57 protein-coding genes and 1 tRNA gene (2 of these 58 cut by a window edge) are annotated in these 54748 nt (G+C 69.9%); 38 read left to right on the top strand and 20 right to left on the bottom strand.

What is annotated here, in order from left to right:
* The 13 genes from ABD708_RS01615 to ABD708_RS01555 form a co-directional block, all read left to right on the top strand.
* Positions 1–793: the 3' portion of an MFS transporter gene (locus ABD708_RS01615; RefSeq protein WP_344751530.1), read on the top strand. Its footprint begins 614 nt before the window's first position; 793 of the gene's 1407 nt are visible here — the last part of the coding sequence; its start codon lies off the left edge, out of view; the stop codon is at positions 791–793.
* Between the two features lie 280 nt (positions 794–1073).
* Positions 1074–2942 (top strand): molecular chaperone DnaK, encoded by a 1869-nt coding sequence (gene dnaK, locus ABD708_RS01610; RefSeq protein WP_344751529.1) that lies wholly within the window; start codon positions 1074–1076, stop codon positions 2940–2942.
* 4 nt (positions 2943–2946) lie between these two features.
* Complete coding sequence (locus ABD708_RS01605; protein WP_344751528.1) at positions 2947–3579, top strand: nucleotide exchange factor GrpE; 633 nt, start codon at positions 2947–2949, stop codon at positions 3577–3579.
* 19 nt (positions 3580–3598) lie between these two features.
* Entirely contained in the window at positions 3599–4594 is a 996-nt protein-coding gene (locus ABD708_RS01600; RefSeq protein ID WP_344751527.1) for a DnaJ C-terminal domain-containing protein, read from the top strand.
* A gap of 15 nt (positions 4595–4609) precedes the next feature.
* A complete protein-coding gene (locus ABD708_RS01595) occupies positions 4610–5041 on the top strand; it encodes a heat shock protein transcriptional repressor HspR (RefSeq protein WP_344751526.1) in 432 nt (143 codons plus the stop codon).
* Positions 5042–5050: 9 nt separating this feature from the next.
* Positions 5051–5524 (top strand): hypothetical protein, encoded by a 474-nt coding sequence (locus tag ABD708_RS01590; protein ID WP_344751525.1) that lies wholly within the window; start codon positions 5051–5053, stop codon positions 5522–5524.
* Between the two features lie 55 nt (positions 5525–5579).
* A complete protein-coding gene (locus ABD708_RS01585) occupies positions 5580–5813 on the top strand; it encodes a type II toxin-antitoxin system ParD family antitoxin (protein ID WP_344751524.1) in 234 nt (77 codons plus the stop codon).
* Positions 5810–6103, top strand: a complete 294-nt coding sequence (locus tag ABD708_RS01580) for a type II toxin-antitoxin system RelE/ParE family toxin (RefSeq protein WP_344751523.1) — start codon at positions 5810–5812, stop codon at positions 6101–6103. Before ABD708_RS01585 ends, ABD708_RS01580 begins: the two co-directional genes overlap by 4 nt.
* Positions 6104–6231: 128 nt before the next feature.
* The gene (locus tag ABD708_RS01575) at positions 6232–6489 is read left to right on the top strand and encodes a type II toxin-antitoxin system Phd/YefM family antitoxin (protein ID WP_344751522.1); all 258 of its coding nucleotides are present in this window, start codon (positions 6232–6234) and stop codon (positions 6487–6489) included.
* Positions 6486–6902 carry a PIN domain-containing protein gene (locus ABD708_RS01570; protein WP_344751521.1) on the top strand — a complete coding sequence of 139 codons (417 nt, stop codon included), beginning with the start codon at positions 6486–6488 and terminating at the stop codon, positions 6900–6902. The genes ABD708_RS01575 and ABD708_RS01570 overlap by 4 nt, the downstream gene beginning before the upstream one ends.
* Positions 6903–6981: 79 nt before the next feature.
* A complete protein-coding gene (locus ABD708_RS01565) occupies positions 6982–9726 on the top strand; it encodes a DEAD/DEAH box helicase (RefSeq protein ID WP_344751520.1) in 2745 nt (914 codons plus the stop codon).
* Entirely contained in the window at positions 9723–10940 is a 1218-nt protein-coding gene (locus ABD708_RS01560; protein ID WP_344751519.1) for a class I SAM-dependent methyltransferase, read from the top strand. Before ABD708_RS01565 ends, ABD708_RS01560 begins: the two co-directional genes overlap by 4 nt.
* Positions 10937–11656: an NAD(P)H-hydrate epimerase gene (locus tag ABD708_RS01555; protein ID WP_344751518.1), complete on the top strand. Its 720-nt coding sequence runs from the start codon at positions 10937–10939 to the stop codon at positions 11654–11656. The genes ABD708_RS01560 and ABD708_RS01555 overlap by 4 nt, the downstream gene beginning before the upstream one ends.
* Before the next feature lie 69 nt (positions 11657–11725).
* Here the strand turns inward: ABD708_RS01555 and ABD708_RS01550 are convergent, their stop codons facing one another.
* Positions 11726–12781 carry a zinc-dependent alcohol dehydrogenase family protein gene (locus ABD708_RS01550; protein WP_344751517.1) on the bottom strand — a complete coding sequence of 352 codons (1056 nt, stop codon included), beginning with the start codon at positions 12779–12781 and terminating at the stop codon, positions 11726–11728.
* Positions 12782–12883: 102 nt separating this feature from the next.
* On the opposite strand from ABD708_RS01550, the gene ABD708_RS01545 reads away from it, so the two are divergent.
* Positions 12884–13186, top strand: a complete 303-nt coding sequence (locus ABD708_RS01545) for a hypothetical protein (protein ID WP_344751516.1) — start codon at positions 12884–12886, stop codon at positions 13184–13186.
* A gap of 54 nt (positions 13187–13240) precedes the next feature.
* On the opposite strand, the gene ABD708_RS01540 is transcribed toward ABD708_RS01545, so the two are convergent.
* From ABD708_RS01540 to ABD708_RS01530, 3 genes are read right to left on the bottom strand one after another with little or no spacing between them, the layout of a single operon-like run.
* Positions 13241–14143, bottom strand: a complete 903-nt coding sequence (locus ABD708_RS01540) for a carbohydrate ABC transporter permease (protein ID WP_425553230.1) — start codon at positions 14141–14143, stop codon at positions 13241–13243.
* A complete protein-coding gene (locus tag ABD708_RS01535; RefSeq protein ID WP_344751515.1) occupies positions 14140–15075 on the bottom strand; it encodes a carbohydrate ABC transporter permease in 936 nt (311 codons plus the stop codon). The genes ABD708_RS01540 and ABD708_RS01535 overlap by 4 nt, the downstream gene beginning before the upstream one ends.
* A 9-nt stretch (positions 15076–15084) precedes the next feature.
* Positions 15085–16449 (bottom strand): ABC transporter substrate-binding protein, encoded by a 1365-nt coding sequence (locus tag ABD708_RS01530; protein ID WP_344751514.1) that lies wholly within the window; start codon positions 16447–16449, stop codon positions 15085–15087.
* Positions 16450–16640: 191 nt separating this feature from the next.
* Here ABD708_RS01530 and ABD708_RS01525 point away from each other — a divergent pair, with 191 nt between their 5' ends.
* Positions 16641–18128, top strand: a complete 1488-nt coding sequence (locus ABD708_RS01525) for a mannitol dehydrogenase family protein (RefSeq protein WP_344751513.1) — start codon at positions 16641–16643, stop codon at positions 18126–18128.
* Between the two features lie 126 nt (positions 18129–18254).
* Here ABD708_RS01525 and ABD708_RS01520 read toward each other — a convergent pair whose 3' ends face one another.
* The 3 genes from ABD708_RS01520 to ABD708_RS01510 form a co-directional block, all read right to left on the bottom strand.
* Complete coding sequence (locus ABD708_RS01520; RefSeq protein ID WP_344751512.1) at positions 18255–19022, bottom strand: DeoR/GlpR family DNA-binding transcription regulator; 768 nt, start codon at positions 19020–19022, stop codon at positions 18255–18257.
* 55 nt (positions 19023–19077) lie between these two features.
* Positions 19078–19962 (bottom strand): hypothetical protein, encoded by an 885-nt coding sequence (locus ABD708_RS01515; RefSeq protein ID WP_344751511.1) that lies wholly within the window; start codon positions 19960–19962, stop codon positions 19078–19080.
* A gap of 123 nt (positions 19963–20085) precedes the next feature.
* On the bottom strand, positions 20086–20661 hold the full coding sequence (locus ABD708_RS01510; protein WP_344751510.1) for a helix-turn-helix domain-containing protein: 576 nt from the start codon (positions 20659–20661) through the stop codon (positions 20086–20088).
* A gap of 80 nt (positions 20662–20741) precedes the next feature.
* Here ABD708_RS01510 and ABD708_RS01505 point away from each other — a divergent pair, with 80 nt between their 5' ends.
* On the top strand, positions 20742–22061 hold the full coding sequence (locus ABD708_RS01505; protein WP_344751509.1) for an MFS transporter: 1320 nt from the start codon (positions 20742–20744) through the stop codon (positions 22059–22061).
* A gap of 128 nt (positions 22062–22189) precedes the next feature.
* Here the strand turns inward: ABD708_RS01505 and ABD708_RS01500 are convergent, their stop codons facing one another.
* Both ABD708_RS01500 and ABD708_RS01495 read right to left on the bottom strand, forming a co-directional pair.
* On the bottom strand, positions 22190–23689 hold the full coding sequence (locus tag ABD708_RS01500) for a sensor histidine kinase (protein WP_344751508.1): 1500 nt from the start codon (positions 23687–23689) through the stop codon (positions 22190–22192).
* A gap of 106 nt (positions 23690–23795) precedes the next feature.
* Positions 23796–24536: a response regulator transcription factor gene (locus ABD708_RS01495; protein ID WP_344751507.1), complete on the bottom strand. Its 741-nt coding sequence runs from the start codon at positions 24534–24536 to the stop codon at positions 23796–23798.
* An 85-nt stretch (positions 24537–24621) separates the two neighbouring features.
* Here ABD708_RS01495 and ABD708_RS01490 point away from each other — a divergent pair, with 85 nt between their 5' ends.
* The 3 genes from ABD708_RS01490 to ABD708_RS01480 all read left to right on the top strand — a co-directional run bounded on the left by ABD708_RS01490 (position 24622) and on the right by ABD708_RS01480 (position 27898).
* Entirely contained in the window at positions 24622–26199 is a 1578-nt protein-coding gene (locus tag ABD708_RS01490) for a cation:proton antiporter (RefSeq protein ID WP_344751506.1), read from the top strand.
* 323 nt (positions 26200–26522) lie between these two features.
* Positions 26523–26768 (top strand): hypothetical protein, encoded by a 246-nt coding sequence (locus ABD708_RS01485; protein WP_344751505.1) that lies wholly within the window; start codon positions 26523–26525, stop codon positions 26766–26768.
* 92 nt (positions 26769–26860) lie between these two features.
* The gene (locus ABD708_RS01480; RefSeq protein ID WP_344751504.1) at positions 26861–27898 is read left to right on the top strand and encodes a hypothetical protein; all 1038 of its coding nucleotides are present in this window, start codon (positions 26861–26863) and stop codon (positions 27896–27898) included.
* 116 nt (positions 27899–28014) lie between these two features.
* Here ABD708_RS01480 and ABD708_RS01475 read toward each other — a convergent pair whose 3' ends face one another.
* The 4 genes from ABD708_RS01475 to ABD708_RS01460 all read right to left on the bottom strand — a co-directional run bounded on the left by ABD708_RS01475 (position 28015) and on the right by ABD708_RS01460 (position 31644).
* Positions 28015–28893, bottom strand: a complete 879-nt coding sequence (locus tag ABD708_RS01475; protein ID WP_344751503.1) for a serine hydrolase domain-containing protein — start codon at positions 28891–28893, stop codon at positions 28015–28017.
* A 164-nt stretch (positions 28894–29057) separates the two neighbouring features.
* The gene (locus tag ABD708_RS01470; protein ID WP_344751502.1) at positions 29058–30059 is read right to left on the bottom strand and encodes an LLM class flavin-dependent oxidoreductase; all 1002 of its coding nucleotides are present in this window, start codon (positions 30057–30059) and stop codon (positions 29058–29060) included.
* Positions 30056–30628 (bottom strand): flavin reductase family protein, encoded by a 573-nt coding sequence (locus ABD708_RS01465; protein ID WP_344751501.1) that lies wholly within the window; start codon positions 30626–30628, stop codon positions 30056–30058. Before ABD708_RS01465 ends, ABD708_RS01470 begins: the two co-directional genes overlap by 4 nt.
* 59 nt (positions 30629–30687) lie before the next feature.
* Complete coding sequence (locus ABD708_RS01460) at positions 30688–31644, bottom strand: DMT family transporter (protein ID WP_344751500.1); 957 nt, start codon at positions 31642–31644, stop codon at positions 30688–30690.
* Between the two features lie 161 nt (positions 31645–31805).
* Between ABD708_RS01460 and ABD708_RS01455 the strand changes: the two genes are divergently transcribed.
* Positions 31806–31879: transfer RNA gene (locus tag ABD708_RS01455), tRNA-Met, on the top strand.
* A gap of 43 nt (positions 31880–31922) precedes the next feature.
* Positions 31923–32750, top strand: a complete 828-nt coding sequence (locus ABD708_RS01450; RefSeq protein ID WP_344751499.1) for an oxidoreductase — start codon at positions 31923–31925, stop codon at positions 32748–32750.
* A gap of 108 nt (positions 32751–32858) precedes the next feature.
* Here the strand turns inward: ABD708_RS01450 and ABD708_RS01445 are convergent, their stop codons facing one another.
* Positions 32859–33404 (bottom strand): TetR/AcrR family transcriptional regulator, encoded by a 546-nt coding sequence (locus ABD708_RS01445; protein WP_344751498.1) that lies wholly within the window; start codon positions 33402–33404, stop codon positions 32859–32861.
* An 87-nt stretch (positions 33405–33491) separates the two neighbouring features.
* Here ABD708_RS01445 and ABD708_RS01440 point away from each other — a divergent pair, with 87 nt between their 5' ends.
* Positions 33492–34184, top strand: a complete 693-nt coding sequence (locus tag ABD708_RS01440) for an SDR family oxidoreductase (RefSeq protein WP_344751497.1) — start codon at positions 33492–33494, stop codon at positions 34182–34184.
* A 48-nt stretch (positions 34185–34232) separates the two neighbouring features.
* Here ABD708_RS01440 and ABD708_RS01435 read toward each other — a convergent pair whose 3' ends face one another.
* Both ABD708_RS01435 and ABD708_RS01430 read right to left on the bottom strand, forming a co-directional pair.
* Positions 34233–34682 (bottom strand): MarR family winged helix-turn-helix transcriptional regulator, encoded by a 450-nt coding sequence (locus tag ABD708_RS01435; protein ID WP_344751496.1) that lies wholly within the window; start codon positions 34680–34682, stop codon positions 34233–34235.
* Positions 34683–34693: 11 nt separating this feature from the next.
* A complete protein-coding gene (locus tag ABD708_RS01430) occupies positions 34694–35452 on the bottom strand; it encodes an SDR family NAD(P)-dependent oxidoreductase (protein WP_344751495.1) in 759 nt (252 codons plus the stop codon).
* 89 nt (positions 35453–35541) lie between these two features.
* On the opposite strand from ABD708_RS01430, the gene ABD708_RS01425 reads away from it, so the two are divergent.
* The 3 genes from ABD708_RS01425 to ABD708_RS01415 all read left to right on the top strand — a co-directional run bounded on the left by ABD708_RS01425 (position 35542) and on the right by ABD708_RS01415 (position 37557).
* Positions 35542–36246: a helix-turn-helix transcriptional regulator gene (locus tag ABD708_RS01425; RefSeq protein ID WP_344751494.1), complete on the top strand. Its 705-nt coding sequence runs from the start codon at positions 35542–35544 to the stop codon at positions 36244–36246.
* 90 nt (positions 36247–36336) lie between these two features.
* Positions 36337–36720 carry a VOC family protein gene (locus ABD708_RS01420; protein ID WP_344751493.1) on the top strand — a complete coding sequence of 128 codons (384 nt, stop codon included), beginning with the start codon at positions 36337–36339 and terminating at the stop codon, positions 36718–36720.
* A 63-nt stretch (positions 36721–36783) separates the two neighbouring features.
* Entirely contained in the window at positions 36784–37557 is a 774-nt protein-coding gene (locus tag ABD708_RS01415; protein WP_344752166.1) for a COG4705 family protein, read from the top strand.
* 24 nt (positions 37558–37581) lie between these two features.
* Here ABD708_RS01415 and ABD708_RS01410 read toward each other — a convergent pair whose 3' ends face one another.
* Positions 37582–37956: a VOC family protein gene (locus ABD708_RS01410; protein WP_344751492.1), complete on the bottom strand. Its 375-nt coding sequence runs from the start codon at positions 37954–37956 to the stop codon at positions 37582–37584.
* A gap of 66 nt (positions 37957–38022) precedes the next feature.
* On the opposite strand from ABD708_RS01410, the gene ABD708_RS01405 reads away from it, so the two are divergent.
* Positions 38023–38469, top strand: a complete 447-nt coding sequence (locus ABD708_RS01405) for a MarR family winged helix-turn-helix transcriptional regulator (protein WP_344751491.1) — start codon at positions 38023–38025, stop codon at positions 38467–38469.
* Here ABD708_RS01405 and ABD708_RS01400 read toward each other — a convergent pair.
* Complete coding sequence (locus ABD708_RS01400; protein WP_344751490.1) at positions 38466–39017, bottom strand: hypothetical protein; 552 nt, start codon at positions 39015–39017, stop codon at positions 38466–38468. The two genes, ABD708_RS01405 and ABD708_RS01400, sit on opposite strands and share 4 nt — an antisense overlap.
* Before the next feature lie 91 nt (positions 39018–39108).
* On the opposite strand from ABD708_RS01400, the gene ABD708_RS01395 reads away from it, so the two are divergent.
* Both ABD708_RS01395 and ABD708_RS01390 read left to right on the top strand, forming a co-directional pair.
* A complete protein-coding gene (locus ABD708_RS01395; protein ID WP_344751489.1) occupies positions 39109–39762 on the top strand; it encodes a GntR family transcriptional regulator in 654 nt (217 codons plus the stop codon).
* Positions 39759–41003, top strand: a complete 1245-nt coding sequence (locus ABD708_RS01390; protein WP_344751488.1) for an MFS transporter — start codon at positions 39759–39761, stop codon at positions 41001–41003. The genes ABD708_RS01395 and ABD708_RS01390 overlap by 4 nt, the downstream gene beginning before the upstream one ends.
* A gap of 13 nt (positions 41004–41016) precedes the next feature.
* Here the strand turns inward: ABD708_RS01390 and ABD708_RS01385 are convergent, their stop codons facing one another.
* Positions 41017–42021: a PaaX family transcriptional regulator gene (locus tag ABD708_RS01385; protein ID WP_344751487.1), complete on the bottom strand. Its 1005-nt coding sequence runs from the start codon at positions 42019–42021 to the stop codon at positions 41017–41019.
* Between the two features lie 235 nt (positions 42022–42256).
* Here ABD708_RS01385 and ABD708_RS01380 point away from each other — a divergent pair, with 235 nt between their 5' ends.
* The 10 genes from ABD708_RS01380 to ABD708_RS01335 all read left to right on the top strand — a co-directional run bounded on the left by ABD708_RS01380 (position 42257) and on the right by ABD708_RS01335 (position 53468).
* Complete coding sequence (locus ABD708_RS01380; RefSeq protein ID WP_344751486.1) at positions 42257–43840, top strand: ABC transporter substrate-binding protein; 1584 nt, start codon at positions 42257–42259, stop codon at positions 43838–43840.
* 91 nt (positions 43841–43931) lie between these two features.
* Positions 43932–44864, top strand: a complete 933-nt coding sequence (locus ABD708_RS01375) for an ABC transporter permease (RefSeq protein WP_344751485.1) — start codon at positions 43932–43934, stop codon at positions 44862–44864.
* Positions 44861–46642: a dipeptide/oligopeptide/nickel ABC transporter permease/ATP-binding protein gene (locus ABD708_RS01370; RefSeq protein WP_344751484.1), complete on the top strand. Its 1782-nt coding sequence runs from the start codon at positions 44861–44863 to the stop codon at positions 46640–46642. The genes ABD708_RS01375 and ABD708_RS01370 overlap by 4 nt, the downstream gene beginning before the upstream one ends.
* Positions 46632–47480 carry an ATP-binding cassette domain-containing protein gene (locus ABD708_RS01365; protein ID WP_344751483.1) on the top strand — a complete coding sequence of 283 codons (849 nt, stop codon included), beginning with the start codon at positions 46632–46634 and terminating at the stop codon, positions 47478–47480. Before ABD708_RS01370 ends, ABD708_RS01365 begins: the two co-directional genes overlap by 11 nt.
* Before the next feature lie 25 nt (positions 47481–47505).
* On the top strand, positions 47506–48678 hold the full coding sequence (locus ABD708_RS01360; RefSeq protein WP_344751482.1) for a serine hydrolase domain-containing protein: 1173 nt from the start codon (positions 47506–47508) through the stop codon (positions 48676–48678).
* Complete coding sequence (locus tag ABD708_RS01355) at positions 48662–50143, top strand: carboxylesterase/lipase family protein (RefSeq protein ID WP_344751481.1); 1482 nt, start codon at positions 48662–48664, stop codon at positions 50141–50143. Before ABD708_RS01360 ends, ABD708_RS01355 begins: the two co-directional genes overlap by 17 nt.
* On the top strand, positions 50128–51477 hold the full coding sequence (locus tag ABD708_RS01350) for an acyclic terpene utilization AtuA family protein (protein WP_344751480.1): 1350 nt from the start codon (positions 50128–50130) through the stop codon (positions 51475–51477). Before ABD708_RS01355 ends, ABD708_RS01350 begins: the two co-directional genes overlap by 16 nt.
* Positions 51474–51836 (top strand): AtuA-related protein, encoded by a 363-nt coding sequence (locus tag ABD708_RS01345; protein ID WP_344751479.1) that lies wholly within the window; start codon positions 51474–51476, stop codon positions 51834–51836. The genes ABD708_RS01350 and ABD708_RS01345 overlap by 4 nt, the downstream gene beginning before the upstream one ends.
* On the top strand, positions 51823–52659 hold the full coding sequence (locus tag ABD708_RS01340) for a hypothetical protein (protein ID WP_344751478.1): 837 nt from the start codon (positions 51823–51825) through the stop codon (positions 52657–52659). The genes ABD708_RS01345 and ABD708_RS01340 overlap by 14 nt, the downstream gene beginning before the upstream one ends.
* Complete coding sequence (locus ABD708_RS01335; protein ID WP_344751477.1) at positions 52656–53468, top strand: Nif3-like dinuclear metal center hexameric protein; 813 nt, start codon at positions 52656–52658, stop codon at positions 53466–53468. The genes ABD708_RS01340 and ABD708_RS01335 overlap by 4 nt, the downstream gene beginning before the upstream one ends.
* A gap of 28 nt (positions 53469–53496) precedes the next feature.
* Here the strand turns inward: ABD708_RS01335 and ABD708_RS01330 are convergent, their stop codons facing one another.
* Positions 53497–54748 carry the 3' portion of a GNAT family N-acetyltransferase gene (locus ABD708_RS01330; protein ID WP_344751476.1) on the bottom strand. Its footprint extends 80 nt past the window's final position, so 1252 of the gene's 1332 nt are visible here — the last part of the coding sequence; the start codon falls outside the window, past its right edge; its stop codon occupies positions 53497–53499.

The following is a 54748-nucleotide window of genomic DNA, read 5'->3' as shown; positions in this document are numbered from 1 at the left end:
CTGGCGGCTGCCCTTCCTGTTCGCGCTGCCGCTGCTCGCCCTCTCGCTGTACCTGCGGGTGACGATCACCGAGACGCCGGTGTTCGCTGCACTCCGCACCGCCAAGCGGGTGCGCCGCCTGCCGGTGCTCGAGGTCTTCCGCCGCCAGCCGGTCATGCTCATCGTCGCGGTCGGCGCGGCCATGCTCGGCATCGGCTCGTACTCGCTCATGAACACCTACACGACGAGCTACGGCACCTCCGTGCTCGGATTCTCGGCGCAGGCGCTGTTCCTCGCGACGATCATCGGCAGCCTCGTCGAGATCGCCGCGATCCCGTTCTTCGGGCTGTGGGCCGACCGCATCGGCTCGGCCCGCGTGGTGGCGATCGGCGCGGCCGCGACCCTCGTGATCGCCTTCCCGATGTACGCGCTGCTGCCGCGCGCGACCTTCCTGATCCTCGCGGGCACCATGGTGGTCGGCGGCCTGCTGCCGACGCTCGCCTGGTCGGGATTGGGCGGATTGATGGCGGATGCCTTCGGCCGGTCTATCCGCTACAGCGCGCTCTCCCTTGCCTACGCGATCGCCGCGGCCCTGGCGGGCTTTGTCCCCCTGCTGACGCAGCTGCTCGCGAACGCGAGCGGCAACGCCTGGTGGCATCCGGCCGTCATGCTCGGCGCCCTGTCGCTCATCACCCTGGTGAGCGCGGTTGCCGCGGCCCGGGTCGCGCGACGCCGCTCCGAGGACCGCGCCGACGAGGCGACGGTGCTCGCCGCGGAGTCGCCCGCGGTACCCGAGGAAGCGACCGCTGCGTAACGCCCGAACTCACCATTCGGGGCCGTTCGGGTCCCCGCCGCCGCGAGGGGTGCGCCCGAACGCACCCCTCGGGGAGTGGGGCTGGAAATGGGAAGGGGAATGGGAATGGGAACGGGGAAGAGCACGGGAATGCGCCGACTGCCTGCAAAGTTGACATGAACAGACTCAAGTTTTACGGATTCGGATTGACAGGCATCCGTGCTTCTGAAAAAGTTGAGTCTGGGCGGCTCAAGCAAGCCGCCCCCACGAACTTACGCAACACAAGCAGGAGGGCCAACAGATGGCACGTGCAGTAGGTATCGACCTCGGAACCACCAACTCCGTGGTCGCCGTTCTCGAGGGTGGCGAGCCGGTCGTCATCGCCAATGCGGAGGGCTTCCGCACCACCCCGTCGGTCGTCGCGTACACGAAGGACGGCGAGGTGCTCGTCGGCGAGACCGCCAAGCGCCAGGCCGTGACCAACGTCGACCGCACCATCTCGTCGGTCAAGCGCCACATGGGCACCGACTGGAAGCAGGAGATCGACGGCAAGAAGTACACCCCGCAGGAGATCTCGGCGCGCATCCTCGCGAAGCTGAAGCGCGACGCCGAGCAGTACCTGGGTGACACGGTGACGGATGCCGTCATCACGGTCCCCGCGTACTTCAACGACGCCGAGCGCCAGGCCACGAAGGAGGCCGGCGAGATCGCGGGCCTCAACGTGCTGCGCATCATCAACGAGCCGACCGCTGCAGCCCTCGCCTACGGCCTCGACAAGGGCAAGGAGGACGAGCTGATCCTCGTCTTCGACCTCGGCGGCGGCACCTTCGACGTCTCGCTGCTCGAGGTGGGCAAGGACGACGACTTCTCGACCATCCAGGTCCGCGCGACCGCCGGTGACAACCGCCTCGGCGGCGACGACTGGGACCAGCGCATCGTCGAGCACCTGATCAAGAAGTTCAAGGACTCGACCGGGGTCGACGTCTCGAAGGACAAGATCGCGCTGCAGCGCCTCAAGGAGGCCGCGGAGCAGGCGAAGAAGGAGCTCAGCTCCTCGATGTCGACGAGCATCCAGCTGCCGTACCTGAGCCTCACCGAGAACGGTCCCGCCAACCTCGACGAGACGCTCACCCGCGCGCAGTTCGAACAGATGACCAGCGACCTGCTCGACCGCACCAAGAAGCCGTTCCAGGACGTCATCAAGGAGGCCGGCATCAAGGTCTCCGACATCGCGCACGTCGTGCTCGTCGGCGGCTCGACCCGCATGCCCGCGGTCAGCGAGCTCGTCAAGCAGGAGACCGGCGGCAAGGAGCCCAACAAGGGCGTCAACCCCGATGAGGTCGTCGCCGTGGGCGCGGCCCTGCAGGCGGGCGTCCTCAAGGGCGAGCGCAAGGACGTGCTACTCATCGACGTCACCCCCCTGAGCCTCGGCATCGAGACCAAGGGCGGCATCATGACCAAGCTCATCGAGCGCAACACCGCCATCCCGACCAAGCGCAGCGAGACCTTCACGACCGCCGACGACAACCAGCCGTCCGTGGCCATCCAGGTCTTCCAGGGCGAGCGCGACTTCACCCGCGACAACAAGGCGCTCGGCACCTTCGAGCTCACCGGCATCGCGCCGGCCCCGCGCGGCATCCCGCAGATCGAGGTCACCTTCGACATCGACGCGAACGGCATCGTGCACGTGTCCGCGAAGGACAAGGGCACCGGCAAGGAGCAGTCGATGACCATCACCGGCGGTTCATCGCTGCCGAAGGAGGACATCGAGCGCATGGTCAAGGAGGCCGAGGAGCACGCCGCAGAGGACAAGCGCCGCCGCGAGTCCGCCGAGACCCGCAACACGGCCGAGCAGCTCGTCTACTCGATCGAGAAGCTGATCAAGGACAACGAGGACAAGCTGCCCGAGGACGTCAAGTCCGACGTGCAGGGCGACGTCGACGCGCTCAAGACCGCGCTCGCCGGCGAGGACGACGAGGCCGTGAAGACCGCGTTCGAGAAGCTCTCGCAGAGCCAGCAGAAGCTGGGCGAGGCGATCTACGCGTCGAGCCAGGGCGAGCAGGCTGCCGCCGCCGGTGAGCAGGGCGGCACGGATGCCCCGGCCGACGGCGCCTCTGACGAGGACGTGGTCGACGCCGAGGTCGTCGACGACGAGGACGAGAAGAAGTAAGGCGATGACGGACGAGAACAGCGACAAGCACGAACAGCGCGAGGAGCCGATCGTCCGCGACAAGCGGCGCATCGACCCCGAGACCGGGAAGCTGCGCCAGCCGGATGCCGCTGAGGGGGGCGAGGCAGAGGCCTCGTCCCCCGAAGGGGCCGGCGAGAACGGCGACGACGAGCTGTTCGTCGAGGACATCCTCGCCGCGGCCGAGGTGGAGGAGAACGACCCGAGCGCCGAGCACCTGGCCGACCTCAAGCGGGTGACGGCGGAGTACGCGAACTACCGCCGCCGCACCGAGAGCGAGCGCGAGGTCGTGCGCGAGCGCGCCGTCGGCGACGCCGTGCGCGTGCTGCTGCCGGTGCTCGACGACCTCGACCGTGCCCAGAAGCACGGCGACCTCGAGGGTGACGGCGCGTTCCCGACCATCGCCGCGAAGCTGCGCGGCGCGGTCGAGAAGCTCGGCGTCAAGCCCTTCGGCGAGGTCGGCGAGGTGTTCGACCCGCAGCGGCACGAGGCGATCTTCCAGCAGCCCACCCCCGGCGCGACCGAGGCCACCGTGCTCGATGTCGTCGAGACCGGCTACACGATCGGCTCGACGCTCGTGCGCGTGGCCCGCGTGGTCGTCGCCACCCCAGCAGATTAAGAAGTAAAGAGGAGGCGCGTTGGCCAGTCAGGACTGGTTCGACAAGGACTTCTACAAGACGCTCGGCGTCAGCAAAGACGTGTCTGACGCCGAGCTGAAGAAGACCTACCGCAAGCTCGCGCGGCAGTACCACCCGGATTCGAACCCGGGGGATGCCGCGGCCGAGGCGCGCTTCAAGGAGATCAGTGAGGCCTACTCGGTGCTGTCCGACAAGGAGCAGCGCGCCGAGTACGACCAGATCCGGGCCATGGGGTCCGGGGCGCGGTTCACCGCCCCGGGCTCCGGTGGCGCGGGCGGCTTCGAGGACGTCTTCGGCTCGATGTTCGGCGGCGGCGCAGGCGGCCGCCCCGGCGGGTTCACCTACTCGACGGGCGGCGCCGACCCCAACGACATCTTCAGCGGGCTGTTCGGCGGCGGCAGGTTCGGCCAGTCCTCGGGGGGCTTCCGTGGATACGGCGGCCCGACCAAGGGCCAGAACCTCGAGGCGTCGACGACGATCGACTTCCTCGCCGCGACCCGCGGCGAGACGCTCACGCTGACGGGCACGGGCGGCAAGCCCATCAAGGTGAAGATCCCGGCGGGCGTCGCCGACGGGCAGAAGATCCGCCTGCGCGGCCGCGGCCACCCGAGCCCCGACGGCGGCGAGGCGGGCGATCTGATTCTGCACGTGGCCGTGCGCAAGCATCCGGTCTTCGAGCGCGACGGGCTGAACCTGCGGCTCAACGTGCCGGTGACCTTCGTCGAAGCGGCGCTCGGAGCGACCATCGAAGTGCCGACGCTCGAGGGCGCTCCGGTGAAGCTCAAGGTGGCCGCCGGCACCCCGTCCGGCCGCGTGCTGCGCGTCAAGGGCCGCGGCGTGAAGACCGACAAGGGCACGGGAGACCTGCTCGCCGTCGTGCAGGTCGCGGTGCCGTCGCACCTCTCGGCCGAGGCCGAGAACGCGCTGCTCGACTTCGCGGCGAAGCTCCCGAAGGAGAACCCGCGCGAGGATCTGCTGGCGCGAGCCAGAGAGTGATGTAAATAAGTGGCTATGGACGTCGATCAGGACACCCCGCTGTTCGCGATCGCCGCTGCTGCGGAGCTCGCCGAGCTGCATCCCCAGACCCTGCGCCAGTACGACCGCCTGGGCCTCGTCGAGCCCACCCGCACGGCGGGAAAGTCGCGGCGCTACTCGCTGCGCGATGTCGCCCAGTTGCGCGAGATCGCGCGGCTCTCGGCCGAGGGGGTGTCGCTCGAAGGCATCCGTCGCGTCCTCTCGCTTGAGAATGAAGTGCGCGCTTTGCAGCAGCGGGTGCGCGAGCTCGAGTCGGCGCTCGCCGACGCCCTGCTCCAACAGCCGGGCCGCCGCGTCTTCGCCTCCGGGGTGACCGGTGAGGTCGTGCCGATGCGTGCCGGCACCCGCAGCGAGCGCCGCGATCAAGTGGTCGTATGGCGCCCGTGGGGCCCGCCGCCTGATCTATAGGGTCGGACTATGACGGATGCCGAGCCGCACGACGCCTCGCCCGGAATCCCATCGCCGCTGCCCTCGATCTATCTGCACCCGCTCGCGAACCCGCGCGCACTGCGGGCTCGCCTCAAGCCGATCGTCGGCGCCCACCTCGCGCGCGGGGCCGCCCGTGCCCAGCGGTTGACGGGCCTCGCGGCGCAGTTCTTCGTCTGGGGATTCGTCGGCGGGATCGTCGTCGTGATCATCGGCATCGTGCTGTGGGGTGCGGATTCCGGGCCTGCGCTCGGCGCGACCCTCGGCTTCCTCGTGCTCATGACCGGCGTCGTGCTGTACTACTGCGGGCTCGGCGCGCGCCGGAGCGCGGTGACCCGGCTGCTGCAGCGGATGCGCAGCGTCGACCCTGCCGCGACGCGCAGCACGGCGAACGCGCTGTACAACGGGGGCCCCACGTCGCTCGCGCGGTACGCGCGCGAGCACCCGGGCGTCTTTCTGCCGTAGGCGGAGCGGCCTGTCGGCATTCCCGCGATATACCAGATATTGGTAATCTGCCTCTATGGGCACCAACACCTCGATCAGCCTCGACGATCACTTCGCAAGCTTTTTGTCGCACGAGCTTGAGACCGGCCGGTACCGCAGTGCCAGCGAGGTCGTCCGCGCGGGGCTGCGCCTGCTGGAGGACCAGGAGACGCAGATGGCAGCCCTCCGGGCCTCCCTTATCGCGGGAGAGGAGAGCGGGCCAGCAGAGCCCTTTGACTTCGACGCGTTCCTCGCCGCGAAGAAGGCATGAGCGGCTACCGGCTCACGCCTGCGGCGCAACGCGATCTGTCCTCGATCTGGGACTACACCGAAGACGCCTGGGGGCCGCAGCAGGCGGAGACCTATCTGGGCGAGATCAGGTTCGCCTTCGAGCGAATCGCCGCCAACCCTGAGCGGGGTCGCGCCTGCGATGACATCCGTGCGGGCTACCGGCGCTACGCCATCGGGAGCCACATCCTCTTCTACATCGTCGCCGAAGACGGCCAGGTCGACATCGTCCGTGTCCTTCACCAACGCATGGACCCGACGAGACACATGTAACCGCTCCGGCGGCCGGCGTGGTTCGCCGGCCGCGTCGGCGACCTTCTGCTCAGCGCGAGGACCGCGCAGCGAGCGCCTCGAGTGCGCGGTGAAGCTCGACGCCGTATCACCGGTGATACATTGATGGTATGAGCGTGAGGGAGGCCCACGACCACGAGGTGAGCGTGCGCGATCTGCGAAACCACGGAGGGCACGTTCTTGATCGTGTGGTTCGCGGCGAGACGCTCACGGTCACGAAGGACGGCACGCCCGTTGCTGAGCTGAGTCCGGTGCCGCGGCGCAGCCTTCCGGCGGCTGAGCTCATCGCCCGGGCCAAGCGTGCCCCGAAAGTGGATGCCGAGCTGTTGCGCCGCGATATCGACTCGGTGCTGGACCAGAGCCTGTGAGGCGTGAGAAGGGCGTCCTCGACACCTCCGCGGTGCTGCGACTGCACGAGCTTGAACCGGGCGACCTGCCGATCGACTCGGCGATCACCACCGTGACGCTCGCAGAGCTTTCGGTCGGCCCGCTGCTCGCCGAGGACGATGACGTGCGGGCAGCCCGCCTGTCCCAGGTTCAGCGCGCGGAGGCCGACTTCGGCGAGCCGATCCCCTTCGGGGTCGAGGCCGCCCGCGCGTTCGCGCAGGTCACCGCGGACATCCGCCGCTCAGGACGCAAGCCGGCCGCCCGCGCCTTCGACGCGCTGATCGCTGCAACCGCCAAGGCCGCAGGGCTTCCGCTCTACACCTTCAATGCAACCGACCTTCGCGGGGTAACGGGCCTCGAGGTCGTCGCCTTGCCGCCGGAGCGCGACGCATAGACGAACGGGCGAACCCCGAAGCATCAGGCCCAGCCGAGCAGCGGGGCGGCTTGTCGGCGGCCCATGACAGCATGGGCGGGTGGCTGAGAGCGAGTGGAAGCGCAAGCTGCGCGGGCTCGCGCGCGCGGGTGGGGTGACGGATGCCGGGGCGACGGATGCCTCGGGCGAGGCCGCGCCGCCGCGCCGCACTCCGCTCGGCGTGCAGTTCGAGGTGCGCGAGGTCGTGCGCCGCGGTTCCGGTCGCTGGCAGCACACGAGCAACACCACCGTCGCGGCGACGGCCGAGTCGATCGGTGCCCTGAAGCTCGCGGTGCGGCCCGTCATGCCGGGGCGGTCGGGAGGCTGGGTCGGTGCGAACCTCACCTGGGCCGGCTTGCAGTACCAGGTGCATCAGCTCGGCCTCGATCCGGCCCAGGTGCGCTGGTTCACCGAGTTCGCGGCACTCGCGCGGGCGGCCTCCGGCGGATTCCTCGGGCAGGACGGGGCGCGCATCGCCCTCGACGAGTTCGGCTCTCCGCTGCTGTGGCCGCTGCTGCGCCAGGCGCGCGAGCTCGGCATCGCGCTGGTCGGCGCCGGCCGTGAGCCGGTGCTGCGCATCGGCGAGACGGCGTCGGCGCGGCTCGACGCGTCGGCCACGAGCGACGGCACGGTCACGCTGCAGCCGGTCGTGACGATCGACCGGGCGGATGTCTCGGGGCTGCACCTCGGCGCCGTCGGCACCCACGGGCTCTGGGCGGTCGAGTGGCCGGGGCCGATCGTGCGCCTCGCGCCTTCCGAGCGGGCCGTCACGGGCGAGGCGCTGAAGCTGCTGGCATCCGACCCCCTCGTCGTTCCCGAATCCGACCGTGCCGAGTTCTTCGCCGACTACGCGCCGGCTCTGCCGCTTCCGATCGTGAGCGCGGATGCCTCGCTACCGCTTCCGATCGCCCCGGAGCCCGCCTCCGGCGGGCGTCTCGAAACGATCGAAGAGCCTTTAGAAGAAGACTTCCTCGACGCTCGCCCAGACCTCGAGGTCACCTTGGTGCCGAGCGACGACCGCGACTGGCTCGAGCTCGGCTTCACGGTGCGGGTCGACGGCCGCGAGGTGCCGTTCAGCGAGCTGTTCACGGCACTCGCCGGCGGCCGCAAGTCGCTACGGCTCGTCGACGGCTCGTATCTCAAGCTCAACCAGCCGGTGTTCGCGAAGCTCATGGATCTCATCGCCGAGGCCGACACGCTCACCGAGTGGGAGGCGGGGCCGCGCATTCACCGCACGCAGCTCGCGCTGTGGTCGGACTTCGAGGACCTCGCCGACCAGGCGACGGCCGCCGTCGAGTGGAGGGAGCAGGTCGCCGCGCTCGCCCGCAGCGATGGTTTCGAGACACCCGCTTCGCGGGCTCCTCAACCATCGGGGTTGACCGCCGAGCTGCGCGAGTACCAGCTCGCCGGATTCTCGTGGCTCAGCTACCTGTACGCGCACCGGCTGGGCGGCATCCTCGCCGACGACATGGGGCTCGGCAAGACGCTGCAGACCCTCGCCCTGATCCTGAGCGCCCGCGCCGAGCAACCGTGGTTGGTCGTCGCCCCGGCGTCCGTCGTGTCGAACTGGGTGGCGGAGGCGGCGAAGTTCGCGCCGACGCTGCGGGTGGCATCCGTCACCCGCACTCAGCTGCGCGAGAAGCGCAAGCTCGCCGAGCTCGCAGGCGCCCACGACGTGATCGTGATGTCGTACAACCTGTTCCGGCTCGACTTCGACGACGTCGAGGACGTGCACTGGGCCGGGCTCGTGCTCGACGAGGCACAGTTCGTGAAGAACCACCGCAGCCGTGCGCACGAGTGCGCCAAGGCGCTCGACACGCCCTTCAAACTGGCGATCACGGGTACCCCGCTCGAGAACAACGTGCTCGAGCTGTGGTCGATCCTCGACATCGTGGCCCCCGGGCTCTTCCCGAGCCTGCGCCGCTTCACCGAGCAGTACGTGCGGCCGCTCTCGCACGTGCGCGCCCCCGACGCGGTGCCTGCGGGCATCAGTGAGGCCGACGCCGCCCGCGTCATCGCCAAGCTGCGCCGCCGCGTGCGGCCGTTCCTGCTGCGGCGCACCAAGGCGCTCGTCGCCCCAGAGCTGCCGCCGAAGCAGGAGCAGCTCATCCGGATCGAGCTCGCGCCCAAGCATCGCCGGCTGTACGAGCAGTTCCTGCAGCGCGAGCGGCAGAAGCTGCTCGGCCTTGAGAAGGAAGAGTTCGATCGGCAGCGCTTCATCCTGTTCCGCTCGCTCACGCTGCTGCGCATGCTCGCGCTCGACGCGGCGCTCATCGACGAGCAGTACGAGGGGATTCCGAGCGCCAAGCTCGACGCGCTGCTCGAGCAGCTCGACGAGGTCGCGGCCGAGGGGCACCGTGCGCTCGTCTTCAGCCAGTTCACCTCGTACCTCGCGCGGGTCGAGAAGCGGCTCGACGACGCCGGCATCGCCTACGAGTACCTCGACGGCTCCACCACGAACCGCGCCGAGGTGATCGCCCGCTTCAAGGCGGGGGATGCCCCGGTGTTCCTCATCTCGCTCAAGGCAGGTGGCTTCGGCATCAATCTCACCGAGGCCGACTACGTGTTCCTGCTCGACCCGTGGTGGAATCCGGCCTCCGAGGCGCAGGCGGTCGACCGGGCGCACCGCATCGGGCAGGCCTCCGCCGTCAACGTGTATCGGCTCGTCGCCGACGGCACCATCGAAGACAAGGTGATGAAGCTGCGCGACGAGAAGGCCGAGCTGTTCGACCAAGTGCTCGACGACGACGGCACCTTCAGCGAGCTGCTGTCGGCCGACGACATCGCGGGGCTGCTCGAGCTGTGAGCGGCCTCGATCTCAGCGCACTGCGCCGCTGGCCCGACGTCGAGGCGCCCAACCTCGTCGCCGTCGACGCGGCCGACAGGCTGCTGGTCGATACGGCTGCTGCGGGGCTGGCCGCGTCGCGGCCGGGGTCGGTCGCGGTGCTCGGCGACGGCTTCGGAGCGCTGACCCTCGGCGCCCTCGCGCTCGGCGCCCGCGAGGTGCGCGTTCATCAGGATCCGCTGCTCAGTGAGCGGGCGCTCGCCGCGAATGCCGAGCGGCTGGGTCTGGCGGGGTTCGCATCGTTCGACCTGGTTCCCGAGCTGGTGACGGATGCCTCACTCGTGCTGCTTCGTCTGCCCAAATCCCTCGACCAGCTCGACGAATGGGCGGCGGTGATCGCCGAGCACGCGGCGCCCGACGTGACCGTGCTCGCGGCCGGCATGGTGAAGCACATGACCCTCGCGCAGAACGAGGTGCTGGGGCGGTGGTTCGGCGCGGTGCAGGCGGGCCTCGCGCGCCAGAAGGCGAGGGTGCTGACGGCAACCGTCACCGCCGCTTCTACCGGTGGTCGAGTAGCCGCCGCAGGCGGCATATCGAGACCCTCCTCTCGAGAGAGGGGTCTCGATACGCCCGCTTCGCAGGCTACTCGACCGTCGGTGGGGGCTGGGTTTTGGCCCCGCAGCGCCTTCATCGACCCGCCCGGCGTCACGGTCTCGGCCCACGGCGGGGTCTTCGCCGGGGCATCCCTCGACATCGGCACCCGCTTCCTGCTCGAGCACCTCGCCGACGCGAACCCGGACGCCCGGACCGCGATCGACCTCGGCTGCGGCACGGGCATCATCGCGGCGACTCTCGCGAAGGCCCGCCCCGAGTTGCGCGTGCACGCCACCGACCAGTCGGCTGCGGCCGTGGCATCCGCCCGCGAGACCATGCAGCTGAACGGAGTCGTCGATCGCGTGACCGTCGTGCGCGACGATGCGCTCGCCTCCCTTCCCGACGCGAGCGCCGAGCTGATCGTGCTCAACCCGCCGTTCCACTCGGGCACGATGGTGACGGCCGACGTCGGCATCCGATTGATCACGGATGCCGCACGCGTGCTCGCCCCTGGTGGCGAGCTGCGCGTCGTGTTCAACTCGCACCTGCGCTACCAGCCGACGCTGCGCCGCCTCGTCGGTGAGACACGCCAGGTGGCGCGCAACAGCAAGTTCACGATCACGAGTTCACTGAAGCGATGAATGCACTGCGGGGGTACAGCGCGCAGCAGGTGCGCGACGCCGAGGCGCCGCACCTCGCGGCGGGCGAGCCGCTGATGGCACGCGCGGCTGCCGCTCTGGCCGCCGTGTGCGAGGAACTGCTGACCGACCAGGGCCTGCGCCTCGCGCATTCGCGGGTGCTGATGCTCATCGGTGGCGGGAACAACGGCGGCGATGCGCTCTTCGCGGCCGCCCATCTCGCGAAGGCGCGGGTCACGGTCGAGCTCGTGCGCACCTCGAGCCGCGTGCACGAGGAGGGACTCGCCGCCGCCCTCGCCGCGGGCTCCGCGATGATCACGGATGCCCCGGCCAAGCTCGCCGCCCGGGCGAAGTCGGCCGACCTGATCGTCGACGGCATCCTCGGCACGGGCACCAGCCCCGACCCGCGCCTGCGAGGCGATGCCCGCGAGCTCGTCGCGGCCATCGCTCCGATGGTTGAGGAGCGTTCGGGCTCGCCGGCGGTCGTCGCCGTCGACATCCCGAGCGGCATCCACCCCGACACGGGCGCGGTGCCCGACCCCGCGGCCGTGCTGCACGCGGACGTCACGGTGACCTTCGGCGGGGCGAAGGCCGGCCTGCTGCTCGAGCCGGCCCGGGGCTTCGTCGGCGAGCTCCGCGTCCACGAGATCGGCCTCGCCGCCGACCTCGAGAAGCTGACCCCGCTCGTCGTCATCCCCGGTGCATCGAGTACGGAGTAGCTGCGCTCATCGCCCGGGCGTGAGCGCAACAACTCCGTTCTCGGCGGGGCGCCTGCCCGCGGCATCCGATCACGCCGTCAAGATCACCTTCAGGGCCTTCGTCTCCGCGGCGCGGCTGAACGTGTCGTAGGCCGAGAGGATGTCCGACAGCGCGAAGTGGTGCGACACGAAGCCCGCGACGTCGAGCTTGCCCTGCGCGAGCAGCTTGATCAGCATCGGCGAGGTGTCGGTGTTGACGAGGCCGGTCGTGACGGTGAGGTTCTCGATCCACTTCTCCTCCAAGTGGAACGAGACAGGCGCCCCGTGCACGCCGACGTTCGCGACGTGGCCGGCGGGTCGCACGAGCTCGAGCGACATGTCCCAGGTGCGCGGAATCCCGACGGCCTCGATCGCGACGTCGACGCCGAGTCCGTCGGTCAGCGCGAACACCTGCTCCTTCCAGTCGGGGTCGGTGGCCACGACGCCGTCGGTCGCCCCGAACCGCTTCGCCTGCTCGACCCGGTTCGCGTCGGTGTCGATCGCGATGACCCGCGACGGCCCGTACAGCCCGGCCGTCGCCATCGCTGCCAGGCCAACGGGCCCGGCGCCGACCACGGCCACGACATCCCCGGGCGAAACGGCGCCATAGCGCACCCCGATCTCGTGCCCCGTGGGCAGAATGTCGCTGATCAGCACCGCCAGCTCATCGGGCACCCCGTCAGGCACGCGATACAGAGAGGTCTCCGCGAATGGCACGCGCACGAGCTCGGCCTGCGTGCCGTCGATCAGGTGCCCGAAGATCCAGCCGATGCCGGGCGCGCCCTCGTCGGCGCGGCAGTGCGAGTACACGCCCTTCTTGCAGAAGTCGCACTTCCCGCACGCCGACACGCACGAGATGATCACGTGATCGCCGACGGCGAGGTCGGTCACGGCAGAGCCGACCTCGGTGATGGTGCCGACGCCCTCGTGCCCGAGGATCCGGCCGGGGGCGACCGCGGGCACATCGCCCTTCAAGATGTGCAGGTCGGTGCCGCAGATCGTCGTCGTGTCGATCTTCACGATCGCGTCGGTGGGCTTCAGGATGACGGGGTCCGGCACCTCCTCCCACGACTTCTCGCCGGGGCCGTGGTAGACGAGTGCCTTCATGTCGAGCCTCCTGAGCAGGCGGTCTCGTAAGGCCCGCTCACGGCAGAAATTACCGCTGTCAACCCGGCGCGGAAAGGGGCTGATCGGCCTAGCATGACGCGCATGAACGATGTCAAAGAGAACGTGCACAAGGCGACGGCCGCGCTCGATGACAAGCTCGTGCCGATCCTCGGGCCGGCGCCCCTCGGTCCGTACGGGCTGGACGAGCGCGACGACCCGCACCCCGGGCCCGCCGACCTGCTCTGCCCCGTGTGCCATCACGCCATGAGCAGGCACGCCACCGAGGTCGACCCGGTCGCGCACCACACCTTCGTGACGTGCCCCGAGCTCGGCACCAGCTACGAAGTAGAGGCGCACGATCACGACCACGCGCCGGGCACGCTGGATCACCCGGTCCTGAACTGAGTTCGAGGAGGGGTACGGATGCCTCAGGCATCCGTACCCCTCCTGCCCATGTACCTACTTAATCGCGCCCAAGCTCAACCCCTGCACCAGCTTGTCCTGCGCCGCGAACCCGGCCGCCAGCACGGGCAGCGAGATCGCGATCGACGCGGCGCACACCTTCGAGAGGAACAGCCCCTCCGAGGTGACGAACGAGGTCAGGAACACGGGCGCGGTGTACGAAGTCGTCGAGGTCAGCACGCTCGCGAACAGCAGCTCGTTCCAGCTGAAGATGAAGCAGATCAGCGCCGTCGCGATGATGCCGGGCGACGCGAGCGGGATGATGATCCGCCGGAACGTCAGCAGCAGTCCCGCCCCGTCGACCTGCGCCGCCTCGATCACCTCGAGCGGGATCTCGGCGAAGAACGACCGCATCATCCAGACCGCGATCGGCAGGTTCATCGACGTGTAGATGATGACCATCAGGCCGACGGTGTCGAGCAGTCCGAGTGATTTCGCGATCAGGTACACGGGCAGGAGTCCCGCGACCATCGGCAGCATCTTGGTCGTCAGGAAGAAGAACATCACGTCGGACCACTTGCGCACCGGCCGGATCGCCAGCGCGTAGGCCGCCGGAATCGACAGGATCAGCACGATCGCCGTCGACCCGATGCTCATCGACAGCGAGTTGATCAGCGGCGGCCACGGGCTCGCGCCTGACGCAGCTCCGAAGAAGTTCGCGTACGACTGGAGCGTCAGCGGCGCGAACAGATTCGGCGGGTTCGTCGCGGCATTCGTCTCGCTGTGCAGCGAGGTGAGCAGCATCCACAGGATCGGGCCGAAGAAGATCAGCCCGATGATCCAGGCGACGATGCCGAGGCCCACGGTGCGCCGGCGCGCGCGCCGGGTCATGGACGTCGGCGTGTAGGGCAGCACCGCCTGACCCGGCTTGGCGAGCACCATCGCGCGCGTCTCGCTCATCGCTTCTCCTCCTTAAGCAGCGACGACACCGTGCGCAGCACGAACGTCGCGACGATCATCGAGCCGATCACGACGACGACACCGGCGGCGGATGCCTGCCCGTAGTCATGCGCCTCGAAGAACGTCTGATAGATCGTGTAGGGCAGGTTGGCCGTGCCGAGCCCGCCGCTCGTGATCGTGAACACGGCGTCGAAGTTCTGCACGAGGTAGATGCAGCCGAGCAGCGCCGCGAGCTCGAGGTACTGGCGCAGATGCGGCAGCGTCATGTGGCGGAAGATCTGCCATTCGTCGGCACCGTCGATGCGCGCGGCCTCGATCACGTCGAGCGGCCGCCCCTGCAGCCCCGCGAGCAGGATCAGCATCATGAACGGCGTCCACTGCCACACGAGCGCGGCGATGATCGCGCCGAGCGGCTGCGAGCTGATCCAGTCGGGCTGTGGGGCGCTCGAGGCGTGCCCGAACAGCCCCCAGATCCACGTCAGCGTTCCGTTCAGCAGGCCGTACGACGGGTTCAGGATCGCGTGCTTCCACATCAGCGCGGCCGCGACCGGCACGATGAGGAACGGCGCGATCATGATCGTGCGCACGAAACCGCGGCCCCAGAACGCGCGATCGAGCAGCATCGCGATGACGAGCCCCAGCACGAGGCTGACGAGCACCACCGCGACGGTCAGGATGACGGTCGTGAGGACCGACTTCAGCATCGCGGCATCCGTGAACACCGCGATGTAGTTGGTGAACCAGCCGAAGCCGATGTCGTTCGGGTAGAGCGCGTTCCAGCGCACGAACGAGATGACGAGCGTCGCGACGAAGGGCAGCTGCGTGACGATGATCATGAAGATCAACGCCGGCAGCAGGGGCGCCCGCCTGGCCCAGGCGGACGCCCTGCTCAGGGTCTGCTGCGACGCGTTCAGGGTGACCGCAGTCGACATCAGGAATCCCTACTTCTTGTACTTGTCGCCGACTTTTTGGGCTTCGGCCTGCACGGCCTTGATGGCCGCGGCGACGCTGGTCTTGCCGGCGATCGCGTCGCTGAACTGCTGCGAGGCATCCGTGCCCAGGTTCGCGAACTCGGGGATCGCGACGAACTGGATGCCGGGCGCCGGCCGCTTCTGCGTGCCGGGGTCGTTCGGCTTCGCGCTGTCGATCGCCGTCTGCACCTGCTTGTAGAACGCCTGCGCGCCCTTCTGGTAGTCGGGGTTCTCGTAGAGCGAGGTGCGGGTGCCCGGCGGCACCTGGGCCCAGCCGTACGTCTTCGCGACGAGCTCGGCGTACTTCGGGCCCGAGGCCCATTCGATGAACTTCTCGGCGTTCGCCTGGTTCTTGCTCGCCTTCTCGATGCCCCACGCCCAGCTGTACAGCCAGCCGGAGCTCTGGGTCTTCTCGACCGGTGCGGGCGCGTACCCGATCTTCCCGGCGACGGGAGAATCGGATGCCTCGAGCGAGCCGGCCGCCGCCGTCGCGTCGTACCACATCGCCGCCTTGCCCTGCGTCATGTCGTTGAGGCACTCGGTGTAGCCGGCCTGCGGGGCGCCGTTCTCGCCGTCCTTCTTGACGAGGTTCACGTAGAAGTTCACGGCCTTGGTGAAGCCCTCGCCCGAGACCTGTGCGTTCCAGTCGCTGTCGAACCAGGTGCCGCCCATGGTGTTCACGACCGTGGTGAGCGGCGCGACCATCTGGCCCCAGCCGGGCTGGCCGCGCAGGCAGATGCCGGCCATGCCGGGCTGCTTCTGCTTGATCTGGTCGGCGAGCTGCGCGACCTGATCCCAGGTCGGGTTCGTCGGCATCGTGAGGCCGAGCTGCTTGAACACGTCGGCGCGGTAGTAGAGCATCGACGACTCGCCGTAGAACGGCTCGGCGTAGATCTTCCCGTCGGAGCCGGTGAGCGCGTCCTGGATCGGCTTCAGGATGTCGTCCTGCTTGAAGGCGGCGCTCTTCGCGACGTTGTCAGACAGCGACAGCAGCCAGCCGTTCTTGGAGTAGAACGGCACCTCGTAGTTGCTGATCGTCGCCACGTCGTACTGCCCGGCCTGTGAGGAGAACTCCTGGCTCGCCTTGGCGCGCAGCGAGTCCTCCGGCAGCACCGTGTAGTTGACCTTGATGCCGGTCTCTTTGGTGAAGTTCGCTGCGGTGAGCTTCTGCAGATCGACCATCTGCGGGTTGTTCACCATCAGCACATTGAGCGTTCCGCCCGATTTGCCGCCGGCGCTGCCGGCGCCTGCGCCGCTGCAGCCGGCTAGGGCGAGTGCGGCCGTCGCGACCACGGCGACACCCGTGATCGCCCTGGCCAGGTGACTCTTGGTCATGGTGGGCACCGTTGTCCTCTCTTGCCCGCTCCTTCGCGGGCAAGCACACAATATTCACGCAAGTCCACATCTTGCAAGCACAAACGGGCAATCAACCACAACAAACTTGCACGGTCGGGCATTTTCGGGCAATCATGTGACGTGCGGATGCCGGTTCGGGCATCGTCGACGAAGACGAGAGAGGTTTTCTGATGGTCCGTCTTTCCGAGGCCGCGCTGCCCGAGCTGCCCGCTGCGGTGGCCGTTCCCCGTTACGACCGCTCGCAGATCAGGGCGGGCATCGTGCACTTCGGGGTCGGCGGCTTCCATCGCGCGCATCAGGCGATGTACCTCGACCGGCTGCTGAACGACGGCCAGGCATCCGATTGGGGCATCTGCGGCATCGGCGTGCTCGAAGCCGATCGCCGCATGAAGCAGGCTCTCGAAGAGCAGGATCACCTCTACACGCTGGTGCTCAAGCACCCGGACGGAACTCTCGAGCCGCGCGTGATCGGCTCGATCGTCGACTATCTGCTGGCGCCCGACGACCCTCAGGCCGTCATCGAGAAGCTCGCGGACCCGGGCATCCGGATCGTCTCCCTCACGATCACCGAGGGCGGCTACAACTTCGACCAGATCACCCGCGAGTTCGACGCCTCGAACCCCGAGGTGCAGGCCGACCTCGTGCCGGGGGCGCTGCCGCGCACGGTGTTCGGGCTCGTCGTGGCCGGGCTCGCGCTGCGGCGCTCGCGCGGGCTTGAGCCGTTCACGGTGATGTCGTGCGACAACGTGCCGGGCAACGGCGAGATGGCTCGGAAGGTGTTCACCGCGTTCGCGCGCCTCGCGGACCCCGAGCTCGCGGACTGGATCGAGGCATCCGTTCACTTCCCGAACTCCATGGTCGACCGCATCACGCCGGCGACGACCGACGAAGACCGGGCGCTGGTGCAGCGCGAGTGGGGCATCGAGGACGCGTGGCCCGTCGTCGCGGAGCCCTTCGAGCAGTGGGTGCTCGAGGACTCCTTCGGGCTGGGCCGGCCTGCCTATGAGACCGTCGGCGTGCAGGTGGTCGACGAGGTCGAGCCCTACGAGCTCATGAAGCTGCGGCTGCTCAACGTCGGGCACCAGGCGATCGCCTACTTCGGGGTGCTGGCCGGGTACACCTACGCGCACGAGGCCGCGCGCGACCCGCTGTTCGTCGCGCTGCTGCGGCGGTACTGGGATCGCGAGGCGCGGCTCACCCTGCAGCCCGTGCCCGGCGTCGACCTCGACGCATACACCGCCGAGCTCGTCGAGCGCTTCGGCAACGAGCACGTGCGCGACACGCTCGCGCGGCTGGCCGCCGAGTCGTCCGACCGGATTCCGAAGTGGCTCGTCCCGGTGATCGGCGCGCGGCTCGCGGCAGGAGGCGAGGTGGATGCCTCAGCCGCGATCGTCGCCAGCTGGGCGCGCTACGCGGAAGGGGTCGACGAGTCGGGGAATCCGATCACCATCGTCGACCGCCTCGCGGACTCGCGGCATGCCGCCGCGCTCGCGCAGGCCTCCGACCCCGTGGCGTTCCTGCGCGACGAGAGCCTGTTCGGCGCCCTGGCCGCCGAGCCCGCGTTCACTGCGCCGTATCTGCGCACGCTGGAGCTGCTGCACTCGGCCGGCGCCCGCGCCGCCCTCACCGCCCTCGCCGGCGAGCCCGCCGCGAGCTGAGCGGGGAGCGGAGGCATCCGCCCGCGCTACTGCTGCGGATGCCCGCGCCCGCTGCAGCTGCCGCGCTGATCCGTAGCTGTAGCGCGACCCAGCGTGGGCGCGGGGCGGCACGGCACGCGGCCGCCGCTACGCGAGCAGCAGGTCGACGCCGGCGGCGCGCAGCTCGTCGGCGTGCTCGGGGCTCACGCCGTCGTCGGTGATGAAGCGCTCGAAGTCCTCCAGGGCGGCGAAGCGCACGAACGAGTCGGCCCCGACCTTGGAGTGGTCGGCGATCAGGATGCGCCGCCGCGACTGCTTGATCGCCGCCGCCTTCACCTCGGCGATCGCGGCGTCGGGCACGGTCGCCCCGCGCTGCACCGAGATGCCGTTGGCGCCGATGATCGCGAGGTCGAGCACCATCGTCTCGAGCATCTCGATCGCCCAGAAGTCGACGGCCCCGAGCGTCTTCGCCCGCACGCGCCCGCCGAGCGAGATCACCTCGACGTTCGGCCTTCCGGCGAGTGAGACCGCGATCGCGAGTGAGTTCGTGACGACGGTCGTCGGGCTCTCGGGGAAGAGCCGGTCGGCGAGCAGCTGGAAGATCGCGCCCTCGTCGATGTAGATCGCCTCGGCGTTGTCGAGGTGCTTCACCGTCGCCTCGGCGATGCGGCTCTTCTCCTCGATCATCCGCGTCGAGCGCGTCGCGAGGTCGGACTCGAAGCCGAGCCGCTCGACCGGCACGGCGCCGCCGTGCACGCGGCGCAGCAGCCCCGACTTCTCGAGCGAGGTCAGATCGCGGCGCACCGTCTCGGCGGAGACCGAGAGCAGCTTCGACAGCTCGCTGACGTCGGCGCGCCCGGTCTCGCGCGCGTGGTCGACGATGACCTTGCGCCGTTCGATCGAGAAGAGCGACATGCGGGCAGTCTAGCGACCGGTTCCGAGGACTTAAGCCCCAAACCCACAAGAACGGTCAGCGCTGCACGAGGGCAGTCTGGCGGATGACGCTGCCCGTGCCGCCCAGCAGCAGCTCAAGCGTCGTGGCGGCGCTCGTCTGCAGCGACACCAGCTCGATGGGGCGACGGATGCCGGCGAGCACCAGCTCGACCGGCAATCCCGTCTCGAGCACGGTCACCCCCGGCATCCGCCTCACCTCATCGAGAACGTGACGGTGCTCGCGGCGGTGCGGCAGATAGACGGCGGCGGCATCACGCGTCTGTCGCGCGACCCAGCGCAGGTAATCCGGCACCGATACGTGGCCGTCGGTCGGCAGCGCGCTGCCGAGCAGCATCCGGTCGCCGGGCAGATCGAGCGGGTTCGCGGCCTGCCTGGTCCACGCGAAGCCGTGGCGGCGGCAGGCGATGCCGCGGGCGCCGAGCGCGCCGATGCGCTGCTCGCCGAGCGGGAAGACGGTGAAGAGCTCGACCGCCTCGCGGTCGGCCAGGGTGTGCAGCCGGTGCTTCGCGAGGTCGCCGAGCAGGCGGGCCGCCCGGCCCTCGGTGCGCCGCGGGCGCCGGAACGGCGTGCGCTCGAGCAGCGCGTCGGCGAGCGCGAGCGTGTTGGCTCCATCGTCGAGCAGGCTCACGCTGCGGGGGCGGACAACGGATGCCGCGAGCCGGAACTGCCCGCTGAAGCCGTCCCCGACGGCCCAGTCGCGGTCGCCTGCGAGCCGCCCCCACGGCACTCCGACCCACGGCGTCACCTCGGCGAACGGCGCGCCGCGGCGCAGCAGCTCGGCGGCGGTCGTCTCCATCTGGGGACCAGAGAGCCGCATCGCGACGGAGATGCGCCGACCGGCCGCGTGCGCCCATTCGGCGGCGCTCAGCAGCTGGAACGGCGACTCGACCCAGGCCAACACGCGGCTCAGTCAACAGGCCGCGGGTGAATCGCGGGTGGCCCCCCGGTGAACCCGAACGGCCGGGTCGTCACAAAAGCCCGCTTGGCCGGGCGAAAGCGTGTCTTTGTGACGACCTGGCAGCGGTCAGTGCGAGGAGACGGAGCGTCCGAGCGCGAACACGACGTCGTGTGCGATGCGGTCTGCATTCCCGGGGTCGGCCTCGGCGCTCTCGGCACCGCGCTTGCGCCACTTCGCCAGCAGCTCGGAGACCTCGTCGGCGAACTGCCGCGCCTCGTCCTTGGTGAGCAGCGCCCCGCCGAACTGGAGCACCGAGACGGTCTGGTCGTTGTCGAGCTCGCCGCCGACCAAGCGCCGCAGCCAGTCGAGCCGCTCGACGAAGAAGGCGGAGATCGCGGGGTCGGAGATCGGGTCCTCGAAGGTGTACCCACCCTGGCTGGACAGCTCCCACACGCGGTCGCGCTTGTCGCGCGCCTTTTCGGGCAGCTCTCGGATCAGCCCCGCTTTCGCGAGCGTGCGCAGATGGAAGCTGAGGGAGTTCGCGGGCTCGCCCAGCCACTGGGCCAGATCGGCGGCGCGGGCGTGGGTGCGCACCGAGAGCTCGCGCAGGATGCGCTGCCGCGTCGGGTGCGCGAACGCCCGCAGCATCGCAGGCTCCGTGATCTCGAGCGGCGGCTGATTCCACGTGTCGTCGGCAGCCATGGCTTGAGCCTAGTCTGATGCGCATCACTAATTGCGCAAGAAAGATTGCGCAATGAAGATTGCGGAAGTACGGTGGCAGCATGACCATCGCAGACGCATCCGCCGCGGGAACGCCAGGAGCATCACCGGCACCGGTCGACCCGGCGCCGTCACCCGCGCCCCCGCTCTGGCGCAACTCCGCCTACCTGCTGCTGATGTCGGGCAAGACAACGCAGATCATCGGCGAGGGGGTCGGCACCTTCGCCGTTCCGCTCGTCGCCTTCGCGCTGACGCACTCCGTCGTGCTGGCGGGCGTCATCGCCGCCGTCGGCGAGGCGGGCAGCCTGCTCGCGACGCTGCCCGCCGGGGTGGTCGCCGATCGCGTCGACCGCCGTCGCCTGCTGATCGGCTCGGCCGCGCTCGGCGCCGTGCTCTGGGCTTTCGCCGCCGTCGCCGGCATCGCGGGGTGGCTGGCCGGGTGGCAGCTCGCGGCGGTGCTGTTCGGCGTCTCGGTGGTCACGGCCGTCGTCAACACGACCGAAGTCGGGGCGATCCGCGCGGTCATCTCGCGCGAGCAGCTCGCTCCGGCGATGGCCGCCGTGCAGGGGCGCAGCGCCGTAGCGCAGCTCATCTCAGGCCCGATCGGCGGCGTGCTCTACGCCGTGTCGCAGGCGGTCCCATTCGTTGCGAGCGCAGCAGGCCACCTCGTGGTGGCGATCTGCACGTGGCTCGTGCGGGCGCCGCTCAACGGCGACCGCGCTCAGGCGAAGGCGACCCGCCCGGTCGAGCAGCTGAAAGAGGGCATCCGTTTCGTCGCCCGCATGCCGGTGCTGCGCAACTCGCTCTGGCTCATCATGCTCATCAATCTGACGGTCAACGGCACGCTCATCGCGATCAACCTGCAGCTCGTGCGCACGCACACCGCGCCGCTGCTGATCGGCCTCATCGACACGGTCGCCGGGGCGGTGATGCTGCTCGGCTCGCTGCTCGCCGGGCCGCTCATGAAGCGCTTCCCGTCGGGGCCGCTCGCGATCGTCGGTTTGGCGGTCACGGCCGTCGCGTTCGTCGGCATGGCCACGGCGCACAGCTACGTCGGCTACCTTGTCTTCCTCGCCGTGGCGTTCGCGCTGATCCCCGCGGTGAACTCGGGTGTTGGCGGCTACGTCGCGGCCATCGTGCCGGACGAGCTGCAGGGTCGCGTCAACTCGGTGAGCTCGCTCGGCTATCTGGCCGTCGCGCCGGTCGCCCCCGTCGTCGCGAGCGCGCTGCTCGCGCAGCTCGGCATCGTGTCGACGCTGTGGATCTTCGCCGCCGCGCTCGCCGTCGGCGTCGTGCTGGTCGCCTTCGTCAAGGAGATCAGGCGCATCGGCACCCCCGACACGTGGTCGGCCGATCAGGCATCCGTTCACCCCGCGCGATAGCGGCGTGCGCACGGATGCCGCGTGATTGCGCTGCTCGGATCCGCAACGCGCTGCTCGGAACCGAGGCGCGCACAGCGGATCCGAGCAGCGCACCCGCCATGCTGAACGAGCCGCTCGAGACCACCGCCCTAACGCGAAGGCAGACTCACAGAGAACACCGTCCGCCCGGGGGCGCTCTCGAGCGTGACCCGGCCGCCGTGCGCTTCGGTGATGGCGCGCACGATCGCGAGTCCGAGCCCGGTCGACCCCGCGTCGCGATTGCGCGCGGAATCGCCGCGCGCGAAGCGGTCGAAGACGGTGGGCTGAAGCTCGGCGGGAACACCGGGCCCGTCATCCGCGACCGTCAGCAGGTTCATGCCGTTCGAGGCATGCAAGCCGACCGTGACCCGGGTTCCGGCAGGCGTGTGCGCCGCTGCGTTGGCGAGCAGGTTGCGCACCAGGCGGCGCAGCTGCCCCTCGTCGCCGCTCATCACGACGGGTTCCTCATCGAGATCGAGGGACCAGGAGTGATCGGATGCCGCGAGCCGGGCATCCCCCGCGGCCTCGGCGACCAGCAGCGAGAGGTTGACCTCGGTTCGTTGCACGGCGGGTTGCCCCGTTCCGGCATCCGCGTCCAGACGTGCGAGCAGCAGGAGCTGGTCGACGAGCTCGCCCATGCGCACCGACTCGCGGTCGATGCGGCTGATGTTGCGCTCGAGGTCGTCGGGCAGCTCGGGGTGCTCCCTGGCGGAGAGCTGCGCGTAGGCGCGCACGGTCGCGAGCGGGGTGCGCAGCTCGTGGCTGGCGTCGGCGACGAAGCGGCGCATGGTCTCCTCGCTCGCCTGGCGCACGGCGAGCGCCTCGTCGACGTGCGCGAGCAGGGCGTTGAGCGCGGCGCCCACCTGCCCGACCTCCTCGGTGGAGGCGAGGTCCGCGTCGGCGACCCGCGCGGAGAGGCGCACATCGCCGCGATCGAGGCGCACCCCGGTCACCGATGCGGCGGTGGAGGCGACCCTGCTGAGGGGGCGCAGCGAACGCCCGATCACGAGAGCGGCGACGCCCGCGCCGGCCACCGTCGCGAGGACGGCGACGGCGAGGATCACCCATGTCACCTGCCACACGGTCGAATCCACCGACGAGAGCGGCACGCCGGTGACGATCGTCGAGCCGCCGGCCAGCTCGCTGCTGGCGACGCGGTAGCGCCCCAGGTCTCCCCCGAGGTCGACGGTGGTGGGCGACGTCGTGTGCCGGAAGCTCGCGAGCTCGGCCTGCTGCTCGCTGCTCAGCTGGTGTCGCTTCCCGCCCGCGTCGACGAAGCCGTTGACGACGATCTGGCCGGAGTCGATCACGGCCACGATCGTCTGCGGTGCCTGGCCCGGCACGCCGACGAACTCTCCGACGAAGTCACCGGTCGTCGGCCGCGGCACGGTGGTGGGGGCACCCTCCTGCCCGGACCGCAGCCGATCGAGCTGCCCCCCGATGCGGTCGACGCGCTGGGCGGAGGAGACCAGCCGGGCGTCGAGCTGACCGACGAGATAGCCGTGCAGCGCGAGCAGCGTGATACCGCCGATGATGAGGCTCGCCGCGGCGACGAGCGCCGCCGCGATCACGACGATGCGCCAGCGCAGGCTGCGCAGCACGAGCCTCATCTGCCCCCGCTAACGCACCCGAGGGGTGAGTTCGGGCAGTCCCGCCCGCGAGGGGGGAACCCGAACGCACCCCTCGGGGTGGTCGAGCTTGGGGTGGTCGAGCGGGTCATGGCTCGACCTTGAGGATGTAGCCGACGCCCCGGATCGTCTGAATCGTCGCTCCGCAGCCCTCGGGCAGCTTCCGCCGCAGCGTCGAGACATACATCTCGACGAGGTTGGACTCCGTGCCGAAGTCATAGCCCCACACCGTGGTGAGCAGCTGCTCGCGGCGCAGCACGCGGCCGGCATTCCGGGCGAAGTACCTCAGCACCTCGAACTCCGTCGCGGTGAGCTCCAGCCGGGTGCCGTCGAATGTGGCGACGCGCTCGTCCTCATCGAGTTGGATGGCGCCGGCGGTGAGGGCGGCGCGGGGTGCGGCATCCGTCATCGACGGCGCCAGCCGTACCAGCGCGCGCGCCCGTGCGAGCAGCTCCGGAATGTCGAACGGCTTCGTGACGTAGTCGTCGCCGCCTGCGCGCAGGCCGGCGATGCGATCGCTCTGCCCGTCCTTCGCGGTGAGGAACAGCACGCGCACCTCATCGCTGACGGCGCGGATGCGGTCGAGCACGGCGAGTCCATCGAGGTCGGGAAGCATGATGTCGAGCACGACGACATCGGGGCGCCAGTCGCGCACGATGGGCGGCACCTCGCGCCCGCGGTAGGCCGTGTCGACAGCCCACCCGTCGCTGCGCAGCGCGATCGCGACCGCGTCGGCGAGCGCCTCCTCGTCGTCGACGACGAGGGCGCGTGCGGGCGTGCCATCGGCGCGGCGAACGGGGGGAAGGTGGAGCGGGTGCGCGCTGCTCATTCGTCCATTGAGCCAGCGCAGACCGAGAATTTCCTATGCCCGGGCCAAGCTCCCGATAGCCCTCGCGTTTTGGCATGATCTCGACATGGGTTCGGATGCCGCGCTGCTGGTGCTCGCCGTGGTGGGCGCTGTCGTCCTGGCCGTTGTCGTGACGGTCGTCGCACGGCGCTCCGGCTGGTCCGCCCCGCTGATGCTCGTCGCGATCGGCGCGATCATCGCCCTGATGCCCGGGCTTCCTGCCCTGACCATCGACCCCGACGTGATCCTCTACGGCGTGCTGCCGCCCCTGCTGTTCTCGGCCGCGTCGCGTGCGTCGTTCATCGATCTGCGGACCCGCCGCGACCCGATCCTGCTCAGCTCGGTCGGGCTGGTCGCCTTCACGGTGCTCGTCGTGGGCGGCCTCGGCTGGCTGATCGTGCCGGGCATCAGCGTCGCCGCCGCGCTCGCCTTCGGCGCGGTCGTCGCCCCGACGGACCAGGTGGCCGTCGAGGCGGTCACCCGCCGCGCCGGCATGCCGCGCATGCTCTCGACGGTGCTCGACGGCGAGAACCTGCTCAACGACGCCACCGCCCTCGTCGCCCTGAACTCGGCGATCATCGCGATCACCGCCACGATCTCGCCGATCGAGATCGGCGTCTCCTTCGTGCTCGAGGTCGTCGCCGGGCTCGCGGCGGGCCTGCTCGTCGGCTTCGTGCTCGGCCTCGTGCGGGGCAAGCTCGCCGCCCCCGTTCTCGACACGAGCCTCTCGCTCGTCACGCCGTACCTGGCGTTCCTGCTCGCGCAGTCGCTGCACGGCTCCGGCGCTCTCGCCGTCGTGGTCGCCGGGCTGTTCCTCGGCTATCGCGCGCCGAGCTTCCAGTCGGCGCAGGCGCGCGTCGCCGAGGAGCTCAACTGGCGCACGATCCAGTTCATCGTCGAGAACCTGGTGTTCCTGCTCATCGGGCTGACGCTGCCGCGGGCCGTGCGCGGGGCAGCGGCGAGCGGCATCCCCGTCGGGCAGCTCGTGGGCATCGCAGTCGCTCTGCTCGCCGCCGTGCTGCTCAGCCGGCTGATCTGGGGTGTGGTCGTCACCCCGCTGTTCCGCTACGGACCCGCGCGGCTGCGCCGCGTCGGCTGGCCGTGGGTCACCGTCGTCCCATGGACGCTCGCCGGGGTGCGCGGCGTCGTCACGCTGGCCGCCGTGTTCCTGCTGCCTGCGGAGACGCCCGATCGCGCCGTGCTGCAGCTGTTCGCGTTCGTGATCGTGATCGGCACCCTGCTGCTGGCCCTGCCGATCCCCCGCATCCTGAGGCGCACGGGACTCGTCATGACCGCGTTCGACCAGGAGCGCATCGAGGCCGAGCTGCTCATGGCCGAGGCGAAGGCGGCAGGGCTCGAGCTCGTGCGCGACTGCGCCGATGAGAACACGGACCCGCGCGTGCTCGACCGGCTGACGGCGGATGCCGAGTTCGTGTCCGCCTCCGTCGACGCCGGCCCGACACCCGCGGGCGAGAGCCTCAACATCGCCTACGCCGCGCTGCGCATCCAGCTCTTCCAGGCCGAGCGCAAGGCGGTGCTGCAGGCGCGCGCCGAGGGTCGCTATCAGGAGGCGGCCGTGCGCACCGTGATGCACATCATCGACGCGGAGGAGACGGCGGCGCGCGTGCTGCGCCAAGGCGAGTGAGGCCAATTCGATTTCCCCGGCTCGGCGGCTTGTGGCGGAGGCATCCGCCCCGCTAGCCTGGTAATTCACCGAGAACGATTGGAGGCTCCGCATGTTCATTCACGTCTTTGCTGACGACATGCGTCGAGCCGCCGTTTTCGGAGTGCGACTCGACGTCGCCGCCGGGCTGCGCTAGCCACCGTCTGATCGCGTCAGCGATCCGGAACGCGCGCTCCCACCGAGGGCCCACGTCTCTCTTCATGAGAGACAGCCGGGCCCCGGCATCCGTCTCATCTCCCATCCCATCAGTCGGCCGTTCGCGGCCATTTCAGGCAAGGAATCTCGTGATCACCATCGAATCGCACCCTCCTCAATCGACCGTGACGACCGTCACGATCGACCTCACCGAGCTGCCGCAGCTCGGCATCATCCGCCGGCTCGCCCTGGCGCTCAGCCTCGTGCTGATCACCAGCGTCGAGCCCCGACCGTCGCGTCGGCCCGCACGCAGCGCCGACCTCGACCGGCTGGCGCGCATCGAGCGCGAGCGACAGGCTGAGCTGATGCTGCTCAGCACCATTCCGCGGCGATGAGCGTCACACCGTTCGACCGCATGACGAGGCCCGCCGGCCAGCCCGGCGGGCCTTGCCGTTTAACCCGCGCGACTGCTGGGTAGGGTCGAAGCGTGCCGATGGTGCCGCCGACGTCCACCACACCCGAGTACGCGCTCGTCGTCTTCGACGCGCAGGGCCGTGAGGTCGCGGAATCCGACGGCTCGGCACTGAGCGAGACGATCGCGGCGCGCATCGCGTCCAGTGGCGTCGCCGACGTCGTGCTCATGTGCCATGGCTGGCTCGACACCTTCGGCGATGCGCGGAACACCTACGCTGGCTGGCTCGAGACGGCGCAGCCGCTCGGCTGGCCGGGGGTGCGGCCGCCGCTCATCGTCGGAGTGCACTGGCCGAGCGCCCCGCTCGCGGCGGGCGAGCCACCAGACGTGCCGGCCGTGCTGCAGCTGCACCTCGACGACGGCACGCTGACGACCGCGCTGCGAGATGCGGGCGTCGACGTGCTCGACTTCCTCAGCTTCTGGACCATGCGCTCGCGCGCGATCACATTGGGATCGACGGATGCCGGACTCGCGCGCCTTCTGACGCGCATCTGCGCTGCGCGCCCCGGGGTGCGCGTGCACCTCGTCGGGCACAGCCTCGGCTGCGTCGCCCTCTCGGGCGCGCTGGTCACGGCCGGCGCAGGATCCGGCCCGCACGCCGCCTCGTTCTTCCTCATGCAGGCGGCCGAGTCGTCGTGGGCGTTCTCGGCGAGGGCGCCGTTCTTCACGGGCGGTGCTGGCCGTTATCACGCCGTCGTCGACGACGGGCTTGTCGACGGCGCCCTGGTCGCGACGCGGTCGTCGCACGACCGGGCGCTCACCGTGCTCTACAAGCTCGGCATGGAGTTCGTGCTGCAGCGCGAATACGCCGCTTCCGCGCCGGGGCGCCCCGACCGGGCCGCTGCGATCGGGGGCGAGGGCCTGGGGTTCGACCCTCCCGTGGCATCCGCTCACGCGCTGCCGCCGCTGGCGCCGGGGGCGACCTCGTTCGCGCTCGCGGCGGGCAGCCAGTACACGATTGACGCCTCGGCCCTGATCGCCGACCACAACGACGTCGACCACGTCGAGCTCGCCCGCCTCTTCCGCGCGATGGTCGCGACTCGGCTGCACTGACCCCCGTGCGCAAAACGCAGGGGCGTTTTCGTCCGACGTCGACCGAGGGCGCGGATTCCCGCGGCGTGCTGAGCGCTGATGGCGAAATGCCCCGGAGTTTTGCGCAGGGGCCCGGCTCACCCCGCGGCGAGCGCCTCGACCGCGAGCTCCGCGAGCCGCTGGTCGCGGGTCTCCTCGTGGGCGGTGATCGTCACGACGGCGTTGCGGGCGGAGTCCACGACCACGTACTGGCCGTAGAGGCCGTCGAGGCGCCAGGTATCCCCCGGTCCGTCCCAGGTGGCGACGCCGTAGCGCTCGAACGGGGCGCCGCCGCCCGTCGCCAGCCACTCGCCATGCATCCGATCGATCCACGCCGCGCTCACGAGCTGCCTGCCCTGCCAGGTGCCGCGGTCGCGCAGCACGCGGCCGATGCGCGCGAGTTCCTCGGTGCGCAGGTACAGGCCGCTGCCGCCGACGATCCAGCCGAGCGGGCAGCGGTGCCACTGCGGATTCTCGATGCCGAGCGGCTCGAAGAGGCGCGGCAGCAGCCAATCGCGCACGTCGCCGACCCGCGCGCCGAGCATGCGCATGGCGACATAGGTGCTGGCATCCGAGTACTGGAACACCGAGCCGGGGCCGCGCGTCGGGCGGCCGAGCATCTCCTGCGCGAGATCGGGCCACGGCACGGGGTCGGCGCCGAACCACTGGAAGTCGATGCCGCTGCGCATCGTGAGCAGCTGCCCGAGGGTGACGGCCTCGACGCCCTCGCCGAGCCGCAGACCGGGCAGCGCCTCGGCGACGGTGGTGTCGAATGACAGGATGCTGGCGTCGATCGCGATCCCAGCGGCGAGGGCGCTCACGCCCTTCGACACCGAGTAGAGGTTCTCGCGGTCGTCGCTGCGCCAGCGATGCTGGGCTTCGTCGTCGCCGATGAGCACGTGCACCCCGTAGGTGCCGAGCTTCTCCTCATCGACGCTGGCGACGAAGCGGGCGAGGGCATCATCGGCTTTGCTCATCCCACCACTCTGCCAAGGGTCGGCCCGGTCGTCACAAACGTACGGTTCTCCCGCGAGAACCGTGCTTAAGTGACGACCCGCCGTGGGGGCCTGGGCGGGGTCGTCACAAATGCACGCCAGCCGGGCGAGAACTGTGCGAAAGTGACGACCGGGCGGGCGCGCCCCTACGCAGCCGCCCGCCACCCCAGCAGGGGCGCGAGCGCGCCCGCGATGTCGGTGAGGAGCTGCACGTAGTCGTCGTGCTCGAAGCTGAACGGCAGGGCGAAGGCGACCTCGTCGACGGCCTGGAACGCGACGTCCTCCTGAAGCCGCGACGCGATCTCGGCCGACGTCCCCACGAGGTCGGCGGCGAAGAGCATGCCGCGCGGTCCCTGCGGCACCCCGACGCGGCCTGCCCGACCGGCGACATAGGCGCGGTACCTCTCGACCTGGCGCGGCGTCGCGGAATCCGTCGGGATCACCACGAGCCCCTGCGAGACCCGGCCGGCGCCGCCGAGCTCCTCGCGATAGGCGTCGATCTGCGCGCGCTGCACCTCGGCGAACGAGGTCACCCCGCCCTCGCTCTGCACGACGGACGACGTCAGCAGATGGAATCCGCTCGCCCCCGCCCAGCGCGCCGAGCGCGTGCTGCCGGCGCCGTACCAGAGCCGATCAGCCAACCCGGCTGCATGCGGCTCGACGCGCTCGCTGTACTCCTCGATGCCCTCGCGGCCCGAGAAGTCGCTCACCTGATCACCGCGCACGAAACCGCGGAAGCGCAGCAGGCGCGCATAGCTGAGGTCCTCGTCGCTCCAGGTGCCGGGGTAGAGCGCCTCTTTGTAGTCGTCGAAGTGCATCGGCGTGCCCGTCGAGAAGCCGGGGTTGAGCCGCCCGCCCGAGAGCACGTCGACGGTCGCGAGATCCTCGGCGAGCCGCAGGGGGTTCTCGGCCCCGAGGGGAATCACGGCGGTACCCAAAGCGATGCGCGAGGTGCGCTGCGTCGCCGCCGCGAGCACCGCCGCGGGCGACGAGATGCCGAACTGCAGGTGCCGCTGCCGCACCCAGGCCGAGTCGAAGCCGAGCCGCTCGCCGAGCTCGATCAGCTGCAGCGTGGTCTCATGGCCACCGCGCGGGTGCGCGGGGTCGAAGAGGCCGATGGTGAGGAAACCGAGGCGGGCGAGGCTCACTGCCGCCCGATCTCCGATGCGTCGGTGAGCTCGTGCCAGGTGCGACGGAAGTAGACGAGGGGCGCTGCGGTCTCGGCGGCCTCGGACTCGGGAAGGCGGGCCTGGAGCGCGTGCACGGCGACGACGGTCGACGACCCGGCGCGCATGCGGTCGATGACGCGGCCGCGGATCCAGGTGCGCACCGCCGGAAAGTACGGCTCGCCCGTGATCAGGCGGTCCCACTGCGAGCGGTCGGCGAAGCGGTCGATGCCGCTCGTCGCGCCGAGCTTCGCAAGGTCGAGCTGGTCGGCCGAGAGCAGGTGGACGATCAGCGTCTCGGCCTTCGTGATCGTCGCAGAGGCCGAGGACTGGTCGGAGATCGAGAACACGAACAGCGGCGGCTCGGCGCTCACCGAGAACACCGAGGTTACGGTCATGGCGACGGGCCCGTCGCCCGCGTCGGCGGTGATCAGCGCGACGCCGGCCGGGTGGTGGCGGAAGGCGAGCTTGAACTCGTCGGCCGAGAGCCCGCCCAGCGCGGTCGCCTCGTCGTCGTTCTCCAGCCGGTGGACCCGCTCTGACTCCGCCACGTGCGCCTCCTTCTGTGCGGGCGCTGCCGTCGGCACACACCCTTCTGACATTCTCAGCCTCAATCCTCCGCGGCGGGTGTGCCAATCTCTGTTGCACTGTATGACTCGACGACGCCGGGGCGCGGGCGAACCAGCACGACGGCGAACAGCAGCAGGACGACGCCGACGGATGCCGCGAGCGTCAGCGGCTCGCGGAGGATCGTGACCGCGAGCAGCGTCGCCGTGACCGGCTCGATGAGCGAGAGGATCGCGGCGGTCGTCGACGGCACCCCGCGCTGCAGTCCGCCGAAGAAGGCGAGGTAGGCGAGCACCGTCGGCACGATGGCGAGGAAGGCGATCCAGCCCCAGCCTGCGGCATCCGTGCTCGCGAGGTCGAAGCCGGCGAACGCGCCCCAGATCGCGACCAGCAGACCCGCGAGCGTGAACGACGTGGCGATCAACGCGGCCGACGACAAGCCCGGAATCGCGCGCCGGTTCACAACGGTCGTCGCGGCGAAGGATAAGCCGGCGACGAGGGCGAGCAGGGTGCCGAGCACGGCATTCCGGGCATCGGATGCCTGCCCAGGAGCATCCGACACCATGATCAGGCCCACTACGGCGGCGACGAGTGCGACGAGGACGGGCCAGCGGGGCATCCGTCTGCTCCTGATCGCGCTCGCCAGCGCGACGGCCACGGGTGCTGCGCCGAGCGAGACGACGGTGGCGACCGCGACGCCGACGAGCGCGACCGCCTGGAAGTACGCGCCCTGGTAGACCGCGGAGAGCACGGCGGTGAGGCCGATGTGCCGCAGCGCCTCGGGCGTGCGGGGCAGGCGGCGCAGCTCGCCGGTCGCGGCGATGACCGCGAGCATGAGCGCCCCGCCGCCGACGAGCCGGATGGCGGAGAGCGCGGGCCACGACAGCGCGCTGTGCTGGGCGGCGAAAGTGGCCGCGAGGCCGCCCGTGCCCCAGAGGACCCCCGCGACCGCGACCAGCGTGAAGCCCCACGAGCGGGCGGGTGCGGCGGCGGCGTTCATCGGTGTGACTCGACTGTAGCGCCGCCTCGCGCCACGCCGAGACGCGCGAAAACGGGCGAATTCCGCGGCAGAGGCCCATTTCCGCACGTTTCGTCACGCGGCGTAGCCCGGCGCAACACTCCTCGCGCCGGCCGCGGGAGCGCACGTACGGTGTGGGGCATCGCGGCGTATCCAAGTGGTCGAAGGGAACGGTCTCATACTCCGTCTGCCGCAGGTTCGAATCCTGCCGCCGCGTCTGTTTCCGCCGCGTCAGGGCGAGCACCTGCGAGGATCGACTCATGACGACGTGGTTCATCACCGGCTGTTCGACGGGCTTCGGGCGGGCGCTCGCCGAGGCGGTCCTCGCCCAGGGCGACAACGCGGTGATCACCGCGCGGAACCCCGACGCGCTGGCCGAGCTCGCGGCGCGGCATCCGTCGACCTCCCTCGCCCTGCCACTCGACGTGACCGATCCTGCGCAGGTCGCCGCCGCCGTCGACGCGGCCGAAGAGCGCTTCGGGGGCATCGACGTGCTCGTCAACAACGCGGGGCACGGCTATCGTGCGGCTGTCGAGGAGGGCGAGGATGCCGCGGTGCGCGAGCTCTTCGAGACGAACTTCTTCGGCCTCGTCGACGTGACCAAGCGGGTGCTGCCCGGTATGCGGGCGCGCCGATCGGGCACGATCGTGAACCTCTCGTCGATCGCGGGGCGCACCTCGGCGCTCGGCTCCGGGTACTACTCGGCGTCGAAGTACGCCGTCGAGGGGCTGTCGGGGTCGCTGCGGCAGGAGCTCGCGCCGCTCGGCATCCGGGTCATCGTCGTCGAGCCGGGCGGCTTCCGCACCGATTTCGCGGGCCGTTCGCTGGGGCAGTCCGAGGTGCCGATCGGCGACTACGCGGCGACCGCGGGCACGCGGCGCAAGAGCGCGGCGGAGGACGGCAGCCAGCCGGGCGATCCCGCCAAGCTCGCGCGGGCGATCATCGCCGCGGTCGCGTCGCCCGAACCGCCGCGGCAGCTGCTGCTCGGGCCCGACGCGCTGGCGCGCACCCGCGCCGAGCTCGCGAGCCAGCTCGAGGAGCTCGAGAAGTGGGCCACGGTCAGCGCGTCGACCGACTTCGACGCCTGAGCCCGCGGGCGAGCCGTCGTTCGGGCGGCAATTCTCGTGAAATCGAGCCCGTAGACGCTTCTCGTGCGGCGTGTCGGCGAAGATCGCCGCCCGAACGCGAGGAGCCCGCTAAGAGAGGCGGGCGCGGGCGGCGGCCAGCAGCTCGTCTGAGAGCGGAGTTCCCGCGGTCGCGCGGGCGAGCTCGAGCGCCCCGACCATGAGGGCGATGTCGGCGAGCGCTGCATCGCGGGCGCCGGTGCTGTCGGCGCGGGCGGCGATCAGGTCGTCGAGCGCGACACGGAAACCCTCGCCGAGCGTGCCATGGGGATCGACGGATGCCTCGCCCGCCAGTCCCGCGACGACGCAGCCGCTCGCGGGCTCGTCCCGGTGTTCCGCCGACAGGTACCAGTCGAGCAGCGCCGTCCGGCCGCCCTCCCCCGCGCTCACCTCGGCGACCGCCTCGCGGCGCTCGCGGGCCGCCTCGCCGATCGCCTCGGCGATGAGCGCGTCCTTCGAGGCGAACTGCTTGTAGAAGCCGCCGTGGGTGAGACCCGCCCGCGCGGCGACGGCGTCGAGCGTCAGCCCGGCCGCACCGCGTTCGCGGATCAGCGCGGAGGCGGCGCGCACGAGCGCCGCGCGGTTGGCTTCCATCTGAGCGCGTGAGGCACGAGGCATCCGTCTGCTCCTTTTGTCCTGTCTGTCCTGCCGATGTCGAATGTGACGTATAAATGTTAACCAACATCTATGCGAAAGGACCGCAACATGGTTCAGATCTCCGGCCGTCGTGCCCTCGTCACCGGCGGCCAGCGTGGCCTGGGCGCCGCCTTCGCCGCCGAGCTGCTCGCGCGGGGCGCCGAGCGCGTCTACGTCACGGCGCGTACCCCGCAGCCGACGGACGATCCGCGGCTCGTGCCGCTGGCGCTCGACGTCACCTCACCCGATTCGGTCGCGGCGCTCGCCGAGGCGGCCGGCGACGTGTCGATCGTGTTCAACAACGCGGGCACGAGTGCGTCGCTCAGCACCCTCGACACCCCGGTCGACACGATGAAGGAGCTCTTCGAGACCAATGTGTGGGGCGCACTGCGCGTCGCCCAGGCCTTCGCGCCGGTGCTGACCGACCACGGGTCGAGCGCGCTCGTCGACATTCACTCTGCCCTCAGCTGGCTCGGCGGATTCGGCGCGTACGGCGCCTCGAAGGCCGCGTTCTGGTCGTTCACCAACTCGCTGCGCGCCGAGTTGGCCCCCCGGGGCGTGCAGGTGCTCGGCGTGCACCTCGGCTACGCCGACACCGACCTGACCGCGGGAGTCGACGCGCCGAAGATCTCGCCGCAGTTCGTGGCCGAGCAGGTGATCGCCGCGCTCGAGGCCGGCGACGACGAGGTGCTCGTCGACGACACCAGCCGCTGGGCGAAGTCGAAGCTCACGGGGCCCGTGGCCGAACTGCTCGTGCGCTGAGCGCTGGGCACTGAGCACCGAGCACGGAATGCCGCTCGGTGATCCCGATCAGTCGCCGAAGTGGTGATTCTCGACCTGCTCCGTCGCTCGTCTCAGGACGTCGACGGCGGTCGCCAGATCGCCCGGTGCAATGCCCGCGAGCGCGGTCGCGCGAACCTCCGCGAACGGATCCGGCAGGGAATCCCACGCTGCCTGCCCGGCGCCGGTCAACTGCACGATCCGCTGGCGCTGGTCGGCCGTGGATGGGGCCTGATCTACGAGGCCCTTGCGGACGAGCGTCGAGACGACGCCGCTGAGGCTGGCCTTTTCGACGTGTAGGGCGCGGCCGAGTTCGCGCTGGGTGATCGGGCCCCTCGCTGCGAGCTCGTAGAGCACCGCCCACTGCGTCGAACCGATGCCGTGCTGCCGTAACACCGCGTCGACCGCACTGCGATTGGCGAAGTAGTACCGCTTCGCCCACGTGCCGACGGACTCCGGTTCTTCGGTCGGGTCGGACATAGGGCAAGTATTCACCAGGGGATGGGCGTGTTCTCCCAACGGGTGAAGGTGCCGGTCGGGCCGTCCGGGCCGAGCAGGCAGACGCGCACGACCTCCCGCGAGCCGTCTTCGATCGACGAGGTGCCGGCGAAGCCGTTGAGGTTGGTCGCCGTGAATGCCGGGGACACCAGGTTGACCTTGATGTCAGTCGACTCGAGCTCGACCAGCATCGCTAGCGTGATCGCGTTCTCGGCTGCCTTCGATGCGGGGTACACAGGGCCGAACATCGAATGGTATGGATATGACGGGTCCGCGTTGGCGGCGAGGGATCCGACGCCGCTGGAGACGTTGACGATGCGCGCGTCCGATGACCTTCGCAGCAGCGGGAGCATCGCCTGATACACGGCGAGGGTGCCGAACACGTTGGTCTCCCACACGGTTCGGATCTCGTCGAGCGAAGCGGTGCTGGCCCTGTTGGCCGCGGCGTAGTCCTCGAGGAAGTCGCCGCCGGCGGGGCGCGCGCTGGAGATGCCGGCGTTGTTGACGAGAAGATCGAGGCGGCCGAACTCGTCCTCGATGCGCTGTGCCGCCGCAGCGATCGAGGCTGCGTCGGTGACGTCGATCTGGATCGGCGTAGCGCCGGTTCCGATCTGGTCTGCCGCGGCCCTGCCGCGATCGAAGTCGCGCGACCCGAGCAGCACGGCGACGCCGTGGGCGACGAGCTCTTTCGCGACCTGGAATCCGACCCCTTGATTCGCGCCGGTGATGAGCGCGAGGCGTGTTGGAGACATAAGCACCCATTTCATTCGGTACCGAACAATCGTAAGTTCGCTACCGAACGATAGTCAACGCATCAGGGCTGAACGGCCAGAATCGACGAATGACCCGCACCGACCGGCTCTACGCCCTCGTCGAGGAGCTGCGCGCCGCCGCTCCTGGCCGGCGCAGCGCCCGCTGGCTCGCCGACCGCTTCGAGGTCAGCACGCGCACGATCGAGCGCGATCTGAGCGCGCTGCAGGCATCCGGCGTGCCGATCTGGGCGGATGCAGGGCGCGCAGGCGGCTACACGATCGACGCGGCGCACACCCTGCCGCCGCTCGGCCTGACCGTCGACGAGGCGCTCGCCGTGACCATCGGGCTCGGCCAGCTCGCGCGGAGTCCGTTCCGTGAGTCCGCACTGAGTGCGGCCCGCAAGATCGAGGCGGTGCTCGGCGCCGACGAAGCGCGGCGCACCGCGGGTCTGGCGGCGCGCGTGCACCTGCTGGAGGACGAGGGCCGAACGGATGCCCCGGCCGTGCTCGCCGACGCGCTGGGCGCGAACCGCGTCGTGCACCTGCGCTACCGCGATGCGGCCGGTGCTGAGACCGTCCGCGACGTCGAGCCCCTCGGCTACATCGGAAAAGGGCAGGACTGGTACCTGGTGGCTTGGTGCCGGCTGCGCGACGGGGTGCGCGCGTTCCGCGGCGACCGTGTGCTCGAGGCGGTGCCGACCGGTGAGCGGCCGCCGGCTCGCGCCCTGCGCGCCGAGGACCTCGCGATTCCCTTCGGCGAGCTGCGGCCCGTGAGCTTCGGCAGCGTCGACTGAGCGGCGAGTTCGGGAAACACCGACACGACGGTGTCGCCACCCCGGCGGATTCTTGCGGTGAAGCATCCGTATCAGAGCAAGGGATTCACCATGGATTTCGCATCGATCCGCATCATCACCGCCGACGTCGACCGGCTCGCCGCGTTCTACGAGCTCGTGACCGGGCTCGAAGCCGTGCGGCCCGCCCCGGTGTTCGCCGAGTTCCGCACCGGGGCCGCGACGCTCGCGATCGGCAGCACCGCCACGGTCGCGATGCTCGGCGCCGGGGCGCCCCGACCCGGTGGGGAATCCTCGATCATCATCGAATTCCTCGTCGATGACGTCGACGCGCAGTTCGCCCGGCTGCGCCCGCGGCTTGCTGACGCCGACGTCGTGCTCGAGCCGACGACGATGCCGTGGGGCAACCGCTCGACGCTGATCCGCGACCCCGACGGCAACCTCGTGAACCTCTTCACCCGGCCTGCGGCCGCATAGCGGCGGGCGCGGCGTCTTAGGGAAGTCTCAGAGCCGGGTCCTCATGCTGTCGCCGTGCGACGCATGGCGATCAAGGTGCCCGAGGTCACGGCCCTGTTCTGGGTGACGAAGCTGTTCACGACGGCGCTCGGCGAATCGGCGAGCGACTTCCTGGTGCGCATCATCGACCCGGTGCTCGCGGTGGGCGCGACGTTCCTGGTGTTCGCCCTCGCGATCGCGGCGCAACTCGTGTCGCGGCGTTATCACGCGTGGCTCTACTGGCTCGCGGTCACGATGGTCGCGGTGTTCGGCACGATGGCCGCCGACGTGCTGCACGTCGCGCTCGGCGTGCCGTACGCCGTGAGCACGGTGGGGTTCGCTGTGATCCTCGCCATCGTGCTCATCGCGTGGCAGCGCACCGAGCGCACCCTCGACATCCACAGCATCTCGACCACCCGGCGCGAGCTGTTCTACTGGGCGACGGTCAGCGCGACCTTCGCGCTGGGCACCGCAGCGGGAGACCTCTTCGCGACCGTCTTCCACCTCGGCTATCTCGGTGCCGCCGGCGTCTTCGCCGTCGTGATCCTGGTGCCGTGGGTCGGCTTCCGCTTCGCGCGCTGGAACGCGGTCGGCTGCTTCTGGTTCGCCTACATCCTGACGCGGCCGCTCGGGGCGTCGGTGGCCGACTGGCTCGGCGTCGACCGCTCGCTCGGCGGTGTCGGAATCGGCCACGGCCGGGTGAGTCTCATGCTGCTCACGGTCGTCGTGTTCCTCGTGGCCGCCGCGCAGGTGCGGCAGCCGAGACGCGCCGCGCCTGCGCTCGAGATGACGACGGATTCCTCGGAGGGTCAGTTCTGATCACGAGGAAGCGGCCGAGGGGCCTCAGCGCGCCGAGTGCACCGTGACGATGTAGCCGTCGGGGTCGCGGAACGAGAAGGTGGTGCCGAAGGGGCCCTCGAATGGCTCCTGCACGATCTCGGCGCCGGCATCCCCCACGCGCTGCCTGACGCCGGCGACGTCGTCGCTGCTGAACCACACCGCGATGCCTGCGCCGAGCTGCTCGATCGCGTCAAGGTCGACGCCGGGAATCGGGGTGCGCACCGCGAAGGTCACCTCGCCGGTCGAGAAGACCCGCGCGTGCGGGTTGGGCGCGGGCAGCGGGTTGAGCCCGACGGCCTTCTCGTAGAACTCTGCCGCCGCGTCGATGTCGCGCACCTGGAAGGACACGAAGTCGGGGCCGCCTGTGCTGTTCGTCATGATTGCTCCTTGCGTTTTCAGTGTCAATATACTGACACTTGATGGACCAAGTGTCAAACTGTTGACATGACGAGAGGCAGTGATCGGATGCCGGCCGAGGAGCTCGGAGTGCTGATCAAGTCGGCGCAGGCGGTGCTGAACCAGCGGATGGACGAGGCGCTGCGCCCGCTCGGCCTCACCGTGTCGCAGTACGCCTGCTTGCAGAACCTGCTCGACGAGCCGGGCATCACCGGCTCGGAGCTCGCCCGGCGCACCTTCGTCTCGCGACAGTCGGCGAACGTGCTGCTGCAGGGGCTCGAGCGGCGCGGTCTGATCGAGCGCTCCGACGACCCCGGCCCGCGCAGGGAACGGGCGATCGCCCTCACGGCCGAGGCCAAGCAGCTCGTCGCCACGGCCCGCGATGAGGTCGCCGCCGTCGTGACGCGTATGACCGCGCCCCTCGACGGGGCCAGGCTGCGCACGCTGCTCAGCGAGCTCGCCGCCTGCCGCGACGCGCTGCTGCAGAACGACTAAGGGGTGCCGGGTTCCGGCTGTTCCTCGGCGCCGGCGAGTCGCCGCAGCGCCGCGGCCCGCTGCTCCTGGCCGATGGCGACGAACGCGGGGATCGCGTACTCCGCAAGCAGCTGGGCGCCCTCTTCCCGATCCCCGCTGTCGATGAGCAGGCGCCCGAGCGCCTCCGCCGCCGCCGCGACGGCCGGCTTCTCATCGATGGCGAGGGCGAAGTCGAGGGATGCCGCGATGAACTCGAAATCTCCGGGTGCGCCGCTGTCTCTGAGCTCCTCGCCCGCCTCGAGCAGGGCGAGCCCCACGTTCCGCAGCACACCCTCATAATCCCCGGGCATGCCGACCCGCACGGCCCTCTCCTCGCCCGCGCCGAGCTGCAGCCGCAGCGTCCACAGCCCGAGCTCGCCGACGGTGAGCGTCGCCTCGAACGGCGGCTCGACGTCGATCCGGAAGAGCAGGCTGTGGTCCGCCGCCGTCGCCAGAGTCCAGGTGGGGGCTTCGGGGCCTGCCTTGTCGGCCGCCGATGCGAGCTCCAGGTACTCACGCTCGAAGGACATGTAGTGAGTATGCGGCGCGATGCGGGGGCGTGAAGTGCGGCATCCCCAGCACTATTCATGCATCCTTGCATGCAGGGAGTAAGATCGCTCCATGAGCTCAGCCGTCGCAGTGCCCACCGACTCCGGCCGCGCCGCCGAGCGCGCGTACGACTACACGAAGAACGCGATCATCCGCGGCGAGCTCGAGCCGAGCGCGATGATCAGCGAGAACCTCGTGTGCGAGGCGCTCGGCATCAGCCGCACTCCCGCCCACGAGGCGTTCCTGCGGCTCGAGGTCGAGGGCTTCCTGACGCTCGCGTCGCGCAAGGGCGCGGTGGTGCGGCCGATGTCCCCGCAGGAGGCGCTCGACGTTCTCGAGATGCGCGAGGCGGTCGAGTCGTCCGCGGCCGCGCGGGTGATCGCCGAGGGGCGTCACGCCGAGCTGGCCGAGAGGCTCGACGAGCTGCTGACCGCGCAGGGCGAGGCGCTGGATGCCGGTGACCTGGACCGCTACGTCGCCGTGGACGACGATTTCCATCACTCGGTGGTCGTCGCCGCGCGGAATCCGATCGCCATTCAGTTCGCCGGCGTCCTGCACGACCGGCAGCAGCGCTTGCGCCACCAGCTGTACCGGGTCGCCCCCGATCAGATCGCGGCGGCGCTCGGCCAGCACCGCCAGCTGGCGGCGGCGATCGGAGCGGGGGATGCCGCGGCCTATCGCGCCGTGCTCTTCGAGCACGTCTCGCTGCACCGGGGCGTGCTGTGAGCACGGGGGCGCTCAAACTGGCATCCGTCGCCCACCCGACGGTCGCGCGCGCCGCGCGCAGCCGCGTCTGGCTCGGGCTGTGGGGCGCCGTGCTGGTCTGCTCGTGGGGCGGCAACCAGTTCAGCCCGCTGCTTCTGATGTACGAGAACCGCGACCACTACTCGGCGCTGACGGTCAACGTCTTCCTCGGCGTCTACGTGCTCGGGCTCGCGCCTGCCCTCTTGATCTCGGGCTCGCTCTCGGACCGCCACGGGCGTCGCCCCGTCATGCTCATCGGCATCGCCGCCGCGATCGCGGGCAGCGCGCTGCTCGCGCTCGGGCCGCTCGGTCCCGGGTTCCTCGCCGCCGGCCGCCTGCTCTCGGGCATCACCGTCGGCGTCGCGATGTCGGTCGGGAACGCCTGGATCAAGGAGCTCTCGGGGGCGCCGTACGGGAACGCCGACCGCGGCGCCGGTGCGCGTCGCGCTGCGCTTGCCTTCACGCTCGGCTCGGGCGGTGGCGCGGTCGTCGCCGGGCTGCTCGCCCAATGGGGGCCGCTGCCGCAGATCCTGCCGTTCCTGCTGCACATCGCGGTGACCCTGCCGTTCGCGTTCGTGATCGCTCGCCTGCCCGAGACGCAGCGCGGCGGCGGCGTCGCGGGCCCGTGGTGGCGCCAGCTCGCGATTCCGAGCGCCGGCCACCGCCGCTTCCTGCGCGTCGTCGCGGTCGCCGCGCCGTGGATCTTCGCCGCCGCGGGCATCGGCTACGGCTATCTGCCGACGGCGCTGCGCGGAGTCACCGGATCCTGGGGGCTCGTGTTCGCCACGGCCGCGACCGCGGTCGCGCTGGGCACATCGAGCCTCATGCAGCCGATCGCCAAGCGACTGCATTCGGCGGATTCCGCGCGGGGCCTCTCGAGCGCCGTGCTCGTCATCGTGGTGGGCCTCGCGGTCGTCGCGGTCGCGATCTGGCAGCAGTCGGTCTGGATCGGTCTCGTCGCGAATCTGCTGCTCGGCGCCGGCATCGGCATCGCGCTCGTCTCCGGCCTGCTCGAGGTGCAGGCCATCGCCGGGCCGAAGGACCTCGCGGGGCTCACCGGCGTCTTCTACGCGATCGCGTATGCGGGATTCCTCACGCCGGCGCTCATCGCCGCGGTCGCGGGCTTTGCGCCGGTGCTCGTGATCCTCGCCGTCATCGTCGGGATCGGCCTCGTGAGCTGGGTCGCGCTGCTGGTGGCGTCGCGGAAGCACCTGCCGCGCTAGGCGGGGCCGGCCTCTACGCCGTGGGGAGGAACGCCGGCGAGGTCGGGCCGATCGCATTCAGGTCGATCGACTCGGCAGACGGTGTCGCGGCGCGCGGAGAGTAGAGCGCTCTGGCCTCGTCGACGGTGAGGGTCCTCACTGCGGCGGCTGCGGTCTTCGAGAACTCGCCGATCACGGAGCGCATCAGCATGGACACCAAGGGACCGGTCGCATCGTGGACGGCCTCGAAGACGCGTCGCGCTTCGCCGCGCGGCCAGTCCGCCGGCAAGGCCGCGGCCGGAAGATCGGGATCGAGGGTGGGAAATCCGCGCCATCGGCAGAGCACGGTGATCCACAGCCGCATCGCCTCGGCCGGGGGCACGAGGCCTCCGCGCAGGGAATAGATGTAGGGGCGGAACTCGTCGATGAACGTCCGGTAGGCCTGCTCGATCTCGGCCAGGGGCCACACATCGCCGGGGCGCACCTCACCGACGATATGCGCAGAGCGGAACACGAGCCCATCAGAAGGCAGAAGCCCATGGAGGGCGCGCTGAACGAGCTCGATGTTGGCGTGGGGGGAGATCCACACCCCGTCGCGGACAGGCCCGAAGCCGAGCCAGCGCAGCCATTCACGCAGTGCCTGGCGGCGGTCACGCTGCGTTTCCGGCAGAGAGAAGACCACCACCGTCCATTCGCCATTCCAAGGTCGGCTCTCAGCGCCGAATCCCATGGTGAGCACCTGGCTGGCCGGGATGCTCGTGATGACGGCGTCGGAAAGGCGGTAAAGCGTCTGACGCCCGTCTTTGATGATGTCGAGTGTGCCCTTGCGATGCATGCGGCTCAGCGCCGCTCTGGTGGCCGCCTCAGTTACATCGATTCGACTCAGCGCGGCGACGATCGCGGCCGAGGGGATCGCTATCGGCTGTTCGCTCGGCCACAGCTCGCCCAGCAGCGTGATCACGGCGCTCTGCGCGGAGTCTGCCTCGAGATCTCGCGGAATGTGGGGGGAGTCGACAACGGCATGGTAGAAGTACGTCACGCTGGGCAGCCCTCCGATCCGCACGCGGCGCCCCCTGAACGCGCCTCTTCTTCACAGACTAGCGAAAGCGGGGCCTTCATGACCACGGTCCGCGATCATCGATGTCTCGGGAATTACTAGACGCATCTATTGACGCTCGTAGCTGTGTCCGTCATATACTGACGACGCCTGCGGCGCTGCCGTGGGCAACCAAGATGCACAGCACAGTGGTGTGCGCAATTGCAAAGGGGCAATTATGGCAATCCTCGCCTCACGGGCGAACGTGCGCGGCTGGCGGGCGGTGGCCGCAGTGGCGGCCGCAGGCACGGTGGCGGCTCTTCTCGCAGGCTGCTCCGGCGGCGGCAAAAGCAGTTCTTCGACCCAGGCCACGACGCTCACCATTGCGGCATCGAGCGCGCCGGGCTCCTTCGATCCCACCAAGGACAGCAACGGGGGGACGCAGACGATGTATCAGGAGCTCGCCTACGAGCCCCTCATCGAGAAGGCGGCGGACGGGTCCTACGCGCCGGGTCTCGCCACCAAGTGGGGGTATGTCGCCGGCCAGGAGGGCAAGCAGTTCGAACTGACGCTGCGCCAGGGCGCGAAGTTCGCCGACGGCACCGCTGTCACAGCAGAAGCGGTGGCCAACTCCCTCAACTACTTCTCCAAGAACGTCACCGGCCCGAGCGCCGCGTCCGTGAAGGGCATCACCGCCCAGGCGGAGGGCAGCGACAAGGTGCTGTTGACCGCGCCGACGCCGAACCCGATCATCGCCGAGCTGCTGACTCCATATAACCTCGCCGGCAACGTCATGAGCGCGGCGGGCTTGGCCAAGCCGTCGGCGTTGGCGAACGCGACTTTCGGCGCCGGCCCCTACGTGTACCAGCCGTCGCAGTCGGTCACCGGCGACCACTACGTGTTCACCCCGAACAAGTACTACTACGACCAGAAGCGCATCCATTTCAAAGAGGTGGTCATCAAGGTCATCTCCAATAACACGTCCGCGATGCAGGCCCTGCGCAGCGGCCAGGTGGATGTCTTCGCCGGTGACAGCACCCAGGTCTCGACCGCCAAGAGCGCCGGAGTGAAGATCTACTCGGGAACGAACGGCTTCACGGGGCTGTTCATCATGGACTGGGCGGGCAAGCTCTCCCCGGCGTTGGGGAACCAGCAGGTGCGCCAGGCACTGAACTACGCAGTGGATCGCAAGGCGATCGCCAAGGCGGTGTTCGGCGACTACGGCACGCCCACCGATCAGCCCAACACTCCCGGGTGGGATGCCTACGACAAGAGCCTCGAGAACACCTACAGCTATGACCCTGCCAAGGCCAAGCAGCTGCTGAAGGACGCCGGCTACGGCAACGGGTTCAGCTTCGCGCTGGTTTACAACTCCTTCGAGCCGACCACCGCGAAGGTGGTCCAGGCTGTCGCCGACCAGCTCGGCAAGGTGGGCGTGACTGTCAAGCTCACCGGTGCCTCCAACTTCTCCGAGCTCGGCACCGACCTCAGCTCGAACAAGTTCAGCGCCCTCAGCCTCGGGTGGGGCGGCCAGACCCAGTTCGTGAACACCAACCAGCTGTGGGTCCAGGGTGCCTCGGTGAACCCCTACAACAACACGGTTCCCGGCCTGCCGGCCGCCTTCAGCGCGTACACCTCCTCGACGGATGCCGATCGCAACGCCAAGGCGCAGGCGGTGCAGAAGATCATCGTCGACCAGGCGGTGAGCATTCCGGTCGTGCAGTCCAAGGGCCTGTGGTTCGCCTCGTCGAAGCTCAAGGGCTTCAAGCTCGACCCGACCGGCAACCCGAACAACGCCGCCGACTGGACACTCGGCAAGTAGCACCCCGTAAGCGGCTCAGCCGGGGGCGCGTGCCCGCGCCCCCGGCCTCTTCGGTCGCCCGACCCGGTCTTGAAAGGCCCCCATGCTCTCGATGATCGTCAAGCGAGTCCTGATCGCGATCCCGATCCTGCTCGTGACCTCGGCGCTGACGTTCCTGCTCCAAGCGCTCATCCCTGGTGACGCCGCTCGCGCCATCGTCGGCGCACAGGGCTCGCAGGAGTCCTACCAGCAGGTCCGCGACCAACTTCATCTGAACCTGCCGCTGTGGCAGCAGTACACCACCTACCTCGGCAATCTCCTGCACGGCAACCTCGGCACCTCGCTGTTCACCGGAGAGCCCGTGCTGCAGAGCATCACCTCCCGCCTACCGGTCACCCTGAGCCTCATCATCGGGGCGACCGTCGTCGCCGCAGTCGTCGGCATCGTCCTCGGCGCCGTCAGCGCCAAGATCGGCGGCTGGCTCGCTCGACTCATCGACGTGCTCGCGCTCGTCGGCATGGCCTTGCCGAACTTCTGGTTCGCTCTCGTCCTCGTCTCCGTCTTCGCGGTTGCCATCCCGCTGCTGCCGGCCACGGGATACACCCCGCTCTCTCAGGATCCCGGGCTGTGGCTGGCCTCCATCGTGCTTCCCGTGATCGCCTTGGCGATCGGAGGCATCGCCCAGGTCGCGAAGATCACCCGTGACGGGGTATCCGACGCGATGGAGCAGGACTACGTCCGCACCCTGCGCGCAGGCGGTGTCTCCGAAGGCGCGCTGCTGTGGAAGCACGCACTGAAGAACTCCGGCGTGCCCGTCGTCACCGTCGTCGGCCTCGGCTTCGTCGGCGCCCTCGCCGGCAGCCTCTTCGTGGAGAACGTGTTCGTCCTTCCCGGCCTCGGCTCGCTCGTCAATACCGCGACCACCCAGCACGACGTCCCGGTCATCCAGGGCGTGGCCCTCGCCTACGCGGTGATCGTCGTCGCGATCAACCTCGTGATCGACATCTCCTATGCATTCCTGAACCCGAAGGTGAAGACCCGATGAGCGCCGTGACCCCCATCGTCGAACCCGGCATCACCAACGGCACCGCCAACGCCGGGCTGCGCGGGCTGCTGCGCCGCCCCCTCGCCGTCGCGGCCCTCATCGTCCTCGCGGTGATCGTCGTCGCCTGCGTGCTTGCACCGGTGCTGACTCCGTATCAGCCGCTGTCGCAGAACCTCAATGCCGTCATGCAGCTGCCGTCCGCCAAGCACATCCTCGGAACCGACACCCTCGGCCGCGATGTGTACACCCGCATCCTCTTCGGCGGCCGCCCCGCATTGCTCGGAGCGCTGGAGGCGATGGTCGTCTTCGGCGTCATCGGCATCATTCTCGGCCTCATCGCCGGCTACTCCCGCGACGCCGTGGACCGGGTCATCTCCGTCTTCGTCGACCTGCTCATGTCCCTGCCGGGCATCGTGGTCATGTTTGCCGTCCTCGCGCTGTTCAACAACAACCTGGGGGCTGCAATGGTCACCCTCGGCCTGTTCTCCTCCGGCGGTCTTGTCCGCGTCGTACGCGCGGCCACCAAGGCGACCCGCGAGGAACTGTATGTCGCCGCCGCGAGGGTCTCCGGACTCGGCTCCATGCGCATCCTGTTGCGGCACATCGCCCCGAAGCTCGTCGGGCCGATCGTCATCCAGGTGTCCCTGTTCGCGGGCATCGCGCTCGTCGTTCAGTCCGGCCTCGGCTTCCTCAACCTCGGCGTCGTCGCCCCCGCTCCCTCGTGGGGCGGCATGGTCGGCGAAGCCTCCCAGGTGATCTCCCAATCCCCGTGGCTGCTGGTCCCCTCCGGCGGCATCATCGGCATCACCGTGCTGGCCCTGGGCATCATCGGCGACGCCGTGCGCGACATCAACGCCGAGACGAAGTCGCGCAGTGGCGGCATCACGCGCAAGCGAGCCCTCGCACCGAAGGCCACAGCGGCCACTGCACCGGCGGACGGGGATGCGCTGTTGGTCGTCGACGGCTTGCGGATCGCCTTCGACACCCCTCGCGGGGAATCCGAGGTGGTCCATGGCATCTCGTTCTCCGTGCGGCGGGGCGAGCTGATCGGCCTGGTGGGCGAATCCGGCAGCGGCAAGACCGTGACTGCGCTGTCCCTACTCGGCCTGCTGCCGCCCAACGCCGCGATCACCTCGAACCGGACGGTGTTCGACGGTCGTGAGTTCACGTCGCTCTCCAAGGAAGAGCTCCATCAGCTGCGCGGGGCCGGCATCGGTCTCATCTCCCAGGAGCCCATGGTGGCTCTCGACCCCTCCTTCACCGTCGGGCAGCAGCTGCGCGAAGTGATCCGCGCTCACGGTGGCATCAGCCGCGCTGACGCCCACCGCAAGGCGATCTCTCTCCTCGAGGATGTCCGGCTCCCCGAGCCCGAGTCGGTCGCCCGCCGCTACCCGCATGAACTTTCCGGCGGCATGGCGCAGCGCGTCGTCATCGCCCTTTCCCTGGCCGGCGAACCCAAGCTGCTGTTGGCCGACGAGCCCACCACGGCACTGGACGTGACCGTGCAGGCCGAGATCCTCGACCTTCTGCGGGCACTGCGGGATGAACGCGGCATGGCGATCCTGCTCGTGACTCACGACCTCGGCGTCGTCGCCGACTTCTGCGAGCGCGCCGTCGTCATGCAGCACGGCCGGATCGTCGAATCCAAGGACATAGACCAGCTGTTCGGCGCACCCGAGCACGAGTACACCCGTGCACTGATCGCCGCGACACCGAGCCTGATCGATCTCACCGATGTCGAAGCCCAGAACGTGGAGGTGGCGAGCAATGCCCGCTGAGTCGATCCTGACCGTCGAGCACCTGGCCGTGACCTACCCGGTGCGACGGCCGACGATGTTCTCTCCCCGACCGGCGCCGAAAGCCGCCGTCGACGACGTCTCCTTCGAGCTCTCCGCCGGCGAGACCCTCGCGCTCGTCGGCGAGTCCGGCTCCGGGAAGACCACCATCGGCAACGCGATCCTGGGCCTCGCCCCCATTGCCGCCGGCCGGGTGCGTCTAGGGGGCCTCGACGTGACCACAGCCTCCGCCCCGGAACGCAGAAGACTCGCCTCGCAGCTGCAGGTCGTGTTCCAGAACCCCTACGGCTCGCTGAATCCTGCGCTCACCGTTGGCAGCATCCTCGCCGAACCGCTCCAGGTGAACCAGAAGCTCAGCGCCCGCGAGAGCCACGCCCGCGTGCGCGAGCTGCTCGAGGAGGTGGGGATGCCGGCGGACTCCGCTGATCGGTACCCGGGGAACTTCTCCGGCGGTCAGCGGCAGCGCGTCGCCATCGCCCGCGCAATCGCCGTCGAGCCGAAGGTCATCGTCTGCGACGAGCCCACCAGCGCTCTGGATGTGTCCACCCAGAAAGTCGTACTTGAACTGCTGGAGAAGCTGCAGCGGGACACCGGAGTCGCGTACCTCTTCATCACCCACGACCTGGCCGTCGTGAGGCATTTCGCCGATCGCGTCGCGGTCCTCGATCACGGACGGATCGTCGAGGTAGGCACCGCTGTCCAGGTATGCGAGACCCCGGAGAACCCCTACACGCGCAAGCTCGTCTCTGCCGCACCGGTGCCGAACCCGACCATCCAGCGCCAGCGCCGCCAGGCACGCCTGACTGTCGCCCAGAGCTGAGAGCCCCACAAGGAAGAAGAACACGATGGCCAACACCGCCGCCGACATCCGACACCGCCGCAGCACGGGCACCGTCGCGCCCGGCTTCGAGCCGGTTCAGAACGAGCTCGACGCATTTCTCCTGGCCGACCCGCGATACAGTGCGCAGCTCGCCGTGCGCTGGAAGGGGGAGGTGATCGTCGACCTGACCGGCGGCGCAGACCTGGAGAAGGATTCCATCACCGGCGTCTTCTCCGCGAGCAAAGGCGCCGCCGCGATCACCTTGGCCACCCTGGTCAGGAACGGCCGACTCGATCTCGACACGCCGGTCGCCCACTACTGGCCCGAGTTCGCTGCTCAGGGCAAGGGCGAGATCCTGGTGCGTGACCTGTTGTCTCACAAGGCCGGCCTCGTGAATGTGGACGGCGGGCTGAGCGAGGAGGACATCCTCCGCTCCTCGTCCGGCGCTGCCAAGCTCGCCGCGCAGTTCCCGCATTGGCGGCCCGGAACAGCCTTCGGCTATCACGGCATCACCATCGGCATCCTCATGGAGGAGCTCGCCCGGCGCGTCACCGGCATCAGCCTGCAGGAGCTCTACGAGACCACGGTGCGCGCGCCACGGGACATCGACTTCTACTTAGGACTGCCCGAAGATCAGGAAGCTCGATTCCGACCTGTGCTGCCGATGAACCCCACTCCGGCGCAGGCGGCAGAGATCGCAGCGAACCCGGTGGCCTCGGACGGGCTGTCGGCCCTCATGTACAACGCCGTCCACCGCGACCCCACCCCAGGGGCGAAGGCATTCGGCCCCAACAGCCGCGATGTGCGTGCGGCAGGGCCCAGCGCCCTCGGCGGTATCGGCTCAGCCAGCGGGCTGGCCGCGCTGTACGCATCCGCGATCGGCCACCTCGGCGACCCCCTGCTGGATGCGGACACCATCGCCGCCGTCAGCCAGCAGCAGTCGTGGGGGCACGATCGCACCCTGGGACTGGACATGTGCTTCGCCGTCGTGTTCATGAAGCCCCAGCCGCGCATGGAGTTCGGCAGCTATCGCGCTTTCGGCCACGACGGCGCCGGCGGTGCGATCGGCTTCGCCGACCCGCTCTATGACATGAGCTTCGGCTATATCCCCATGCCCATGTCCTATCCCGGCGGCGTCGACCCTAAGGCCGTGCGCCTGTCCCAGATCGTTCGGAGATGCATTGCCGGCCTCAGCTGACGCCACCGTCACCGCCCGGACCGCGGCCGGTCCCGTGCTCGGACTGACGGGCGGCGGCGTCGATGCCTACCTGGGCATCCCCTATGCGGCCGCTCCTGTCGGCCCCCTGCGTTTCCAGCCGCCCCAGTCGGCGCCGCTGTGGGAGGACTCCTGGGATGCACGTCGTTCGCGGGCTGCGGCCCCGCAGCCCGAACACGGCGGCGAGAGCATCATCGGCAGCGAGGACGGCAGCCTCCTCCTGAGCATCTGGACGCCCTCGGGCGCCCAGAGCCTGCCGGTCATCGTGTGGATCCACGGAGGCGGATTCGAGACCGGCTCCGGCACGCCGCCGTTCACCGACGCCGCCGAGCTCGCCCGCGTCTCCGGCTGCGTCGTCGTCGCGATCAACTATCGTCTCGGCGCTCTCGGCTGGCTGGACCTGCCGTCCCTCGACCCGGAAGGCTGGGGCGCTTCGGCGAACCTCGGCTTGCAGGACCAGATCGCCGCCCTCGTCTGGGTGCGCGAGAACATCGCCGCCTTCGGGGGAGACGCGGGAAAGATCACGCTCGCCGGTCAGTCCGCCGGCGGCTTCTCGATCGCCGCACTGCTCGCGGCGCCGGCCGCGGCCGGCCTGTTCTCCGCAGGCGTCCTTCTCAGCGGCGCCGCCGAGCGGATCTTCCCGCGTGAGACCACCACCGCGATGGCCCGCGCCCTGCTGGCCGAGCTGGGTATCACCACCCCGCAGCGGCTGATGCGGGTGGGCGCGCACGCGATCGTGCGCGCCCAGGCGAAGGTGATCGACCACGACATCGGCGTCCGCAACCTGCCCGGCGGCCGCTCCTTCGGCACGGTGATCGATGGTGAGGTCCTCCCGGAGGCGCCGTTGCAGGCCGTGCGCGCGGGCCGGGCCACTGGAGTGCGGCTGTGGGTGGCGGCGACGACGGAGGAGATGCGGTTGTTCGAGGTCGCTCACGCCCCCGACTACGCCCCGGCGAGCGAACAGATCCTGCTGGACGAGCTTGCACGGGCCGGCGCACCTGACCCGGCGGCGCTGCTCGCCGCCTACCGCGTCCGGCACCCCGGCGCGGGTCTCGCCCGGCTGCGCACGCACATTCTCACCGATCGCATCTACCGGCTCCCGGCCGCCCGGCTGGCGCACCTGCAACGGAAGGCCGGCGGCGAGGCGTGGCTGGCGCTGACCGCTGCCGCCCCCTGGGGGGAACCGCTTGGGGCTGCGCATGGCGCCGATCTTCCCCTCGTCTTCGGCGCAGGGCAGCGCGAGGCCCCGCCGGCTACAGGCGTGGACGCACAACTCATCGAGCACCTGCAGCTGCTCCTCGGCCGCTTCGCCGCCGGGCTCGAGCCGGGCTGGCCGCAATACGACCCTGATGCCGCGACCACCCGCGTCTTCGGCGGTCAGTCCGAGCTTGTCATCGAACCGCCCGCGGACACAGCAACCACGGAGTGGCGATGGTCGGCGGAGTAGACGCCTTTCGCATCGGCGTCGGCGCCGGATTCGCCGGCGACCGCATCGACCCGGCGGACGCGCTCGCTCGCGACGGCGGCCTGAACGCGATGGCGTTCGAGTGCCTGGCCGAGCGGACCATCGCTCTGGCCCAGCTTGCTCGTCTGACGGGTGCGAGCCAGGGCTACGACCCGCGCTTGCGGCGCCGCCTGGCCGGCACTCTGCCGCACCTGCTCCCCAACCGAGCGGTTGTGACCACCAACGCAGGAGCGGCGAACCCGCAGGCGGCCGCCCGCGACGTCCGAGCGCTGATTCACGAGCTCGGTCTGCCGCCGGTGCCGGTGGCAGCAGTGACCGGCGACGACGTCCTCGACGTCCTCGACCGCGGCAACGCGCAGCTGTGGGAGGACGGCCGCACCGTCGCCGATCTCGGTGATCGGGTCATCTCTGCCAACGCGTACATCGGCGCCCAACCCCTGCTGGACGCTCTCGAGGAGGGTGCCCGGGTCGTCATCGCGGGCCGTTGCTCCGACGCGGCTCTGTTCCTCGCTCCGATCATGCATCATCAGGGGTGGAGTCTCGAGGATCTCGATCGCACTGCCGAGGCCACCCTTGTCGGCCACCTCCTGGAGTGCGCCGGGCAGCTCACCGGCGGCTACGCCGCCGAGCCCGGGCGATTCGACGTGGCAGGGCTGTCTCGGCTCGGCTTCCCCTTCGCCGACGTCGCCGCCGACGGGTCGGCGGTCTACGGCAAGCTGCCCGGCTCCGGTGGCCGCCTGGACTGCACGACCGTGCTCGAGCAGTTGCTGTACGAGATCGACGACCCTGGCCGCTATCTCACCCCCGACGTCGGCATCGACTTCCGCGCCGTGACCATCGATGACCTCGGCGGCGACCGGGTGCGCGTGGCGGGTGCCGTCCCGGTCGGCAGGCCCGAGCAGCTCAAGGTGAGCGTCGGGGTGCGCGATGGACGGCTTGCGGTCGCCGAGATCGCCTATGCCGGCACCGGATGCCTCGCCCGCGGTCGCTTGGCTGAGCAGATCGTCCGCGAACGCTGGCAGGAGGTCCACGGACTGGACGGGGCGCAGCTGGAGATCTCCTACGTCGGCTGGAACTCCACCCGTCCCTGGTGGGAGCCCGAAGGTGCGGATCCGTTGGAGATACGGGTGCGGTTCGCGCTGCGCACCCCTGAGCCGCAGCACGCCGTGATGCTGTGCGAAGAGGTCGAGGGGCTCTACACCAACGGTCCGGCAGGCGGCGGCGGGGTCGTCACCTCGGTCACGGAGACCGTCGGCATCGTCTCCACCTTCATCGACCGCGACCTCGTCGACGCCCGTGCAGAGGTGCTCGCATGATCGCGCCGCTGCGGCTGGGCGACTTCTGCGTCGCCCGCGCCGGAGACAAGGGCGACTCCTCCATCCTGATGCTCGCCCCCACCGACCCGGCACGTTTGCCCGACGTCGTCGCCTCCGTGACCCCGGAGGTCATCGCAGGTCACTTCAATCTCGACGTCTCCCACGTCAGGCTGCACCCCAGTCCGGGGCTCGGCGCGCTGACCATCATGCTGCGGGGCCGCCTCGGTGGTGGCGTCACCCGCTCCGGCTGGGCCGAGCCACATGGCAAGACCCTCTCCGCTCATCTGCTCGACCTGAAGCTGTCCGGCGAACCCGCCGACGGCAGAATCCCGAAGGAGACATCCCATGACCTCGAGTGAGGACGTACTGGGCACCCCCGGCCTGATCGCGGACGGCGGCATGCTCGCCGGCTGGGGCGATCTCACCACCCCGATCGAGGCGATCCATGTCGCTTGGTCGGTCACCGCCGCACTCCTCGGCGAGCTCAGCGATGCGGCTCCCAGCCTGGTGCTGACGCGGACGAATCCTTTCTTCGCGCCGCCGCGTGGTTTCGACCCGGCGATTGTGCCCAGCGACGACGACTGGGTCAGCAAGGTCGAATCCGATCCTGTCGTGGCCCGCAAACGCGCCCTCTTCGACTCCGGTCGTGTCGCCGTCGCCTTCGCCCCCTCGGCGTGGGACCTCGGGTCGGGAGCGACCGCACGCTCGCTCGAGCTCGCTCAGTTCACCGGGTGGGGCGCTCCGGAGGCCAGGCCGGAGGCCGGCGCTGCCGTACTCGAGCTCGCTGCGACGCAGACCGTGGACGAGATCGCCGCCGCCGCAGCCGAGGTCCTCGGCAGCCCGCGGGCTCTCGTCATCGGCAATGGGCAAGCCCGCACCAGCAGTGTTGCGTTCATCGCCGGGATCGCCAGTCCCGCCCAGCTGCGGGAGCTGCTGCGCGACCCCGCCATCGGGGCTGCCGTGGTCGGTGAGACCGTCGAATGGGAGGGCGCCCCCTACACCCAGGATGCCGCCGCTGCCGGGCGTCATCTCGCCGTTATCGCCGTCGGCACCGCGCTCTCGGAGAACCCGGCCGGCGCCGCCCTCGCCCGGCGGCTCGCCGTGGAGCATCCGCAGCTGACCGTCCAGAACCACCCGACAGACGAGGCCACTTGGATGCCTCACGAGGAGGTACACGCATGAGCGGCCAGCTCACCGCACAACAAATCACCGATCGCATCCGTGCTGACGTCGAAAGCCGAGGCTTCTCCTGGGCGGACGCCACCGTCGATACCTTCAAGGTCGGCGATCCCGGTACCGTCGTCACCGGGATCGCCAGCAGCTGGATGGCCACCAGCGACGTCATCGCGGCCGCGGCCGCGGCGGGCTGCAACCTGCTCATCAGCCACGAGCCCACCTTCTGGAACCACCTCGACAATCTCCCGGCACCTGAGGCACACGACGAGGTGTATGCCGAGAAGATGCGTCTCATCGAAGAGACCGGCATGGTCATCTGGCGCTTCCACGACCACAACCACTTCGGCTTCACCCGCGATCCGGTCTTCGACGCCCTCCTGGACAGGCTCGGCTTCCTGCCGGACACCGAGGGCAACTCGCTGTACGCCACGACGATGGTTCCCGGCATCCCACTCAGCGAACTCGCCGTCCGCGTCGAAGAGGCGCTCGGCACCCAGAACGTCCGCGTCATCGGCGACCCGGCCATGCCCGTGCACACCGTCGGCTACGGCGGCCACACCCTCGACAGCTGCATCCTGTGGCGCGACCCGGCGGACGTCACGATCGTCGGCGAGGTGCGCGAATGGGACACCTTCGAGTACTACCGCGACGCCGCCACCCTCGGTGTGCCGCGCGCGCTCATCGTGATCGCGCACCGCCAGCTGGAGACCTGGGGTGCTGACGCCCTGGCCGGCTGGCTCACTGAGCTCATTCCGGAGGTGCCTGTTCATGCGATCGACGCCGTTGAACCGTTCCGAGTCGTCGCTGCCGCCTAGGCCGGCGCGGCGGGGCGTCGGGCGCTGGTTAGAAGTACGTGATGCCGTGCGGTGTCCGCGCGGGGCGGAGCATCGCGGAGAGCAGCTCGGCGTCTGCGCGCGGACCTGTGATGAGCCCGACGTCGTGCAGCTCGGCCGCATCGACCGCGCCGAGCAGCACCGAGCCGAGCGTCGCGACGTCGAGGGACAGCGCGGCAGGCATCCGCTCGCCATCGCTTCGACCGAGCCGCGAGACCGTGCCGCGCCCGCCCTGCACAGTCAGCTCGAAGACGCCGGTCGCGAACCCCAGCGCGTCGGCGACGTCGAGCACCACTGTGCCGTCGGCCGCATAGGGGCGGGAGGACAGCACGGATGCCGCATCGAGCACCCGGAGCCAGACATGGTCCTCTTCGTGGTCGATGTCGAACGCCCGATTGTCGGTGAGGACGTGGGTGATCGGGTCGGGGATGCGCGCGAAGGGGTAGCGCACGGCGGTGACCAGGTCGATCGACAGCAGGAAATCCCACAGGGCGAGATACGCCTGCTCGTCGGCGTAGACGAGGTCTTCGACCTTGATGCGACTGCCGTGGTCGTCGGTGTCGACGAAGCGATAGGTGACGTAGCCGTCGGGCTCGGCATCCGCCCGGGGCCTGTGCACGGCCGCGCGCAGACCCGCGTCAGGCTTGCCGTCGTCACCGCGCAGCCCGAACACCTCGGGCCACGTCGAGAGGTTGCGCACCATCGAGCCGAGCGTGCGCGCGTGGAAGCGGTCGAACACGGCCCGCCCGACCCCGTCGGCGAGCGAGCTCGGCTCCACGACGACGACCTCGCCGCTCGTCTCGACGAGGAGCGGCAGCGCGCGGTCGCGCGTGACGGTCACGCTGCGCTCGCGCAGGGCGGGGCCGAAGCCGAAGCGCCGGTAGATGGTGCCCTCGCTCGCGGTGAGGCTCGCCAGCGCGTAGCCGTTCTCCGCTGCTCTGTGCAGCGCGTTGGTCATCATGGCGCGCAGGACGCCGCGGCGACGCTCCGTCGCGCGGACGGTCACGCCGATGACCGCGAAGGTGTCGATGTCGCTGCCGTCGCCCCAGCTGAGGCGCTTGGGCAGGGCGCCGAAGGTGCCGATCGGTGCGGCGGCGTCCATCGAGTCGGGCTGCGGATGCCGGCGATAGACGCAGAGGAGCTCGAGGTCGCTGGCGGCCCAGTTCGACACCGTGAAGGCGACGGATTCCGGGGTTTGACGCGAAACGTGGAATCCCAGGTTCATCGCATCGACGATGCCGTTCATCTCGTCGTCCACGACG

Source organism: Gryllotalpicola koreensis (assembly GCF_039538185.1).
Lineage (GTDB): Bacteria > Actinomycetota > Actinomycetes > Actinomycetales > Microbacteriaceae > Gryllotalpicola > Gryllotalpicola koreensis.
The sequence above is the reverse complement of the archived record's forward strand: the minus strand, read 5'-3'. Positions and strand labels throughout refer to the sequence as shown.

What these genes read in the sequence shown, in the direction of transcription:
- dnaK (WP_344751529.1), top strand. Translation starts at nt 1,074, where the DNA reads ATGGCACGTGCAGTAGGTATCGACCTCGGAACCACCAACTCCGTGGTC.
- ABD708_RS01605 (WP_344751528.1), top strand. Translation starts at nt 2,947, where the DNA reads ATGACGGACGAGAACAGCGACAAGCACGAACAGCGCGAGGAGCCGATC.
- ABD708_RS01595 (WP_344751526.1), top strand. Translation starts at nt 4,610, where the DNA reads ATGGACGTCGATCAGGACACCCCGCTGTTCGCGATCGCCGCTGCTGCG.
- ABD708_RS01590 (WP_344751525.1), top strand. Translation starts at nt 5,051, where the DNA reads ATGACGGATGCCGAGCCGCACGACGCCTCGCCCGGAATCCCATCGCCG.
- ABD708_RS01585 (WP_344751524.1), top strand. Translation starts at nt 5,580, where the DNA reads ATGGGCACCAACACCTCGATCAGCCTCGACGATCACTTCGCAAGCTTT.
- ABD708_RS01580 (WP_344751523.1), top strand. Translation starts at nt 5,810, where the DNA reads ATGAGCGGCTACCGGCTCACGCCTGCGGCGCAACGCGATCTGTCCTCG.
- ABD708_RS01575 (WP_344751522.1), top strand. Translation starts at nt 6,232, where the DNA reads ATGAGCGTGAGGGAGGCCCACGACCACGAGGTGAGCGTGCGCGATCTG.
- ABD708_RS01555 (WP_344751518.1), top strand. Translation starts at nt 10,937, where the DNA reads ATGAATGCACTGCGGGGGTACAGCGCGCAGCAGGTGCGCGACGCCGAG.
- ABD708_RS01550 (WP_344751517.1), bottom strand. Translation starts at nt 12,781, where the DNA reads ATGAAGGCACTCGTCTACCACGGCCCCGGCGAGAAGTCGTGGGAGGAG.
- ABD708_RS01545 (WP_344751516.1), top strand. Translation starts at nt 12,884, where the DNA reads ATGAACGATGTCAAAGAGAACGTGCACAAGGCGACGGCCGCGCTCGAT.
- ABD708_RS01540 (WP_425553230.1), bottom strand. Translation starts at nt 14,143, where the DNA reads ATGAGCGAGACGCGCGCGATGGTGCTCGCCAAGCCGGGTCAGGCGGTG.
- ABD708_RS01535 (WP_344751515.1), bottom strand. Translation starts at nt 15,075, where the DNA reads ATGTCGACTGCGGTCACCCTGAACGCGTCGCAGCAGACCCTGAGCAGG.
- ABD708_RS01530 (WP_344751514.1), bottom strand. Translation starts at nt 16,449, where the DNA reads ATGACCAAGAGTCACCTGGCCAGGGCGATCACGGGTGTCGCCGTGGTC.
- ABD708_RS01525 (WP_344751513.1), top strand. Translation starts at nt 16,641, where the DNA reads ATGGTCCGTCTTTCCGAGGCCGCGCTGCCCGAGCTGCCCGCTGCGGTG.
- ABD708_RS01520 (WP_344751512.1), bottom strand. Translation starts at nt 19,022, where the DNA reads ATGTCGCTCTTCTCGATCGAACGGCGCAAGGTCATCGTCGACCACGCG.
- ABD708_RS01510 (WP_344751510.1), bottom strand. Translation starts at nt 20,661, where the DNA reads ATGGCTGCCGACGACACGTGGAATCAGCCGCCGCTCGAGATCACGGAG.
- ABD708_RS01505 (WP_344751509.1), top strand. Translation starts at nt 20,742, where the DNA reads ATGACCATCGCAGACGCATCCGCCGCGGGAACGCCAGGAGCATCACCG.
- ABD708_RS01500 (WP_344751508.1), bottom strand. Translation starts at nt 23,689, where the DNA reads ATGAGGCTCGTGCTGCGCAGCCTGCGCTGGCGCATCGTCGTGATCGCG.
- ABD708_RS01495 (WP_344751507.1), bottom strand. Translation starts at nt 24,536, where the DNA reads ATGAGCAGCGCGCACCCGCTCCACCTTCCCCCCGTTCGCCGCGCCGAT.
- ABD708_RS01490 (WP_344751506.1), top strand. Translation starts at nt 24,622, where the DNA reads ATGGGTTCGGATGCCGCGCTGCTGGTGCTCGCCGTGGTGGGCGCTGTC.
- ABD708_RS01475 (WP_344751503.1), bottom strand. Translation starts at nt 28,893, where the DNA reads ATGAGCAAAGCCGATGATGCCCTCGCCCGCTTCGTCGCCAGCGTCGAT.
- ABD708_RS01460 (WP_344751500.1), bottom strand. Translation starts at nt 31,644, where the DNA reads ATGAACGCCGCCGCCGCACCCGCCCGCTCGTGGGGCTTCACGCTGGTC.
- ABD708_RS01450 (WP_344751499.1), top strand. Translation starts at nt 31,923, where the DNA reads ATGACGACGTGGTTCATCACCGGCTGTTCGACGGGCTTCGGGCGGGCG.
- ABD708_RS01445 (WP_344751498.1), bottom strand. Translation starts at nt 33,404, where the DNA reads ATGCCTCGTGCCTCACGCGCTCAGATGGAAGCCAACCGCGCGGCGCTC.
- ABD708_RS01440 (WP_344751497.1), top strand. Translation starts at nt 33,492, where the DNA reads ATGGTTCAGATCTCCGGCCGTCGTGCCCTCGTCACCGGCGGCCAGCGT.
- ABD708_RS01435 (WP_344751496.1), bottom strand. Translation starts at nt 34,682, where the DNA reads ATGTCCGACCCGACCGAAGAACCGGAGTCCGTCGGCACGTGGGCGAAG.
- ABD708_RS01430 (WP_344751495.1), bottom strand. Translation starts at nt 35,452, where the DNA reads ATGTCTCCAACACGCCTCGCGCTCATCACCGGCGCGAATCAAGGGGTC.
- ABD708_RS01425 (WP_344751494.1), top strand. Translation starts at nt 35,542, where the DNA reads ATGACCCGCACCGACCGGCTCTACGCCCTCGTCGAGGAGCTGCGCGCC.
- ABD708_RS01420 (WP_344751493.1), top strand. Translation starts at nt 36,337, where the DNA reads ATGGATTTCGCATCGATCCGCATCATCACCGCCGACGTCGACCGGCTC.
- ABD708_RS01415 (WP_344752166.1), top strand. Translation starts at nt 36,784, where the DNA reads ATGGCGATCAAGGTGCCCGAGGTCACGGCCCTGTTCTGGGTGACGAAG.
- ABD708_RS01410 (WP_344751492.1), bottom strand. Translation starts at nt 37,956, where the DNA reads ATGACGAACAGCACAGGCGGCCCCGACTTCGTGTCCTTCCAGGTGCGC.
- ABD708_RS01405 (WP_344751491.1), top strand. Translation starts at nt 38,023, where the DNA reads ATGACGAGAGGCAGTGATCGGATGCCGGCCGAGGAGCTCGGAGTGCTG.
- ABD708_RS01400 (WP_344751490.1), bottom strand. Translation starts at nt 39,017, where the DNA reads ATGTCCTTCGAGCGTGAGTACCTGGAGCTCGCATCGGCGGCCGACAAG.
- ABD708_RS01395 (WP_344751489.1), top strand. Translation starts at nt 39,109, where the DNA reads ATGAGCTCAGCCGTCGCAGTGCCCACCGACTCCGGCCGCGCCGCCGAG.
- ABD708_RS01380 (WP_344751486.1), top strand. Translation starts at nt 42,257, where the DNA reads ATGGCAATCCTCGCCTCACGGGCGAACGTGCGCGGCTGGCGGGCGGTG.
- ABD708_RS01375 (WP_344751485.1), top strand. Translation starts at nt 43,932, where the DNA reads ATGATCGTCAAGCGAGTCCTGATCGCGATCCCGATCCTGCTCGTGACC.
- ABD708_RS01370 (WP_344751484.1), top strand. Translation starts at nt 44,861, where the DNA reads ATGAGCGCCGTGACCCCCATCGTCGAACCCGGCATCACCAACGGCACC.
- ABD708_RS01365 (WP_344751483.1), top strand. Translation starts at nt 46,632, where the DNA reads ATGCCCGCTGAGTCGATCCTGACCGTCGAGCACCTGGCCGTGACCTAC.
- ABD708_RS01360 (WP_344751482.1), top strand. Translation starts at nt 47,506, where the DNA reads ATGGCCAACACCGCCGCCGACATCCGACACCGCCGCAGCACGGGCACC.
- ABD708_RS01350 (WP_344751480.1), top strand. Translation starts at nt 50,128, where the DNA reads ATGGTCGGCGGAGTAGACGCCTTTCGCATCGGCGTCGGCGCCGGATTC.
- ABD708_RS01345 (WP_344751479.1), top strand. Translation starts at nt 51,474, where the DNA reads ATGATCGCGCCGCTGCGGCTGGGCGACTTCTGCGTCGCCCGCGCCGGA.
- ABD708_RS01340 (WP_344751478.1), top strand. Translation starts at nt 51,823, where the DNA reads ATGACCTCGAGTGAGGACGTACTGGGCACCCCCGGCCTGATCGCGGAC.
- ABD708_RS01335 (WP_344751477.1), top strand. Translation starts at nt 52,656, where the DNA reads ATGAGCGGCCAGCTCACCGCACAACAAATCACCGATCGCATCCGTGCT.